Source organism: Brevibacillus reuszeri, assembly GCF_002897295.1.
GTDB classification, from domain to species: domain Bacteria; phylum Bacillota; class Bacilli; order Brevibacillales; family Brevibacillaceae; genus Brevibacillus; species Brevibacillus reuszeri_A.
Window position 1 is genome coordinate 55877 of the sequence record NZ_BEXF01000017.1, and the last position, 56492, is coordinate 112368.

Consider the following 56492-nt stretch of genomic DNA (forward strand, 5'->3'; position numbering starts at 1 on the left):
CACCTCTAAGATACGCTAGCGTATGTTTTGTCCGATTCCAGCATAATCCAAAGGGGGAGGGAAGTCAAACAAAAAACAACCTTGGCGTCGCGGTACGTCATAGCGACAAGGTTGTTTCGTAACAAATAGAATCTACTTTTTGCGCAAATTTTTTACCATGGCGATGTGCTCGATACCAGCGTCATCGAAAATGTCACCATACGCCTCATAGCCTAATTTTTCATAAAAGCGCTGCGCATGAGTCTGTGCATTCAGCTTAAGTGTTTCGTAGCCTTGGTCCTGCGCTGTTTCTTCCATCGCCATCATAATTTGACGACCGAGTCCCGTACCGCGCTCCGATTGGAGAACGGCAACGCGCTCGATTTTCCCTACACCAGGTGCATATGTACGCAGACGGCTCGCACCTACTGGGTGTTCTTCCTTATAAACGACGAAATGAATCGTTCCGCTGTTTGCCTCGTCGTGTGCATCGATCTCCAAATCTGCGGGAACTTCTTGTTCCACAATGAAAACTGCTTTGCGGACGGACAGGGCATCGGCCATTTCTTTTTCGTTGTTGACGGACTGAATCTGGTAAGTTGTTTGGTTCATCATGTCACACGTCCTTTGCTTTGGAAAAAAGATTCCTCCCTGCCATGAATGCACAGGGAGGGGGTAGGGGTGTTATCTACTTTACGTTACTTTTTTAAGAGGAAAGTCTGGTAAACGCTCCAAATGCCATCTTCCAACTGGTAGATCAGGTGGAAGCGGTCAATTTCACTTGTTAAATCAAGCTTCGCCATGCTCAGCTGACCTGTTACATCCCGTAGCTCATCGTCGGACAGATCACGTCCGATGGTCAGATGCGGAACGAAAGCATAGGTCTCTTTTTCGTTTACACATTGGTTCACGATTTTTTGGTGCAGCTCATTAAATGGCTCCTTGTTTTGGACAGCCATGTAGATGACGTTGTTTGTCGGATGGAAAGAAGAAAAACGGTGGAAGCTTGCTGTAAAGCTATCAGTTGAGGAGGCAACCTGCTCCAGATGGCTAACCAGCTCTGGCAGCTTGGATTCGTCCAGTTCGAAGCCTTCTTTTAAGCGCATATACGGCGGTACCAAGGCATATGCCGGGTCGTAACGCTTTCGGTAAGAGTTGGCGACTTCTTGCACCTTGCTGGATGGGAAAACTACGATACTGTACATCATAAGAACCACTCCTCCTTCACTATCTCTTATGCTCTTGCATCCTATTATTTTAACAGAAAATTCTCCATTTGTGTAATGTTACGCTTGGGTCCGTATATTCCTGAGGCCGCAGGAAAGACTGTGTAGTGCAAGGAGGTGCCGTACAGCATGTATATGGCCATGATGATTACATTCATTTTTCTCGTCCTGCTCTTGCTGTCTGTACTGACCTTCACCATCCTGTCGGCTATACGGAAAGGCGATTTCGAAGACGCCCTCGTCCCGGCAGTGAAGGAAGAAGGTCCGCAGGAAGAACAGCCACGGTAAGTTTACCCGTAAAGCGTGCACAGCATGCGCGGCAGATTGGCTTGCCAAAAGCCCCACGTATGGTCACCCTCAAAGGTCTCATAGACCAGGGTGGCCATTTTCTTTTGCAAAATATCGCGCAGCTCGGCGTTGGCAGAGACAAGATCGAGAGCTCCACGTCCAGATTCAACAGCAGTCTCTCCTGTACCAATTTCCAGATACAGGTTCAGCGGAACGATAAACTCCGTTTCTTCAACACGCTTGTTCAATGACTCGTCCATCGCGGCAGATTGGCATGCCACTTGACCAAAGGTATGTGGGTAAGATAAAGCCGTAAAAAGGGAAACCACCCCTCCGAGCGATTCGCCCAGCAGTGTCCGGCCGTTGCCGAGTGGGTGCGTAGAATAATGCGTATCAATGTAGCTGACCACCTCTTCTGCCAAAAAGCGACGATAGGCCAGATGCTCCCGCCCATCGGGATGGTAGCGGCTTTGCCGTTTCGTTTTATCCACAGGAAGGAAGACGGCCAGCAGATCAGGGAGCTTTTTTTCTTCGATTAGCTTGTCCAATAGTGTTGCCATTCTGCCCATAGACAAGTAATCTTCGCCATCCTGTACGTAGATGACCGGATAAGAGTAGAGCGGCGAATAACGGGCAGGGGTGTAGACAATCAGCTTTTCCGGCGAACCAAGATGCAGACTGTCCAAAATGATTTCCTCAAGAGCCACAGCGTTGTCCTCCTTATGGGATGTTCTGGTGCTAATTATACAGGAGAGGGGAAGGCTTACCCAAGTGTTTCGTGTGTTCGATTTGAATGAAAGATTGTCGCAATTTTGACACCGTGTGATACTATGATAAAAACGACTTCACTCGATTTGCGGAAGGGGTTGTCTCTTATATGAAGAAGCAGGTTCACAGCATCGAAGTCAGAAACGCTGCCCTCGCACGCCTGTCAGAACGCGGCGTGACGGTAGAAGATATCGCGGAGATTGTGTATCTCATGCAGTCACCATACCATCCTGGCTTGACTATGGAGCCATGCATTGAAAGCGTCAAAGCTGTGCTCGAAAAACGCGAAATGCAGCATGCCATTTTAGTTGGCATTGAACTCGATACATTGGCTGAAAAAGGGCTCCTGTCCGAGCCGCTCCAATCCATCATCGCAACAGACGAAGGATTGTTCGGCTGCGACGAGACCTTGGCGCTTGGATCAGTATTTGGTTATGGAAGCATCGCGGTGACGACCTTTGGGCATTTGGATAAGCACAAGGTTGGCGTAATTAAAAGATTGGATACGAAAACGGCAGAGGGCCGTGTGCATACGTTTTTGGATGATCTGGTCGCTAGTGTTGCTGCCAATGCGTCCAGCCGCATGGCTCACCGGATGAGAGATGAGCAGGAAGCCGAGCTGGCAAGAGCAGAGGCACTGCGTGAGCACGAGGCTGAGCTGCGTGTGGAGGAGAACGGAAAAGGAACTGAGCAGGCTGGGTAGGTTTTTTTGGAGGTTTTCCTTTGGGGGAATTGTTACCTAACTACCTTTGAGTAGGCGAGCTTGAAAAAGCCATTTTCTTTGCTGGTACTGTTTTGTATGCGAGGCGGTTTGGGGTTGTGAGCTGTCTTGGGTATGAGGGAGGTGCCTGTGAGGGAGTGGCTTTTTTTGATTGGGTGGGATTGGGGAGTAAGGCGTAAGGAGTAAAACTTTCGGTTTATGCTTAGGAAAAAGGGTTTGGGGGCGATCATGCAAGGTGTTTTACTTGGGTTTTTTAGTGTTCTTTTGGTACGAGTGAAAAAAATTACAAAAAATCATTATTTCCTCTTGAAATTGATTAAGTGATGCGGTATAGTAATAAATGTGATCGACGTCCGAGACGATTCGGGCCCTTAGCTCAGTTGGTCAGAGCGGTCGGCTCATAACCGATTGGTCGTAGGTTCGAGTCCTACAGGGCCCACCATTAAATGATTACATAAGTAAGTCCCAATGATCCGGTAGCTCAGTTGGGAGAGCACCATCTTGACAGGGTGGGGGTCGCTGGTTCGAACCCAGTCCGGATCACCATAATTTAAACGCTAAAACCCTTGGTAATCAAGGGTTTTTTAATTTTTATAACGACCCCACTCGTTCCCCTTTTATACGAACAATAGCAAATTGGTGCCGAAATGGTGCCCTTTATTCAACTAAAGATTTCTTGGTGTCATTTGGTGCCGAAAAGAACATTTCCCCGAAAGCATCGGCCGTTTCCTTTTGCATGTGTGGTGTAATGTGCGAGTAGCGATCCAGCATCATCACACTTGACCATCCCATACGCTCCGCTATGCGTTTATTGTTCTCTCTCATTTTCAAGAGCATAACAACATGAGTATGACGTAGATCGTGGAAACGAATTCTTTTCAGTCCCGCTTTTTCTGTAAGGCGATAGAAAGTACGATTGATGTTGCGTGGTGAAACAGGAATGCCTAACTGTGTACATATCACCAGGTCGTTATCCTCGTATATATCTCGATTTGCCATCTTTTCTTCTTTGGTACGGTGCCGTAATTTTTCAAGTTCAGTTGCTGTTACCTTATCGATCCCGATGGAGCGGATGCCTGATGCCGTTTTTGCTCCATGCTCCAGAGTTTTTCCGTCATGGTTAAGTATTTTCCTAACGGATAAAGTCCGGTTCTTCAAATCAAGATCCTGCCACCTTAGACCGAGTATTTCCCCTTGCCTCATTCCGGTTGTTACTGCCAGCAACATAGCGCAGTAATAGCGATCATCTTTGGCAGCTTCAAGAAGTCGATGAGCCTCTTCATCTGTCCATTACAACATTTCCTTTGTGTCGGCTTTGGGACGATCAACAACAGCAGCAGGATTTTTAATAATCATATCCCAGCTTGCAGCTTTATTTAGCGACTCATTAATAATGGTGTGGACTTTTTGAATGTTCTCTCCAGAAAGTCTGCCTGTCTATTGAAGCTTATTATATAAATTTTGGATGTGCCGAGGTGTAATATCGGCAAGGGCCAATTCTCCTATGGCAGGCAGTATGTGGTTGTTCACTAAGCCAGCATAGGTTTCAAGGGTTCGTGATTTAACTTTTGTTTTCTTGTCCCGAAGCCAGTCTTTCATGAAATCGCGGTATAGGAGCTTGGAAGCTTCAAGATTCAAGCCTTGTCCAAGTTCGTTTAATAGGTCGCGTTGAGCCGCTTCAGCTTCCTTCTTTGTCTTAAATCCTCTGCGTTTGATCCTTTTTCGTTTTCCATTTTCATTAATTTCAATAGTGAAGTACCAGGGGTTCTTCTGAACGTCCTTGTCTTTAGTTACCGCCATGTTTCAATCCTCCTTATTTAATCCAGACATTTAAACTAAGACCATAGTTCTGATTTGCGAATTCTTTTAGTCCTGGAATTAGCCTCCTTTTACTGCTCTCACAAGTGAGGTGAGTGTCTGCCCTGTTATGATTCGGAATTTCGAGTCGGCAATTTCGCCGAGCCCTCATATTTGAGGTGTCCTTATTATTGGGTGCTCAACTTTGAGCAGACAAAGGACTGTTCGGTCCGTTACACCCCTCCCCGAAAAGCCATTCCTAACATGGGGAACCCTTACTTTCTCTGTCCTCTAATCAGCTGACACTTAGTTTCTGCATACATTAACTGTGGTTAGTGCATACATTAACTCAGTTTCTGTATGTAATAAGTACACAAAGTAAAGTAAAGGAAAGTAAAAGAAAGTAAAAGAAAGTAAAAGAAAGAATAATGTACTCGTGAAATGTCACTCGTATGAAGAGTGGCTTTTTTTATTTCTCTGAAGAGATACGATCGCGGAAAAGAGCATCGAGATATGCAGTAATGAGCTGCTTGTCCTGATCGGTGAGAAGGTGGCTGTGGTATGTGACGCTGGGCCGTTTTAGAATATCGTGTAACTCAGAATGCTGTTTTGTGCCCGTATTGGAAGGAGCAATTTTCTTTGCCAATATTTCAAGGTCGGTTAGTAGATTTTCTTTCCATTCAAAACTCGCATATTCAATTAATTCGTGTCTTAAAGTTTTAATATTGTAATGAATGTCGAACTCTTTGAGCAAATCTTCGTCGATATAATCAGGCTCCTCGTCTTTTGTATTAAGATATTGTCGAAAATGTTTTTCAAACTCTTCGTAGTCGGGACCAGCAAATTGACCTTCAAATAATTGGAATAAGTCCTCTCTCAAATACGGATGAAAATAGCCGTCCTCAGAAAGAGAGCGTAAAGCCCGTATAAGACTTTCATCTAATCCTTCATCGTTGTCATATTCCTCATCAAGGTACCCTGCTAACTTCATGAGCTGACGGTACGAAAAATTGTATGCCTTAGATAACTTATTTAACGTTTCTGGTGTTGGTGTAATGGGATTACCAGATCGTGGGTCTACACCTTTTTCAAGGCTACTTAGGTACGTGTGACTAACTCCTGAAATTCTTTCGATTTCTCTGAGACTCCTATCGCCTCTAAGCCCTTTTAGTAAATCACCAATACGTTTAATGATGACCATCCCCTTAAAATAAAAATGCTATGCATGGTTGACAACAATAATATCATGACGTATTATCTTTATCAAGGAGGTGCTATGCGTGGTTAGCAATAGACTTAGGGAAGTTAGAAAAGAAATCGGGATGTCTATTTCTGAGCTTGCCCGAAGAGCAAAGACAAGTCGCCAAACGATAACCAATATTGAGCTATATGGTCAGGTACCTAATGGACTTCTTATGATTATAATTTGCGAAGTTCTAAAGAAAGAGCCAAAGGAAATTTTTTTTACTAAAGATGCTATGCATGGTTAGCGAAATGCAACGAAGAATCGTTCCTCGAAAACTGCATAGTTAAACCAACAATAAGGGGGTTCACCATGCGATATTTCGGCGTGAAGGTAGGGGGGAAGCTCTACATTCGGACACCAAAAGGCAATTTACTATCTCTTGGGTTCTTAGCTGACATTGAAAAGCTGTTTGAGGAATTGGAGGTAGATAAGCAATGATCTTCCTGTCAGAACACATGAAAGAAACAACCGACATTATGGCTGGGTTTACGACTGGCAGATTGTTCATGGAAAACGGAACAGTTGGGCTTCAACGATCCAACGGGAAAGAAATTTACTTGGGTGAAAGAGATCACATCGAAGTTCGAAATGGTGACGAGTACAAGCCTGTTACAACTAGGGAAGTATTGACAGCTAAAACGGTCGAGGGATGGGCTTTATACGCTGGGTTATATGCGAGGGTAAAACGAGAGGGTACAAACACCTTGCCATAACAATGTATCCAGTAAAATACGTGGCAATCGTCATGAAACGCACTTGAGAAGGGGAGATAGGCAATGCATTACACCAGCGAGGAAAAAGAGACGGTTTGTGTCTATGATTACATTGATGGAATGTGGGAGGTCTACAGTTGCGTACCTCGTCATATAACCAAACTTCGCAAAGCAGTGGGTGAACCGTACTGGAAAGAAGAACGCACGGGCCGGACAGGAAAAGTAATGCTTGCTGCTGGTAGATGGAAGTTAAATGGGAACCAAATTCGTTTCTTCGCTCCCTTTGGCTCCCACGCAAAGCAGAAAACGCCTAGGAACTCATAATCTCTCTAGTCTAGGGATTTATACCTTCTGCTACATTTTCATAACTAAGCACTTAACGAGGCCGCGTCAAAGTCACATGGGAAGGAAAAAGAAGCGAATCAATATCAAAGGGGGAATACCATGCGAACATCAGCAAGAAGAAAAATGGGCCGCGCAATCAGCCCTACGGTTATCGTACAAACGGCCCAGCCACTTGATCCGGTGTCTAATCCAGCAGTTGATCCAAACCAACTATTTCAACAGTTGGCCCAGGAGATGGCACAAGCATTAATCCAACAGCAGCAGGTGCAGGCGGTACAGCCAAAGCGCAATGTGCTAACCGTAGAGGAAGCAGGGGAAGAAGTGTTTGAATGCAAGATTAGCAAGTATAAGTTGTACCAGTTACTTAGAAATGGGGAGTGCCCCAGTGTAAAGATCGGGTCAAAATATATTCTCCGTCGCGATACTTTAGAGGTATGGCTGCGGCAACGGGAGCAGGGATATCAATAATCTTCAAATCTTCTGGATGACCCTTGAAAGAGAGGTGGTGATGTGAATAAAGGATGGATAAAGTTATATCGCAGCATCTCGGGGAGTTCTACTTTTCAAAAGCTTACGGCGGTACAAAAATTAATTGCTATTTACATCTTATTGAACGCCAATCATAAAGACAGTGTATGGATCGATCATTACCGTGGTATTGAGGTTAACGTTAAGCGTGGACAGTTAATTACTTCACGTCAAAAAATCATCGAGGAATGGTTTAACAACGACAAAAATGTAACCAACCAAAAAATCCGCACTTGTTTAACGAAATTAGAAAAACTCGGATTTTTAACTATCGAATCAACCAACTGGTATACGCTCATAACTGTCGTTAATTACGGCATTTATCAGGGGGGGATGAAGAAAATAACCAACACCCAACCAGCACATAACCAGCAGGATAACCACAAACAAGAAGTATTTAAGAATGATCAAGAAGGTAATAAGAAAAACCCTTCTTTTCGAAACAGGTCGAAGACCTATTCCGAGGACAGTGATTATTTCAAAATGGCTCAATACTTCTATGAAAAAGTAAAAGCAGTTGCAGAAGAAGAAGGATTAGGCCGTTTGATAATCAAGTCTGATCTGCAAAAGTGGGCTGATGAATTCCGGAAGATTGTCGAAATTGACAAGGTTGAAGACAAACATCTTATCCGGGATGTGCTCGACTGGGTAACGTCTGACACGTTCTGGAAAGTCAATGTCCTGTCGGCAAAGAAACTACGGGCAAAGTTCGGGGAGCTTGCTTTGAAGATGAAAGCAGCGCAAAGACCGAAACAACACAAGAAAGTAGATTATCGGGATAAGGAGATAGCTTTCCAAGAGTGGGTGAGTAAAGGAAATGACGAAAATGACTTCGACTGGAGTTGATGGAAGGAGGATGTGATGTGAGGGTACGGGTAGATAAAACTACCTTCAAAGTTGTTGAAGAACTTCTCAAGCAGGCACAGTTTTTGAAATACATCAATCTAGTTGGTGTTACAGAGGACAAGCTGCTAGATGATGACATTGTCCAGCAACGTAAGAAATTTGTTGAACGGATCGAAAAAGCAGTTGCACTCCTTGCTCCAAAAGAAATTCGGTTGATATCCGAGCGTTACCTTTCTCAGGACGAGAATTATGTCAAAGACTATGAAGTGTATGAGGCTATGCAGATCAGCGAGTTCACGTACTACAAATATAAAAACAGAGCAATGGAAAAGCTGGCTGAGATTCTAGGCATTAGCTCGAAAGTTCCAGATCCTCATTGGTGCCCACTTTGCAATCGAGGTGTTACCAGTGAAAGGGGCTGATGCGTTACATAAGGGTGAACGAAAAGCAATACTTCAATTTGTTGAATCCCTTCTTGAGAGGTACAGGCTTTGCAAATACTTAATTCCAGATGACGGCCAATCGATTAGATCAAATTATGATATCGAATTACTTGAAAAGCATCGTACATTCTGTAGAAAGATTGAACAGGCTGTCAGTCAGCTACCGGATCGTGAACAATTTTTGATCAAAGAAAGGTATTTAGGCATCATTTATATCACCTACTATCGAGTGTATCGCGATCGTTTCGATCCACCGATCAGCGAGGGCACTTATACCAAGGTCAGGTGGAGAGCTATGTACAAACTAGCGGTCATGCTTGGCATGCTTGAGAGCGACTGTTAACTAAACAATATGAATTAATTACGAAAAGGCGGTGCGGTGAATGCATACTCAGCAAATTGAAAATAGGGCAACACAGCTAAAAGAAGAATTGGGCGGGAAGATTTTTGCTTTCCCCGTAGACGAAGCCGATCCGTTTTCCGAGTATATGATCACGATGGACTCGGGTGAAGGTCACTTTAAGACATACCCGCAGCCCTTAACAATTAATGAAGTTGCTGCATGCGTAAAGACGCTACTGGAACAGCTGAAAGAGGAAGGAGTTGATGTTGAGTATTCGAGAGATGTGCGGTTCATCTCTTACCAAGCTCAAATGGATGCTCCAGACGTGACGATACATCGGTTGAAGAAGTCCAACATCGAAAAGCCACTGATGGAGAGCGACGTGGACGTTATGCCGAATCCAGATGATCCCGAAACAATGCTTTTCTCGGCACGGGGAATTCTCAAATACAGCATGCTTGAAATGCTTGATAAGAACCCGAAGGGCGCCCGATTCATCGATGAATATTTTAAGCTCTTGGCTTCACGAAGATATGGTAAAACGGTGGCAGCTATCAGGCAGGAAGTTCGTCGGATGAGCAAGTCAGAAGCGATTCACTGGGTGGAGAAGACGTATAAGCGGTACATTTCAGACAGTCAGGAAATTATGAACATCATGCAAGTAATCGATGGTGTCAGATCATGAACCACAGCAAGCGAGCAATTTGGTTAGCCGTTAATTCCGAAAATGGCGATCGTTTGGTACACATCACACAAGAACATACAAGACTTGCCCGCGAATTAATCATAGATCGCTATCGATTGTCGGATGAGGAGGTGGAGATTTACAAAGCACGTATCTAACAGCTACGCCGGGAGCGCGAAAGCATACTGAAACTGTTTCAGGAGGGTGGGGACGAGGATGGACAACAGAAAAACAGTTGACATAGGGAAACTGATCACCGCCATGAAAGACCGGGGTATGGATACAAGTAAGGTTGAGGTGCTCTTAGAAGAAATAAAGGCGGAAAGAAATAATAACCCCACTACCACGAATAGTGAGGTTATCAAAAACACTTACACTGCTTGAAACGAGGACATGCCGTCCAAAGTAGATTTTATAACAGCATGGCTTAGGATTGCCATATAAATTCTCATTTTCGGTTTCACCCAATAAAAACAAAGGAGAGATACAGATGTTTGGAAACAAAACGTTACAGCAACATGTTGATGAGTTTTTGGAAAAAGTGAGGGAGAGGGAGGGAAAGATCCAATCAAAAATTGAGGAACTGGAATCTCAAAGGGAGTCTCTCATGGCTAAAGTTAAAGAGCAGACTTCAGCAATGATTGAATTGGAAATTGCGGGTGATGATAAGGGGGCTGAAAAGTTTCTAAAAAGTAATCGGCAGATGCATTTACAAATTGATGAAATTAAGTACCGTATCCAAGAGTATCAGGCTCAGTTTGAAAAGACCCAACAAAATGAAAAGAGCTTGGACAAAGTGAAGGATGCTGCAATTCAAGCTAAGAAGGCGCTGTCTGGGAAGATGACCATGTACAAGAAACAAGAAGAGGAATTGGAACAGCAAATGGAGGAACTAAAGAAAAAAAGAGAACAAGTCATTTTGGATTGGCGGGTAGCTCATCACAGCGATATTGAAGGAGGTTTGATTAACCTTGCGCCTTATATTGACAGGAGGGCAAGAAAAATATCATATCCTGAAAATAAGGAATTTATACGTAGCTGGCTAGATGGCGAGTCTATAGAAAAGTACTTCAGAAAATCTTAGGAAAAGCAATATACAGGGCTTAACATAACAGTAGGTGAGACAGCTCCGCAGTTGAATATAGACCACCTCTACATGGTGGAAATGGAATCCCTAAATAATTGCGGTGTAACTAACAACTTAATAAACAATTCCTTTGATGGCCTTGGTTCAAAATAGTATGAATTGGAGGATGCTAACCAAGCATGAAAAACGAAAAACCAAACAAGTACTGGGTCCTAAATAAAACGGGTTCGAGTAGTGCTGAATTGACACTTTACGGGGAGATAAGTGATAAAGAATGGTGGGGTGAAGAGGTTACCCCTCAGCAGCTGAGCGCTGATTTGAAAGCCCTAGGGGATAATGTTTCTAAAATTACCGTTCGCCTCGATAGTCCAGGTGGAAATGTGTTTGCCGGTCTAGCCATTCGCTCATTATTGAAGAACCATAAAGCTCATATCACCGTCCATGTTGATGGATTGGCAGCTTCAATTGCTTCAATAATCGCAATGGCCGGTGACAAAATTGTTATGGCAAAAGGCAGTATGATGATGATCCACAATCCAATGACAACGGTGCGTGGAGGAAATTCGAAACAGTTTCGAGAAGTCGCTGACTGGTTAGATCAAATTAGAGATTCAATGGTAACCGTTTATAAAGATCGAACCGGTCAAGCAGCGAACAGAATTATTGAGATGATGGACGCTGAGACTTGGATGAGTGCTGAAGAAGCTGTTGATAAAGGGTTCGCTGATCAGGTAGAGGAAGGTAACACAGTAGCTGCAAGCATGATGGGTGCTATCGCGTTAATAAACGGTTTACAGATGGATCTATCAAGTTATAAGCATCCTCCGAAAAATTTAGTATCCAGTGGAGCAAGAACTGGCCTTGATCAAAGTAGTAATACACAAAGAACATTCAGTACCATGTATTCTGATAAACAGCGAATCGAGGAGTTAGAGAGCTTTAGAACCCCACGAAACAGTCATATTATTGATGCTGCAATTAAAGATGGACGTAGAGCTGAATATGTGGCTTTAGAAATAGTTAAGGGTGGTTATCATCTAAGTGACGATCAGGCTATCCAACTAGAAGTGGATGCAATGGTAGCAGAGGCAGAAAGGTTACTTAAACGACAAGGACGAAGATGAAGGTAACTTGGAAAATCAGCTAAAAGATTTGGAGTTCCAACGTTTGAGGGTATCTCTAAATAAATAGGTACAAAGCAACGGGCTGTTTCTGTAAGCAGTCTGTTGCTTTTTTTGATGTCAAGCCGAAGCAACTACGACCGTCAGTAAGTAGAAGTAAGTGGAGTGAATAGTCAAAAAGTAACAGGAAATGACTTCCTTTTGCCGAATTGTGTAGGTGAAAGGAGAGATATTGAAGATGCTAACATTTGAAAAATTAAAATCACAGTTAACAGAGGGTAACTTCGAAGGCATTGAAGATTGCAGGACATTATCAGATTTGGTTGAAAAATTTGTTGGAGATGATGAAATCATTGATTTCTATCCGAAGGGTTTATTCGTGAATCAAAGAGTTGAATTCTATATCTTTAAGAGGGACTGCGTACTTGTTTTTTCTACAAATAGAATCCATAGTGCTATAAAATCCTTTAAGTATAAAGACCTCTTAGCAGTCGAATACGTACAATCTGAAAATGATGGTCGAAAAAGAAGTATTGATATTAAGTTTAGTGACGAGACACTGCACTTGGAAAGTTTTGCAGATACTAATTACACCTGGAGTGACCGTTTCGGCGAAACAATTAGTCGTGTATTCAAATTACTTTCGTAGCAGAAAACTTCGGTCTTATAAGTTCTGACCGTTATAGTGAATAAGGGGGATAGAGTTAAAAGCATGATAGAAGTGATAAGAACATTGTTAGATCTATTTACGCAACCGTTAATTGTTTTCTCAGCTCTGGCAGCACTTGCGATTACTTTTAGGTCACAGATATCCGAATTGTTTGATTAGCACCCATGTGGTGCTTTTTCTTTTGTTCAAGGATTATAGACAACCTCACAAGTTTCCATCAAAATGGAACCGGGAGGGAATCAAATGCAAATTTATGGATCATTAATTGGTTTTATTACAGCAATCGTAGCGATATTTATAAGGGAATGGTGGGTTAATCGCAACACCAAGAAGAAAAATAATGAAACAGCAAAGTGGTTGGTAAAAGTCTTTTTATTAAGAGAGCTACATAACAACCATTCAGAATTGAAAAAAACCATTATTAATGGGTTTACTTTAGGTGATGTTCTAGAAGGAAACTGGGGTGAAAAACCCGGGGTAGCTTATGAGCAGCATTCAATGTCTAGTTACAATTTTAATGTTAACGCTTGGGATAAATTTAAGTTTGAACTATTGAAGCTAGATTTTGAATTGGCCAAGGAAGTTGCAGATATTTATATGCGATTTGAAATATTAAAAGAGCATAGTGACAAAGAATCCAATCTATCTGATGTTTTGGTTAGGGATTTTAAAGGTTTTGAAGAAGCTTATCAAAATTTAGTGAGTAAATTTAATAATGTCTAATCAAAAGCACCTCACTGGTGCTTTTTCTTTTCACCACAGAAAGGAAGGGTGCACCGTCTCCGTATAACAAGCGTGACCAGGTTAAGGTTTGGGTCGTGGCGGCTGCCTCATACTTGGAGGGAGCGAGGATGTAAATATTTGTAGACAAGGAACTATTTTCCATTCAAGATGTTGGTAGGAGGTTGGAAAATATGTGGATGGAAGTATCAGTTGAGAATTGGCAAGATTTTTTACAACAGGTTGAAGTGTTCCAGAAAAGAGACTGGATATTTAGAGGACAGTCAAATGCTGATTGGAGCCTACAAACTTCCTTTTATCGTGAAATGAAGAAGGCTGAATTAATTGGTAAACCGCTTGGAAATTATCGTAAATATGAAAAATCGCTATATAATGAATTTTTAACATCTGCACACCTATACTCGACTCTACAGCCAAAAGAACCCGAAGGGGACTGGGTAGAAATACAGATAGAATATACTGAGTATAAGCTTGAAATTATGTCAATCATGCAACATCATGGCGCTCCGACTCGTTTGCTAGATTGGACTTTCTCTCCTTATATAGCAACATTTTTTGCACTTGATGGTGCAAGTGATCATAGATTTTGTGTTTACGCTCTCAATCAAGCATATATTCAAAAGAAAAACAAAAAAAGATTCAGGCAAAAAGAATTTGTTGCTGACGCTCTCGGACCTGGTTTGAGAAAACCAGAACCGTTTGTTGTGCCTTACGAACCGTATTATAAAAATGAGCGTTTAAGAAAACAGCTTGGTTTATTTATTGTGCCACATCCGCTTGAAATGACAGTTGATGAAATTTTTGCTGAATACGGTATTGTCGATGGTGTGGATCCTGAAACAGGTGAAGAAGTTGCTATTAAGTTCGTATTTGACACGTCATTACAAATGCAGTGCTGGAGTAAATTGATGTTGATGGGCGTTACTCATGAGTCGATTTACCCAGGGCTAGACGGATTCTGTAGATCATTAAAATTAGACTTGCTAGAATCTCCTCGAAAAAGGCTTTCGTTATTATAGTGATTAACTTTGCACCCATAAGGGGCATTTCTTCGCTTAAACACCCGTTCTCTATTTAGCTGAAACTCGCGACATGTCACTCGTATTTAGAGTGGCATTTTTTATTTAAGAGAGAAGGAGTGAAAGAGAAATGATTTCAAAGATGAAATACCTGCTGATGTTATGCAGCATAGTGATACTAATCTATGGATGTGGTACAAGCAGAGAGTTCCTGGTAGTGAAGTACAACGAGCAAGGGCAGGTTATCACAAGCTATCATGTCCAAGGTAATCAACCAGTAAAGGATGAGGTCGGTGTTTCGTTCTTCCTCTGGGAACAAGGAGAGCAGCAATTTATTCAGTTAAGTGGGAACGTGGATGTAATAGAGGTTACAGGAACTGATTCGCAAGAGATAAAGAAGCAGCTCGGTGTAAATGCTTAGGGCTTATCAGATAGGAGGATATTGCATGAGTGCATTTATGTTTGCTGTTAACTTACTGTGTGGTGTTACTGCTGCATACTATTGCTGGACCGGACACGCATGGTATAAGAAAGGCGACAATCATAAAGCCATTTACCACGTTCTCTTATTTTCTATTAGCAGCTACAAAATAAAGATTTACGGGTCCCTCTGGAGAGGTAAAGCACTGCGGGTGCGTGCGAGCCCGAAATCCCGCCAGATTTTATTTTTGAAAATTACTTTCGCTTTTGCTTAACCAGGTCCTCAAAGAAGACATTTTCAATTTTTAGCTTCATCTGATGCTCTGAAAATCAGCACCGTTACAATACAAGCTTAAAACGAAAGTGAGGTGGAAAAATTGGCGAAGCCAAAGGCGAAACTTGAGAAGCTGCTGAAAAGGTTAGCGGCGAACTGGGAGCGCAGTGGAAGGCCTGCTCGATCGAGCATGTACAAGAGTAGCACACTACACCGCTAATTCGGGAAGCAGCCGGAATTTCAGAGAAATAGATGATCAATCTTAAGAGCAATTGACCGCCTGGCTGCTAAAGGTTTGCTAAACGAACCTGAGAAATGGAAACAGAGGCTAAAAGAAGACCCGAAAGACGTCTGGAAGAATTGCAATGGTTGGTCTTTACGCTGCATGACCGTGCAACGGATAAATACCGTTAGCCATAGTGCAGGGGCTGACAAAACTGTGAAAATCCCAAAATTGAAAACTTTGATTTACTAACTAATATTTCTGAACCGTAAAAGTGGCCTCTCCAAGTCGATTTTCGACTTGGAGACAGCTTCTTCTAATATTGTAATTTTGATTCGAATGGAATAGAAAGTTCAACTATTTTATGGGTAACTGATATAAGGTGTTTCTGTAAGATCATAGGAGTCTCTGCTCTAGATCACTCCATGGATTTTTAGCCATTCCTTTAATAGTTCCTTTCCCACTAGCTAAGACACGTGCGTGTTTTAATGCCAATTTACCAAAATTATTTGCAAAAGGAATTAAATGTTGATCAATGTACGTATTGAAAAAATCTTTATGAACGACATCTATAACATAATGCTTTCCTTTTATATAATTACTTTCTCCTTCTTCGTGTTCATGTCGAAGTACTCTGACCCAAGGTACGTAATTAATATTATTGACTTCCTCTTTGACTTTCACCCCGATCATTGGCCCATCAATTATTGCGACTCCCAATGTCATATAACAATCAAAATATTGCGCAGTTTTAGGTGGAACCACAACATTTGAATAATGTGCTAATGCCTTAGTTAAGGGCAATATCACTGAGTTATATGTGTCACTACCAGATAGCTCTATTTCTTTACCTTTTCTAACACATTTACTAAATACTTTTGAATAAAGTGGTGCATTACTTACAAATTCATGTTGTTGAAGATTAAAAATATGATTTATCGAAAATGACCAAGTGTCCCTCGTATTATCACTCTTAATATCAATATAATCATTTTCACGTAAACCCGAATACATAGGGAAATGGGGCATATACGGTATATTGTTAGTTGCAAAAAATACGTAGGGTAATGATGTTTGCTTACATTCAATTAGTAAACTCAAACCAGGTCTTACTTTTGTATCAGGATAATCATTATGATTGTATAAATCTAATTCTGCCAAAATATCGATATTCCTTAAATCCAAAGTATCTCTATCAACAAAACTCCATTCTTCAGTTACTTTGAATTCCTTTAACTGTTCGGAAATTATATTTTGTAAAGGGTAACCTGAATTTGCAATTGCTTTTAAAACATCTTCTTCATTAACACCAAGAGATAATTTATTTGTTGAAGGATTACCCGAAAAAAAGTCCATTATATTCTCCTTAATTTTGTCAGTATATATTTTTTCATATTTAATTATTCCTGCCTCTTAGAAAGAATCCTTCTTACTTGGTATTTTGTTGATAGTTGATAACTATTTTCTAAATTATTCGATTGGAATATGCCATAGTCCGCCTAACATAGTTCATCGTAGCAAACTGGATTAGCGAAACTCCATTTTCAGTTGTATGTTCGTATATGTTCGCATATAGCTCAAGCGAATGTTCTTGTTTTAAGGGCAGACTTAGTGGTAAAGGAACTGGAGCGTGAGATAGAGCAACAGCAGCACTTACAAGTAATCTATTTGGGGAGAGGTGTGGCAAGACATCAATGCGCACCTTATGCCCGTTAGAGGTTACATAGGAACGACTAAAAGCGTATTGTCTCACACGGAAAGCACCGAGGGTTTTTATAATCGACAACATACTTGCTGCTGAACCGGTGGTGAGTGGCCATGCTGTCTGATATCGAGAGAAAGGTACTCCGGGTCATTGGTAATTACTCTGCGGGGAGGCGTAGGACACCCACCGTGGACGAATTGTGTATCAAGACAGGACGTAATCGAGGCGGCATCATGACTATATTAGAGGTCCTAGCGAACGAGGATTATATTGAGTGGAAACGTACAGAACCCGATAAAATGTTGGTGCTGGAAGCATGGGAAAGGAAGGGGTACAGCATATGACAAGCAGAATAGAAAACCCTTTTTTATGCGATTTGTGTTACCGGAGCAGCGGGCATTGTACTTACAGAAGAAGGAAGACGATAGGCTCGTTGGTATGCCAAAGACGAGTTGGAGTCAAGTTGGAGTAATTCCACTACCTGATCCGTGATTCAGCACGCGAAGATTACGCAATCACAGTGTCATGGTGGAAGCCAATCAAAGGCGAGCTGGGAAGTACCTGTGAAATGTGGGGTGTAGTGAAATGGATCGATCAGAATGTCGACGTACCAAATTAGTTAGTGACGAGGATAGCCAATGGATAGATTTAGATAAGATAACTACCGTGAAAGGTTAGGAGGTGCTTTAAGTGGCAAAAGCAAATACACCCAAAAGCACAAGTGATGAATTCGAGCTCGAAGAATTAGGTAGTCAGCTTGTAGAAGCAAAAGATGATGGAGATGAACGGGCGCTAACAGTGTGGGGCGTGGCTGAGAAAATACATAGACGGATCATCGAGCTTGATTCAAAAACCAGATTAGTCCATGTAGATGAGAACGGAGTAACAAGGAAAATTCCTTTCCTGGATATTATGAAGGTTAGTTACGAATAAATTCAGTAAGAGATGTCCGCAAAGGAACAGCACGAGCTGCATGGTTAATTTTGCATCGACGGTTGAATTCATCAAAGAGTACCTACCCAAGGTGGAATCTACGGATCTGAGATTTCCGCTTATTGCTGAGTAGGTCCTTCGACGTTTCGGAAGTCATGTATACCAAAAAGATAAGTACATTCTGAAAGCGGGATGAGGGCAACCATTGAAAACTTATTGCTAACGAAACCCTATTCTTGAAATGCAATGGGTGAAAGCAGTAAGTCATTTGAGATGGAATTTTATTTTGGGGGTGGTTTTTTTATGGCACTCAGTGAAGAGCAAAAATTAAATATCGTTAAATGGTACTCAGAAGGGTTAAGTACCACGATTATTGCTAAACGTTTGGAAGTAAGTTCCGAAGGTGTTCGATATACATTAAATAAAATGGGAGTGGCTTTAAGGAGCAGAGCAGATGCATTACGAATACTTCCGAACGTCGCAGAGACCAAGTATCGCTATTTAACCGAAGAACAGAAAATCCAAGCTATCGAAATGTATCATAATAAGTTAAGCACGAATCAAATCGGAAAGCATTTTGGAGTCACGAGTCGAACTATTAAATTACTTTTAAATAAAAATGGAATACAGTTACGGTCTATAAGTGAAGCACAGATTATTCGCTCCAAGGATCCAGACACAAAAAGGAGAGCTTCTGAATCACACAAACAACTGTGGCTAAAACCTGGATATCGTGAAAATGTAATTGAAGGTATTGAGAAAAACAAAATCGCATTCACATGTGATGAGGAGCGGATGGCAAGCAAAAAGGGGATTATTGCAGGAATGATGTTGGGAGATGGGGGGTTATTTATACAAAAAGGAGGAAGGCACGCAAGCTTATATTTTGAACATACTATGAAGCAAAAGCCTTACCTTGAACATAAAGCCAATTTTCTAAGAGATATAACGGAGGTTCTTGTTAATGAATTGAAGCCTTCCGGGAAGAATCCAAACTGGCACGTGAGGTGTAAAACACGTACAAACCCTTTTTACACTCAGCTTTACAATATTATTTATCCCGATGGAAAAAAGAAAATTTCGATGGAATGGTTGTCTTGGATCACCTTCGAAGGCCTGGCTATTTGGTATATGGATGATGGATCATTTCAAAGAAAGGGAAAAAGCATAAATTTGTACACGTGCGGATTCTCTTATGATGAGAATGTATTGATACAATCCTTTTTGCAAACTCGATTTAATCTAAAATTTGATATATATAAGGCTTCCGAATATACCGGAGACAATCCTGAATATATTGGTAATGTTTACTATGCATTACGCGCAAATAGAAGTGAAACTAGAAAATTCTTTGAACTTGTTAGACCTTTTATTGTACCCTGTATGAGTTATAAAATAGATTAGTTTATCAAGCCTTGCTTGATAAACTGCAGTTATGTTGCTTGAACAAGTAGACAAACCGTTCTTAGTCAGACGCTATACTTTTGAACCGAAGATCGACGGCCACCGCTTTATCCTATCGCGGTGGCGTGGCGAAAACTTTAGTCAAAAGTGAGGAACGTGATTTTCGTTTGCGTGCAGCAGCGGATTAAAGCAAAGGTAAAATTCCGCAACTGGACTAAAAGTGGGACGCTCAGATCACCTGTATTTGTTGATTTTGTTTTATCCACATAATTCTTTACGAAATTGAAAGGGAGCCGTGAAGGCTCCCTTTTTTATTGTACTTTGTTGATATGTGAACAAAGCAGGAAGATCGAACGAGTCGTACCACCTGAAACGTTGACGAAACTCTCCGACCCTACAGGGACACCCACGATTTTAACTTTATCGCCCTTCAAGATGTCACCAGTAGTTTTCATGATGAACATCCGGTAAGAGTTGAATTCGTTGTCCATGATGTGAACAAGCGCAACTGTTCCAGTCCCTATGCCCTCAGATGGAGCCTCTTCAACATTGACCACGTTACCAGTTGCTGCAACCATTTTATTCAGGTAAGGAGTGATGTTCTTCTCAAGATGTCCATATTTGATATTGGTGTCTACTTTAGCCAGGGCTGCTTTTGGACATTGACCAAGCTTTCTCTGATTTACCTTGTATGAAGAAGAAGCAGCTTCCAATAATGACCATAAGCAGTAAATTAGCGATCACGGGGATGCTTTTCAACAACCGATGAAGAGTGAGCAATATCATTCAAGGTATTGCGTCGTAAAGAAAAAGAAATCGACTCCTGGACAATGTAAATAGCATCTTCTATATTTCTGCATTTGGAGGAAGTAGAATGGGACGCATGCATGTAAAAATGGTATTATATGACTATAATAGGTTAAAAGTGTTTAGTAAAATTGACATTCTAAAATGGAGATGGAAATTATGGGTGTTTATGTCCATGTTGAAAAAAAAGACGATAAAATCATAAATCTTGTTTTAGACGCTATAGAGAAAGAAGATTCATCCATTAGATGGTGGTGGTCGGAGCTGAAAGAATACGAGGCTATGTTCACAGAGTTGCATGCTTTAGTAGCAGACGGGAACACCGTATATTATGCTTTATATGAAAAAGAGATCCCAAAAGTAATTGCTAAAATTAAAAATGTATATACATTAGAAGAGTATAAGGTTGAATGTGAGTTGAAGAATATTGAATTTAATCCACCTTCTTCTACAAAAGCGTATATTGGAATTGTTGCAACACATGAGTACATAAAAGCTTATAACTTCCTGAACGATCACATTAAATTGAGAAATAATAATAGTTTTAAAGATGATGAAGATTTTACAGCTGAATTCTCTGTACTAAGTTATGAGGAGGAAATTGGTAGGCGCAAACTTCCAGTTGTGCGAATGAACGATTTATACAACGAGACGGATTTACTGAATGAATCGTTCATTTCTGAAGCAAATCTAAATCGGATAACATCATTGTTAGAGAATAAGAAAAATATTATAATGCAAGGACCCCCTGGGGTAGGCAAAACGTTCTTAGCCAAGCGATTAGCTTATCAACTGATGGGCTATCGTGATCTAACTCGTGTTCAAATGATTCAATTCCACCAATCATATTCTTACGAAGATTTTATACAGGGCTACAAGCCAACTAATGAGGGTAAATTTTCTTTAAAAAATGGGGTATTCTATGAGTTTTGTTTAAGGGCTACGAACGATCCAAATTATTCGTACTATTTTATTATTGATGAAATTAACAGAGGGAATTTGAGTAAAATATTTGGAGAATTGATGATGCTCATCGAGGGTGATAAAAGGGGAGAAGAATATGCGATACCCCTTACTTACTCAAATGAGAGTGAATCTTTTTATGTACCTGAAAACTTGTACATCATTGGATTAATGAATACCGCTGATCGATCGTTAGCAGTAGTTGATTACGCCCTTAGACGCAGATTTGCATTTGTAACTCTAGAGCCAGTATTAGATGAGAAGTTTATCGAATATTTGGTCTCAAATGGTCTTAAGAGGACTTTTGCGAATAAAGTTGCTAATCAAATAACTAATTTGAACGAAATAATCAAAAATGATACGAGTTTGGGTAATGGTTTTATGATTGGTCATAGTTACTTTTGTTCTAAGCTAGGTAGCAACGATCAGAAAGAATGGTATCAACAAATTATTGAAAATGAAATTTGCCCTTTACTTGAGGAATACTGGTTTGATGATCCCGAGAAAGCGGCAAGCGAAATAGCTACTCTGTTAGAACTGGTTTAGGTATACATCATGAGCAAGCAAATTCCAATTCAAAACATTTACTATATGCTCTGTTATTGTTATGATGTATTGCCTGAAAAAGAAGCTGTGGACGTAGCTGGTATTGATACGAACGATTTGCTTGAATTATTTGCGAACAGCCTTGTAAAAAAGCTAAATAGATTTATTAAAAAAGGATTTTATAAAGAGTACATATCATTTCAGGAGAATACAAGTAGCTTAAAGGGAAAGTTAATGTTCGATGAGAGTATTAAACAGATTACTTTTCTAAAAGCAAAGATGTACTGTGATTACGATGACTTTTCACCAGACATACTCCATAACAGAATAATTAAAGCAACAATCCACAGACTAATTAAGAGTAAGTCTATAATGCGAAAAACTAGAGACGATCTAAATAAAATTTACAGATATTTTCATGAAATTGAATTAGTAAGGCTCGACCGCAGGTTGTTTAACCAAACGCTTTTGCATCGAAACAATCATCACTATGGAATTGTCCTGAGTATTTGTCGTGTTCTTTTTGATCATTTGCTTGTGGATGAGACAACAGGAGAACTTATTTTTGATGACTTTGAACGCGACGAAAGAAAAATGTGGGAACTATTTGAAGGATTTGTTCGTAACTTTTATTCCGAGGAACTTAAACCTGGTTACAGAGTTAAGAGAGAGACTATACAATGGGATATACAACAAGTTATTCGTGGGTCAGAGAATTATATTCCCGGCATGCATACGGATATTTGCATAGTGAGTAAAAAGAAAAAGATAATTATTGATACTAAGTATCATAAAGAGGTCTTCTCTAAAGGTAAAAATGGAGAAGACAAAATAAAACCTGCAAATCTATATCAGATGTTTGCGTATTTATCTAATGCGGGGAGAAAAGAGGAAATGGAAGGGATACTTCTATATCCTCAATCAGACAAACAGGTGGATTTAGCCTATCGAATTAATGAGTATACAATAAAATGCGCTACAGTGAACCTAAATCAGCATTGGACTGGTATTCGAGAAAGATTGCTAAATATGATAGATTAGAGTAGTCGAAGTTGTAGTTGCAGTATATGTACTTAGGACATTAAATCAGATCAATTTGAGTAGTGTAGTAATGGACCCTTTATAAAGGTCTAGACTCCACTGCCTACAGGATTGCAAAACATACTTTTACACTCGATAGTTAAAGGATCAATAATGAATGGAAAAGTGGTGCCGAATCTGGTGCCGAAACGAAAAAAAGGGCACCAATGTGGGGCAAAAGATATCAAACATGCAAACTACTTAAATGCTGTAATATCAAGGTTTATTCAACTTTAACAAAGCTCAACAAAAACAGTCTGGCGTCTTGACAGGGTGGGGGTCGCTGGTTCGAACCCAGTCCGGATCACCATACATAAGACGTTAGAACCCTTGATATATCAAGGGTTTTTATTATTTTTACGACAGTAATGGGTATCCTGCAAATGGGGTCTGCTCACATTTTGCTCACATTCAGTTAGAGAATCATACGCCCAAGATCCTTAGCGGCTTCTTCCTGCATATTGGGCATGATATGTGAGTAGGTGTCTAACGTTAGTTTGATTGAAGCGTGTCCTAATCGTTCCTGCACGATTTTTGGATGTTTACCCAACTTCATGAGCAAAGACGCGTGCGAATGTCTCAGGTCATGAAATCGTATTTCTGGGAGACCAGACTTATCAAGAAGTCGATACCATGTTCTGCTAAGGTTTCTAGGTGTAATTGGCGTTCCTTTCGTAGTACAGATAACTAAATCGTTATCTACATACTTACCGCCTAATTGTACTTTCTCCTGTAAGATTATCCTACGATGTTTCCTAAGAGCGTCTAATGTCGCATCATCAATGGCAATTGAGCGGACGCTATTCCTTGATTTGCCGCCCGACTTTAACGTCTTTCCGTCATGACTTAAAGTCTGACGAACGACTATATTCCCTCTCTCGAACTCAACGTCTTGCCATCTTAAACCAAGTATCTCGCCTTGTCGCATCCCGGTCAGTAAAGCTAAATGGAAGGCAATATAAAGTCTTGGTTCATGTTCTCGGGCGGTCTTTAAGAACAGTTGAACCATTTGAATATCCCAGACTTGTAATTCCCTCTGCATTACTTTAGGTTTATCAACTAGAGTTGCCACATTCTTATTCAATAGTTCCTTCTTAACTGCGTTGTTCAGGGAAGCATTTACTATTGAATAGATTCGTTCAACGGTGGAGTTTGATAGACCTTTGTTTTTTAGTTCAGTAATGAACCTTTGGATATGAAGGGCGGACAACTTAGAAAGCTGAACGTCTCCTAACATGGGTTCAATATGATTTTTAATGTTTGATGAATACAACTCGAACGTTTGTTGGCTGAGGTTATAGCGTTTATTACTTAACCATTCATTAAGATAATCTCTGTATAGGAGTTTGCTAGGCTCTAAGCATTTTCCCTCTTGTTGTATTTCGTACTTCGCTATATTGTAGGCTTCCTCTGCCTCCTTCTTCGTTTTGAATCCGCGCCGCATGATTTGCCGCCGTTTTCCGTTCTCGTCTTTTCCCAACTCGATGACGAATAGCCATTTGTTCTTATCTTTTCTAATTGACATTCCAATTCCTCCCTAGCGTTGTGAGCAAACGTCTAGAGAGTGTTTCCGCTTCTTTCCTTAAAGTAAAAGACTCGGGTGTTGTTGTCAACACCACTCCCTAATTGTCACTCCGAGATAACAATCGCTAATGCAGGAAAGAAAATTGCAAGGTTAATTTTGAGAATATACAATATAAACCCTTTGACTTATTACATTTATAACCCACATTGAGTAAGTCATTATTCTATAATTCTCGGTTAACATCTGGTGATGTTAAGGTGAAAATATCCAGTTATATCCAATTAGATACAGGAAAAATGTTACCTTCGTTCTCTCTCCCCCTTCTTGAAATAAAATGCTCCGTATTTATCGGATAATTAAAGATTCTTCGATGTTTCTACGTACCTTTGTTAATCCTGCAATCTGCTTCCTTATATTGTGTATGTAAATAAATCACAACCGAAAGGGGCGGTTTTCATGGAACGTCTATTCAATATCCGCGAGGTAATGGAGATTCTACAGCTTTCATACACAACGGTTTACGCCATGTGTAGTAATGGCACTCTGCCAAGTTGCAAGGTCGGGGGCTCGATTCGGATTCCTCAGGAAAGTCTCAGGAACTTCATCCTCAATAACACTACAGGAGGTCAGCAATAATGGAAGACATAAATCGTATCTAGGTCGCTTGTATTCCGCCGATGAAGTTGCAAAGCTGTTGAGCATTGATATGAACACCTGCTATAAGTGGCTTGGAGAGGGACGCATTAAAGGAATGAAATTAGCAGGGACGCTTTGGAGAGTTCGAGAAGCCGATTTAAGAGCCTTCGTAGAGCAATCAATCAATCAATCAATGAAGGGAGACGATAGGTCATGGAAAAACTGTACACTCTGGCTACCATTGCACAAAAGCTGTCGGCTTCTAATCGCGGACGGTTCGTAAGTGAAGATACCGTAATGTCTTGGGTAAGAAGCGGTACGTTAAAAGCTGAGCGAGTACCACACAACATGCGAGGGTATGGGCGATACCCTTACTTAGTCGAGGAAGCACACCTAGTCAAAGTTCTACAAGAAAAGGGTTACGATACTGCGCTTATCGTATTGAACGCTGGATAGCCGCCCGGAACAATGAATACAAAAAGCCCCTGCTTAAGTCAACGGCAGGGGCAAGAAGAAAGGAACGTGTGCAAAAATTATAAGCACTTCCTTCCGCAACATAACACTCACTCGCAACGATGATTATGGCGTGAGGGTTATTTTTTACCCTCTGCTGTCGAAATCACGTCAAAGTTAGGAGAGGATTCTATGAACGAACTGATTAATTGTAGGGAAGCCGCCAAGGTTGCCAAAGTCAGCACTAGGACGATTCTACGGGCAATACAAGCCCGTCAGCTTGACGCTGTGAAGATTGGTGAAGGTAAGACCTGCTCTTACATGATAAGCCGCTCAGCCGTTGCAGAGTACATTCACAGAAGGGGGCGGAAGTAATGACGGGCAGACACATAGTGTACCATAATGGATTCTACTCCCTTCCGAACGAAGTATCATGTTGTAATCGCTTAACAGGAGATTCATTGAAGTTACTTGGACTTATTATGAATCGTGTCAATACCGCCAATGCCCAACTTCCAACAAAAGTAGCCCTGTCGAGAGTATTTCTAAAGCATGTATTCGGGAACAAGGATGACAAGACAGTAAAGAATTACACCAAACGGTTGAAGCAATATGGATTCATTGAAACATTCTCCATGCAGGGCGGAGACAGGGGCGAGTTCGTATTCAGTATTGCTGACCGTCCTGAAAACAATCCGTTCGTACTACTCAGTTATATTGAAAATGATGTGATTGCCAATGTTGAGTTACTCACAGCTCAGAAAGCGGATAGCTTGCTAGAAGCCTTTACAGTCGCCGTACAAGCCGTTGAACATGACTATGCCGCTAGACTAAAGAACGCGGCTGAGAGCCAACGTGAGCCGATTCTGACAGCGTACAGCAGTTACGTGAAGGAATCGCTTGAAGCTGATGGGAAGACTTGCGTAGGGACTAGACTAGCTAAACCTAAGAACAACAAAAGCAAGTCTTCACCGAAAGTGACCGACTTACCTGATGATGTGCAGTCATGGTCTTTTCCTGAGTTTACAAGTTACTTCCTTCAAGAATACAGGAAAGTTACTGGAAAGAAGCACAGCACTAGAAAGAGCCAAAAAACGGGTAAAAGTGTCGAGGATTGCATAAAGGACTTGCATCACCATTATATAGAACATGAAAGAGCCATGCTAAAACCTACGATGAAGAAGCACATTGATGCGTTCTTTGTGAACTATCCGCCAACTGATACAATCACCCCAACTGCATTTCTAATGGCTAACAGTGATGTTCTTTACAATGTCGAACATTTCCTTGAAACGGGAAAAAAGCATATTCTCTACGAGGAACGGTCATTCAAGGACAACAAGAGCAATATCCAAGCTGAAATGAAAGCACAGCAAGCACGCGAAGCAAAACAAGAGAACAAAGGTTTGTCTCTTGAACAACTAAAAGAATTGATGGAAGGTCGAACGAATAGGCGTTGATTGAAAAGTCAAGGAAAATAAATTCCTTACATAAGGAAAAATATTTCCCTGTACATGGAATTTATTTTCCTTCTAATCAGATACTTATGGAAATATTTTTCTTTCTCATGCCCGTTTTCTCTAGGTAACATCTAGGCATTTTGCTCCCCTGAGAACTTACATTAAAGAATAGAGAAGAACAGAGAACAAGTAGTACAGCACTACAGGGTAAAGTTCTTCCATAAAGTATGGCGGCGAATAAGGAAAAATTTCAAAAAGAAATAATTGTCCACTTTATCGCAACTATAGCCGTGGTCGTTGCGATTGTTATGTTGAAGGTTGAAATAACAAAACCGTTGGGGAAACTACTAATGCAGAAACTACTAATGCAGAAACTACTAGAATTAAAAGAAGCACCTGCCAGACTTAGACACTTACTATTATCCGCAGAGAAGTATGGAAAGTACGATACCATACGATACTGTTTGATGAACAAATGGCTGAAACTGTACGAAATGGAGGATGGTTCGTATCGTGTTGAAGCTACTGTATCCGCATGTAGCGAGGATGATGTCGATGGAGTATTCAAAAGAATGGAAAAGGCTCTGTATGGTAGTGATGCCGTCCTTTACAACTGCTTCCTGAAAGGCTATCTACAATTCGATACCTGTCTAATCTCTGATATGGTTTATCTGTACGAGGAATTGCCGTATAAGAAAATATCAGAAACACGTTCAGGTAAATGTACCTATATAATCTCCGAGAGCAATGAAACCCTGTCATAAGCAGGGCTTTCTTTGTTATTAGGAGACAACTTTTTAAGTACGAAAACGATTGTTTATGGAACAGTCGTTGGAGCAAGTTATTAATTGAGAATTTAGGCTATTGTTCGGTACGAAACCCGTTTCATAATCATATTCACGGAAATGTACGTTTATGATACTGTATTAGTAACGATACATTAGGGGAAAGGAACAATGTGAATGAAAATAGCTTACGCAAGGGTTTCGACAGCCGACCAATCTCTTGACTTACAACTGGACGCACTAAAGAAGTTCGGTTATGACCAAATCTATACGGAGAAGGCAAGCGGCGGCAAGGATGACCGCCCCGAACTAGCAAAGGCTTTGGAGATGCTTCGCGAAGGTGATACTTTTATTGTCTACAAACTTGACCGCTTGGCACGTTCAACTCTAAAGCTAATTGCAACGCTCGGCTTATTAAAGGAGAAAGGCGTTGAGTTTATAAGCCTGTCCGATAACATTGATACATCTACGGCGGCAGGAAAGGCTATGTTTGGTATGATGGCGGTATTCGCGGAGTTTGAACGGTCTATCATTCGAGAAAGAACTGTAGATGGATTAAAAGCCGCTAGAGCGCGTGGACGTAAGGGCGGTCGACCCATGACAGATAAGAAAAAGCTAGATAAAGCAATCAAGCTACATGAGAGCGGAGAATTTGCAGTAACACAAATTGAGGAAATGACAGGAGTAAGCAAAGGTTCACTTTACCGCGAAATTAATCGGAGAAAGCAAGTAGTAACATAAGCGACTGATACAGTCTAAGAGAGCCGTTATGGGGCTGTATAAAGACCGATATAGGCTTGAGCCACCCAAAAAACTTGGGGGCTCTTTTCTTTTGCTCTACAGGGCTTTTACGGAGCGTATTAAAGACCCTACTCCAGTGCCTAGCTAATTGGCATTTGTTGTCGCGGCAGAGTTTACCTGTCTTTGCTCCGCACCAAATTTTTCTGAAAAGTGCTTCCCTGTACATTTCTTAGCATGACTAATAAAGTGGTTCAAGAGTAAATTGGTTATACAATTGAAAAACCATATTGTAAATACCATTTATCTATATTATAATACATTATTTGCCATTATTTTGAGTTTGTGATACTGTTAGCTTATTAAAGCGAAACAATTTTCAGTGTGTTCAGATTTGAAAGGGGATTTAAAGATGTTAGATCAACATCACTGATCACCCATATTTTCTTTCTCATTGGCTATCTTATTGGCACTAATAGTAATGGGAGCCTTTTAACAGAAAAGGGGGAGGGCAAGTATGAATGTCCTATTAATAATAGTCTTATGTATTTCGATTGCACTTTCTTTAATAACAAGCATTATTAATTGGAGAACTTTAAAAATCTTAAAGAAGTTAAAGTAGATATTCATTAACACTTATTAATCTTTTCTAATGAGAGAATAAATATTATTGTGAGTTGATAATCTTGGATACAAAAGAGTTATATTGTTTGATATTTAGTCAGGACTTGAAGAAAATGCTTCTTTTAGAAAACAATTGGATTCCTCCGTTTATTGATAATACTAAGCCGTATAAATTTTTAGGAAGAAATGAAGATGAGCAAAATATCATGGATGCTTTTAATTTCCTGAGAACAGAGATTGACATAAGGCAATCAGAAATTTTATTCGATAAAGAGGTAATGAAAATATTAAAGCAAGGAAAGAAAATTGTAATACATTCTTTTATAATTGAAGGAAACTTCTCGGATGTTGAACGCTTCCCCAATATTAGTCTACGGATTGCTAACACAAGGGAAACAAAAAGATACTTTTACAGAGGGTTTAAAAATGATGAAATGTATTTTATTATGATTTCTGCATTAATTCGTGCATTAAGAGATATACCAAATGAAGTCTTAGAAGCAACTTGGAATCCTAATGCTTTCGAGGGGATTGAATTTTCCATGGACAGCTTTTGGATTTAAATTAAGGAATGATTTAATTCATAGCTACTCAAGGAAGGAATAAAGGCGGCTCTTTTTGGTTTGCTCTAGGGGCTTTATGTGCTTCTAATAAGCCCCCATCCAGTGCCGAATAAATTACTTTTTAATATAGCGGCATAGTTTACCTTCAATTTAAATATTAAAAAATTGGGAAAATTAAATGTGCGTACAGTGTAATCTTACTAATTTAATAGTATTAAAAAATCCCTCCATACAAGATGGAGGGATAAAAAATATTATTGCTCAGCAACCGATTGAATAATCGACCAAAACATGCTTTCAATTAATAATTGCTTATCTTCGTCATCAACAGGTAGTTCATCTAGTCTCCCGAAAAACTCCAACAAACTGTAAGTATTTTCAGAAGAAACCTTTGTATACTTCTCTTGGTATTTTTTGAAGCTTTTCTTGCCAACGATTTCAATTAGCGACTGCTGAATCTTATATGCAAGGAGGGAATCAATTTTTTTCTCTTTGACGGATTGAATTGTATCAACTGCTCTTTCAACGTGGGCAGGTAGCTGGCCTAACTCAAGTATTTTTTCAACAATGGGCTTAATCTCTTTCCCAAGATGGCGAATCTTAATTGTTTTATCAAGAACAATTGGAACGCTTGTTCCATCCTTGTTAATAATATTACAAGTAGGTAAGAACTCAACAGCATGTGCTTTTGATTCTGAATTAACAACTGAAAAACCATAGGATAATGTTCCGACCCCATTAATTTCATACACTTCATCTGATTGAAAATTAAGTCTCATGCGAGAGTGAGTAATTTTTTGAGAGGTCAGTTTGAAATTAAACTTCAACTTATTTAAAGCCCAAGCGGTGCAGTATAATAAAATATGATTGTCGATTTGTTGATATCTTTGAGAAGCGAAACATCTTGCAATGTATTGACCATTCTCTTGTACTGTTCTAAGAAGAACAGTAGATTTCGCGATTTTGTCACCAAACCAGTATTGGAAATTATGTTCAAGAAGATTGTAATGTTCATTCGGGTCATCAAGCAGGAAGTTTGCGTAGGTTCCCATACTAACTGGTTCAAAAAGCTGGTATACTGCTTCTGTTGTAGTAATAAAGGAATGTTCGACATCATCAACTCCAATAAGAAGTTGTGCCTTTCCCTCATTATCTTGTTGAGTACCGAGTAACGAAAGTTGAGAGTAGCTAAGTGGGAAGTCAATTTTCGTCCAAGTAGTCTTAGGGATGAGTTGTTCAAAAGACTCTCGAAGTCCTTCAATCTGAATAACTTCATCACTAAATGCGTATTCTTCACCGTCTACTGAATCAAAAACTAACTGGTCAATTTCGTTGCCTCTATCAAGCAGTTGGATTAACTCTTTCTTTTTTACGTAACTCAATAAAAATAACCTCACTTTAGATAGGATTTTGGGAGAGAGACAGTAATTCCTGATTTAGTCAACCACTATCCTCCTTAAAATCACCCACTAAAGTTAATAAGTTTATTTGGACAATTAAAACGAACAACATGGAAACGAGTTGTGAATTTTGTCATCTAGTAAAAATTACCCTTGTCAACTCGTAATCTTGTTGATAGAATGAAATACGTCATTAATCCAGTCCACAAGAAACTTGCTGATGCTTGGAACATCAGTTACTTTTTTGGGCATATAACTAGAATATACTGGAACTTTACTCCCACCTTACATACTAAGGTGTTGTTTTTGTTTTGTCAATGTTTGGCATATTTCTACAATTTTATGGGTTCACACTAGTATCCACTACCACTACGGTGGTATTTTTGTTTTTCTATTGGCGAATACTGTCGCATCATAGACAGTTCATTATTACTCTATTCGTACATGTGGGAGCGGCTAAGCAATCACTATTCCTTCGGACTCGTACCTGTTTTCATAGTCTATCTGTCAAAATAGACTACTACTCACTATTAGTTCGGAAGGACAAATAATTGGAGATGTTATAGAGGAAGAGATGACGGCCCACTCTTCTTTTGGTGTGGCGTGTGTTTTACTATGGTATCATGTTATTAAAGTATTCACAAAAAGGCTGTCCAATTATTGGGGAACTAAATTATTATGAAATAAATGGCTCGATTAAAGGTGCAATAAAATAGATAGGGGATAAAGTATGAAAGAAGCAGATATTATTAAAAATATAATTCTACCATTCTTGTTAGAATCAGGATTCAAACAAGAAGAAATTACACTTGATTACACTGTTACTACGGATTTTAATGGTGGGAAAGTTAATTTTAGACCTGATATTGTACTATTCGATAAAAATCAGCCCTTACTATTGATAGAAGTGAAATCAGCCCCCCATTTTAATTCTAATAGTGCTGTTTCTCAAGCTTCCTATTACTCTGAATTACTTGATGCCCCATTCTATGCTGTTTCAGATGGTAATGAATTAAATGTATTCTCCAAATCAAACAAGTCAATTAATAAAATTAGACTGGCTCATCATGGTGATGAACCATTAAAAGATTTTCTATTAAAAACTCTTATTGTTGAGAAGTTAATGAATAGTAATGATAACAATATCACTTCATTAAAAATAGAAGAAATGTGGCTAACAGAAATTACTGATGAAATTTTATTGAATATTGAAAATGTAGATTTCAGAAATTTAGGGGCAAGGATTGTTGGGTGGCTCGGAGAAAAGCTTTTTGAAGAGTTTTGTATAAAGCAAGGAATAATAATTAAGAAGCCAACTCTTGACCTTGGTTATGATTTCCTTGTAGGAGAAGAAATGGTTGAAGTAAAAACTATTCTCGAACATAAAAATGTTAAAAAACATAATTATAGGTTGAAAAAACTATCTAGAAAATCGGTAACATTTGTGTTTATACATATTGAAACTGAAATAAATGAAGATGCCACACTTGGTTACGACTTTAACCGTGCTTATATTGCAGGGTATTATACGTTAGCTGGCGATTCCGAAGTCAAATCATTGACGAGAGTGGTTGAACGTTCTGAATTGTTACCTATTACTCAGTGGGCTGAACAACGTATTGGGGGTGGAAAAAATTGAACCTCCGAGATTTATTTGAAGATAATGATTTTGAAGAATTGGCGATAGAACATTCTAGGATAGGATTAAAGGTCTTAGAGAGGGCAATTGTTAAGTCCGAACTTTCCGATACAATAAAAAAGCAACTGCAAGATATTCTAAATTCTCAGTTACAAAGAGAGAAAGTAAGGGCTTTCTTAGAAAAAATAGTTGAAACTAGGCGATTCCTAAATTTAAGATTTAAAGCAGACGGTATTGATAGTGCATATTCGTCCAATGAAAAAATAGTATATCTTTTAAAACCATGTAATGATGAAGCTGACTTTAATAATTTAATAATGGTTCTTTCCGGAATTATTGATGCTGATTTGATGTGTTTTAAAGAACATGTAGTGTTACCAAAGGGAAAAACTGGTTCTATATCCGCCTTTGAGGAATACTTAAACAATACATTAGGAGAAGGTGGTTATAACCAGGTAATTATTAAAAACCTCCGTGATATACTTGTATTAAGGAGCAAAAAGTTTCCAACGCATGTTGATTCTACTGATTGGATTAAGAAAGTTAAATCCCTTGGTTTTGTCTATCCAATCAATGATTGGCAGAGTCTTGGATTTAAGTGTATAGAACTGTACTTTGAGTCTATTGCCAACACCTTAGTAACTCAATAAATACTGACATTTGTTAGGCTTCCAATTGGAAGCCTCTTTGGTCGACTCCATACTTTAAGTAAATGGTACACTGACGTTAAACGTGTATTGTTCAACATAGAAAGTTACAATGAATTTATCATGGATGAAATTAATCAAGTTCTAGGTTGAATGAGTGTAATACGGATAACTAAGTAATTTATTTGAGTAAACACAATTCCTTAGGACACGGATATGTTTGTTGTCACTGTCTACTCGACACATGTCGAGTAGGTAAACAGTAAGTCTTATAATAATTATATTCCTAGTGATTTGAAGCGGAAACCCTCACTTAATCGCTCACATTTTTGCTCACACAATTGCTCACATATTTTTGGAGAGATACTGTCTCCTAATTAGGTGAATTACTACTTTTCGCATAAAATCAATACTTTTAAGAATCTTTAGATACCATCACATAATTGTTTTGCTTATAATTTAGCCCTCTCCCTTTATTGACAGGGTGGGGGGCGCTGGTTCGAACCCAGTCCGGATCACCATACGTTAGAAGCTGGAACCCTTGAGGAATCAGGGGTTTTTTAACTTTTTTCTGTTTGGAATTGATCACATATATGGTTGAAATCTGGACTTGTTGACGGATTGTTGACGAAATAAAACGGTCTTTACCCATTTTTGTTTTTGGATTGATTTGATTCAAATAGCGAATCAAAATGTTTAGCTGCTTCTTGATCGGCAGACCTCAGAGCGTGCCCATTGACGCTCATTGTTATTAAAATGTTGGCATGACCTAGACGCTCAGAAATAATCTTTGCGTGAACGCCTTTATAAATTAACAACGTGACTGAGGTATGCCTCAAGTCATGAAAACGAATGTACTTTAAGTTGTGCCGTTTGATAAATCTTGTCCACCATGTTTTCACGCTGGAAGGGTAAAGAGGCTTACCATTCTAGTGGCAGCTCTGGGCACTCGACCAACGCATTAATGATAGGGGCGTTCGGTTGGATCGGGTGGTTATGGATCAAGCGATTGAGAGCGATAGCCTCTATGAAGAACGCTTGGTCAGAGAGGTAAAAGAGATAACTGGACTCGAAAATCCGAACAGCCTGGCCCAGTTGAAAAGCTGGCTGGCTGACAACGGACTTGAGACGTCATACGGAATGTCAAAAAAGAGCAAATGCCTATCCTGCTAGATACTGCGCCGACTGATACGGTTCTCCGGGTGTTGGAACTGCGGCAGGAAATGAGTAAATCCAGTGTAGACAAGTTTAAGGCTATGAAATGAGCTATTCGTACTGATGACCGCGCCAGAGAGCTACTACAATTCTGCGGAGCAAATCAGACATGGCGGTTGCTGAGCGGCTTATCCAGGTGCAGAACTTTCCGCAAAACAAGATCGAAGACTTGTCCTTGGCGCGGGAGACGCTTCGAAGCGCAGACGTTGAATGGCTGGAAACACTATTTGGTCTACCGCCATTTGTTCTATCACAGCTCATCACTACTGCATTCATACCCTCGCCTGGCAACCGTTTTATCGTCTCTGACTTCGCTGCGATTGAGGGTAGGGTTTATCTCTTGGTTAGCAGACGAAGAGTGGAGATTGGCTGTATTCAGAACGCACGGAAAAGTGTTCGAGGCAACCGCGGCGAACAGGTTCGGCGTTCCATTAGAGACGATTGTGAAAGACCACATCAACCATCTGTTACGGCACAAAGGGGAAAAGTTGCTTAATTGGCGTGCCCGGTTATCAAGGTGGCGTTAACGCTTTAATCCAGATGGGGGCGCTAAAGGGTGGGATCCCAGAAGACGAATTGGCTGGGGCTGGTCAAACAGTGGCGAGAGGCAAATCCGAAAATCGTAAAGCTTTGTATGCTGCTGAACGTGCCGCCGTCAGAGCGATTCGCGAGAAGACAACCGTTAAGCTGGCCCATGGTGTGCAGTACCGATATGCACCAGGTATGTTGTTTGCAGACCTACCAAGTGGCAGGAGCCTAGCATACGTGAATCCTAGCTTGGAGCATGATAATAAGTTCGATAAAGATGGCATCACTTTCTACAGGCAAGACCAGCAAACAGGTAAATGGGTAATTCAGCGCACATATGGCGGGAAGCTTGTCGAGAACCATGTCCAAGCGATTACGCAGGATTGTCTGGCTCAAAGCCTCGTATGTCTGGATGAGGAAGGTTATAGCACTTTAATGCATGTGCATGATGAAGCGGTGCTGGATGTACCGATCGCAACAGGATCGGTGGTAGAGGTTCAAGAGATCATGAGTAGACCGATGCAGTGGGCACCCGAACTGCCTCTAAGGGCAGCCGAGTTTGAGTGTAATTTCTATCAGAAGGATTAAGCAGTAAATACAATTCTATTAAGAATATCCTTAAGCCTACTTCTAAGTGAACCAATTGACTTATCAGAGACCAAATCGGGGTTGTCTCTTCTGAGTTGAAGAATAATATCTGCAATTAATTCATCTTGGTTAAATTGAATACCGCGCTCAAAACTACTTAAGTAATTATTAACTTGATTTTCTAAATAATAATAAAGATCGTCTTTTGGTACAGTTCTTAGACTTGGGATTTGATGAATCTCTGTATTTCGGATTTTTGACTGTGAAAATTTTAGGGTGGCAAAATCAGATTGCATCTCGTTTAACTTACCCATTATTAACTCAATCGGCATTACTTCAGTTTCGTTTAATTTAGCAACTTTAAATTGACCAAAACTTTTAAGAAAAGGCGAGTGATTTGGGTCTTTTAATGAATCTTCAAATGTTGCAACAGTCTTTCTAAGCAAGGTGTTTTTAAAGTCTACAACCTTCGAAAATCTTAAATCTCTAGGGTAATCTAAATGTTCAATTCCGCCAGCATCGAAAGTATAGTTCGTCTTGTCGTCCTTAATAATGATAGTTGGTTTGTCAAAAGCTAACCGCATGCCTAACTCAAACATTACATTTGGGTTCTTGCAGCTAACATCACAAATAACAAGATCGGAATTGTAGAGGCCTTGAACAATCCGCTTATGTATGAGTCCACTACTGTCAGATTCACTGACAAGACGCGCTTCAAACTCGTATTGATCGTGGTTAGCGAGAGCATCGGAAATAATAGACTTTACTTCCAGCCAGTGTTCTGGTCCACAACCATCAATTAGGGCTATGGGCATAACTAGACCAACATTAATTTTCTTTTTCTCTTCTGCCATATTGAAATCTCCTGTCTGTAAATATTTTCAGGAACATTGTACCAATTGTCGCGTTGACGGTATACCAGAAATGGTAAATATGTGGAGACCAATAACTTGGTTCAATCTTCGGTCAATGTAAGAACGACCTTATGCTTGCATTTAGGGCAAACGCTAGTCGCTTTGTATTTCTTCTTCTTATTTAAGTCGATCATTTTCACAAATGTGAGCAAAAATTCCTGGGAGTGATAAAAGACCAACGTCTAACTTAAAAAATTGACTACTTAACTATTTATTATGGACTTACCATCAGCAATAGTGAGCCATATTGCAAGGGTTAAACTAATTACAAGCAGAACAAGTACAACCAGATAGTCCGCACGAAAAATTACTCTAACTTCTTTCCACCCCAATGAAAAACCCCCTAAAAACCACTAAGAGAATCTCTGATTTTTAAATCGAGTTTTTGGAAGAAATCAAACATTGCTTTGTGATGGATGCAGAAGCAGCATGTCAGGGAGGCGCCTCGTGTGGCTTCCGGTGTAAAGGATCGGGCAAAGCGCCTAAAAGCCTTAGGGAATGCAGTTGATCCGCTGCAAGCCTTGCCAATTCTGTACGGGATTAGGGTGCTTCACGATTGCTTGGAGAGAGGGACATATCTTGATAAGGCGTATAGGAAGGAAGAAAAACAGAAAGAGAGGGTCGCGACTCCCCCTCCTCTAACCCCACCGCTATGTAGTGGTTACAGCTTCTTATAAAAGAAATATAACAGCATCCAGCATAGCGAAGTACCTGCAAATCCAATTAAGTCACCGTATAGCAAAGTGAAGTACACTGGGCCATAGGCTCCAACCATGAAAAAGAGGTACTCTAGGTAAATCTTGGCAGTTTGCTTCCAGTCCCACATAGTCAACTTCCTCCTATTTTTATTCAAGAGCGCTGCTAATGCATTGCTCAGGTCTGGGAGAAGGCTGACAGCCACTCCCAGAATAGGAGAAAGAAACAAGGGGATCAGGAACTGCAAGCTCACCTAATGGGTTTTGTGAGGTAAAACATCAAGGAAGTGATAATGGGGAACTGGTGGGTCACCCTGCCAAAAGTAAACCCTTTTAATTTTCCAAGCCTAGATCAATACGTTATTGAAATTCTAATTAACCAATAGGTTTGTTACAAAGTGTTTGTTAATCATATAAATATTTGTTTTTGTTTCTAACATTCGTGACCTACAAAAATTAGAATTAGAATATTCTAATTAAAAATATATTCTTTCCCATAGATACCAACCTCCTTTAAAATGTTTTGGCCTCACAACTCCATTATAGGACGCATCAATATCCAAAATCAAGAAACATTCACTATATGTAGAAAAACTAGGATTGAGGTGACAACATGGATGAACTAGATATCTCGTTCGGGAAGAACCTAGAAGATACCAATTGGAAAGTAGAATATCTGGCGTGGGCCGATTTCGTTGATAAGCTGCGGAAGGTAAGACGCACAGCTGAGACGATGGTGCAATATGACAAGATGGATAAAGCAGGACAGGGTAGGGCCAAAGACGGCCCTGCCTTTGTCGGTGGATTCATCCATGGAGGAAGAAGGCTGAAAGGGAACGTAGAATCTCGCAGCCTTATTACGCTTGACACGGATTATGCAGATGATAGTTTTTCCTTTGACGTTTAGCTGCTTCTTGGCGGTCGGGCTTATGTGATTTATACGACACATAGCCATAAGCCGCACCAGCATAAGTACCGCCTGGTTGTGCTTACAGACCGTCTTATGACGCTAGACGAACACCTGGCAGCATCCCGTAAACTAGCTGAGTGCATCGACTATTTCGATGGCGCGACATTTCAGGTACAACGGCTGATGTTCTTACCCAGCTGCAGTAAGGGGGCGGAGCCAACTTTTAGGAATCGGAGGGTGAGGCGCTTAGCGTTGACTGGTTGCTTGAGCAGTACAACGATTGGACGAATGTAGCTGGGTGGCCACGCCATCCGAAAGAGAAGAAAGGCCCGAACACGCACGGTCAGAACGCGGAAGACCCACGAGAAAAACAAGGTACGATCGGCGTATTTTGTATCACCTATTCTATTGATGAAGCTATTGAGACGTTTTTATCGGATGTGTACGAGGTAGGCACAATGCCTAATCGCTATACATTTCTTGGAGAGACGTCCGCAAATGGTCTGGAGGTTTACCCTGACCAGGAGCTTGTTTTTCCCATCAAGACAGCGACTCGATAGCAGATGGACGCACTTACAACGCTTTTGATTTGGTTCGCGTTCATAAGCTCGGGCATCTGGACGAAAAGGTTGCTGACAAAACACCGGATGCCAAGCGCCCGAGCTTCCTGGCAATGGAGGTCTGGGCATCAAAGTAAGCCGCTGTAAAAAAGACCGTATGGCAAGATAAGCAAGAGGAGTTCGCTGAGTTTGAAGAGATGGAAGAAGAGGACGTGGAATGGGAAACCAAGCTGGAGTATGACCGGAAAAACAACCGATTAATTACGCCCGGCAATGTTGAGATGATCCTTTCTAACGGCGAATGGTAAGGCGTCCTTGCCTATGACGCGTTCGGTAATACGGAGACGGTCTGCAAACCGTTACTGTGGCGCGGCATGAAACGATCTGGAGTTCCGTGGCTTGGTGCCGATGATAAACGGCTGCGACATTGGATCGGGAAGAAGCGCGGCATAAAGGGGCGGCAATCTTATCATGGACGCCGTAACAGAGGTCACATGGCAAAACAGTTTTCACTCTATTAAGGAATACGAAGAGTCCGTAGAGTAGGACGGCGTTGAGCGTATTTTCATTGATTACATGGGCGCAATTTACCCATTACGTGCGCCAGGCTACACGCAAAATGATGATTGCAGCATTTGGCAGCCTACGGGCGGTTTTTTATCATTGGGGGATGTAGGTAAATAGATATGGAAAAATTATTGCTTTCCCTTCCAAAATGGAACTGGGTGAATGATATGGACAAAGATAGAATTAATATTATTTAGGAGTACACAGGATTACCAGCAATGTGGGTGTTTGTAATCATTGCGACATTCGCTTTTGTTGTCGCGTTCTGGGATATCAAAAGAGATTTCTTTATTGCAATGATTGGTTTCATAGGTTCTTTAATTGGCGGTGCAATGACATTAGTAGGTGGTAGGATAACATTGAAAGACCAAAATAAAAAATACATTGACCAGCAGACTCTAAGCAATCATTTTCAGGGAGATGTGAAGTGTAAAAAGAGATTAGTCTTAACAGTGGTCATGTAGTAGATGAGGGACATTTACATATTGCTTGAAGAATTTTCCGGGAAGCTACATCAAATAAGATGAGTGCGGTGCACCCTATTACGATCCAAAATCATTCTACCAATGCTTGATTTTGATACTATATACATTTTGATTTTTAATTTGTATAGTACTATATTCCTTGGTATTCTTAGCTTATGGATATTTTAGGAATGACAAGATTCATAACTATTGAAATGATTTGATACCATCGTGCTCTAATCTGTCCAGCATGTTTGGTTTATGGAAATTGAGAGAAGACCAGCTATTTATCATTTCCGAACGGGCTGGTTGTATTTAGATTTCCAAATTGCTTATGAGATTATCGTCTAAAGTAGAGAAGATTTCAATTCAATGGGAGGCATTTTTGTTAAGGATCCATAATATATCGTTTTTATAAAGACAATATACCCAAATTGTTTAATACGTAGCTCCGATAATTTTGATGAAATTGCTCCTCAATAGAGGTTAGATAACCAACAGTTACTCAAAATAGACTGATAATCTTAGCATATTGCAAACAGCCAACATATAAAGCATCTCTAATAGTAATTAGTTAAGTAGGATGAGGTGAAAATAATGAATTCTGAACAAATCAGAAAAGAACATTTATCACGCTTTCCAATTAATGGGCGTATTATAGCTCAACAAGTAAATGATTATATTTTATATACTTATAATCTTCATTTGGAGGATTTGACAAATAAAACGAAGCATGGAGTTGCATATAAGCGCCAAGGGAGACGTGGCTTTTTTGCAAAAATAGCCACTGATGCAAAGTGTCTAATTCTCTCATTTTGCATAAATGGACAAGAGGAAGGGATAAACAAACAAAATGAGTTAAGTGAAATGGGAATTGCTATGGCGAGAACTCCAAAGCATCTTGAAACATATACTCGGGAGGCTTGGGTTGATCTGAGTAAAGTAAGTGAAATAGCTGTTCTAATTCCGTATATAGATGAGGCTTTTAACAAACGGCCATAACGACTTAAGAAAAAGTTATGTTTATGATAATTAGTAAATAGAATAGACTTCTGAAACACAATTAATTCAGTACGATCTTTATTTATCTTGGATGCTTGAAGGTGATTTTATGAAATTCCGTTATAATACTATCGATAAATGGGATCTACAAAAATCTTCACTATAGGTATGAAAAAGGAGAGTAATGTAGTTGATGAGTCTATCTAGCTAAATAAGTAGTGCGATCAAACTAATAAATTTCTTGTAACTTTACTATCAAATTCTTCTTGAAGAACTAAAAAGGAGTCGTTTAAATGAGTACAACTTCCATACATGCTGCGGAATACCCCATCGAGAAAGTGTTGAGCGATGATTATGTGTTTACAATTCCGAAATATCAGCGACCTTATTCTTGGACAACTGAGCAGGCAGAACTTCTGTACGATGATCTCTTACTTGCACGTCAACAATCGAGTGCCAACATTGACTTAGTAAATCCATATTTTCTTGGAAGCATCGTTCTAATAAAAAGTGATAGCCCCGAAGCAGAAGTGGTTGATGGTCAACAACGTCTTACGACACTGACAATTTTACTCGCTGTCTTACGCGAAATGGTGCCTTCGGATGTGGCGACTAATTTTACTGCTTTTTTATATGAAAAAGGGAACATGCTTAAAGGAACTCAAGATCGTTACCGGTTGACTCTTAGGGATCGAGATGCTGAGTTCTTTAAAACATACATACAGAAGGAAAAAGGAATCGAGGAACTGAAAACTCTGCAGACAAGCCTAACGTCAAGCCAGAAAAATATTCGAGACAATGCTCTTCTCTTTATTCGTAATATTGAAGAGTTGGATGTAACGGACCGTATTAGTTTGGCGATGTTTATCATTAAGCGTTGCTTCCTCGTTGTAGTGCGTACCCCTGACTTCGATTCAGCCTACCGCATCTTCTCCGTTCTAAACGATCGAGGTTTGGATTTGACGCATTCAGATATATTGAAAGCGGAAGTCATCGGTAACATCCCTGAAAATAAGCAGGACATGTATACAGAGAAATGGGAGGAAGCAGAGGACGAATTAGGTAGAGATGTCTTTAAGGAACTTTTTGCGCACGTACGAATGATTTTCCGAAAACGAAAACTCGAGAAATCAATTCTTGAAGAAGTTCGGAAATACGTCAATCCATCCAAAAATTCGGAGTTATTCATGGATAATGTATTAATTCCGATGGCAACGGCAATGAAGGATATTACTTCATTTAGCTACGAAAGCTACACGTTAGCCGACGAGATAAACCATTACTTTAAGCTGTTACAGCGGATTGATAACTCGGATTGGATGCCTCCGACTTTATCGTATATGTCAAAGAATCGAAACAATCCAGCAATGCTATTAAAATTTTTAACAAAAATGGAACGTTTATCCATGGGGTTATTAATCCAACGGGCGAACATAAATGAACGGTTAGAACGATATGGACGATTGTTAGACGTAATTGAGAATTATTCAGTATCATTGTTTAATGTCGATTCTCCAATCGAACTAACAAACGACGAAAAGACGGCGATCATTGCTACACTTGACGGCCCATTTTACCCAATCACAAAAATTCGCCTCCCGGTACTACTTCGGTTGGACGAAGAGTTGTCGGGCGGAAATGCTACTTACAACTATAAAGTACTATCTGTAGAGCACGTTCTACCGCAAAACCCAAAACCGGACAGCCTATGGGTAAAATGGTATCAAGACGTGAAGAGTCGTACCGAGCAAGTACATCGGATCGGTAATCTGGTTCTCCTCTCAAGAGCGAAAAACTCACAAGCTGGAAACTTCGAATTTGACCGTAAAAAACAAGAATACTTTATGAAAAAGGGTGTCAGTCCATTTGCAATTACAACTCAAGTTTTGCAAGAGGATGAGTGGACATTAGGTGTATTGGAGAAGCGGCAGAAGAACATGATGGATAAGTTGATCGAAATTTGGGATCTTCGGTAGAGACGAAAATGACTAGTATCTAATCAATTAAATAACATTTGGACTGATGCTTTTTATAATCTCGTCTAATACAAATCAAGGCCCTTTCAACAAAGTAAGGGCTTTTTATTCTGTCTATTTTGAACTGCAGAGCATGAGAATAAGTAAATGCCCCCGAAATAACAATATTTGCTATAATATCCACACAACCCTAACCACCGGAGGAAGCAAATGGCCTTACCAATAGCCCTTACAAATATATTCAAGCACAAACAAAAATCATACAAAATGGTCCTAATCCTTTGCCTTATAGACGAACTAAAAAAAGGTAACACGTCCGTTACCTTGGACACACTCAAACAAAGATTCCTTACTTACTACCAAGCTCGAGAAGCGAAAGAGCTAGTAGTTGATCCACCACCATCAAAACTAGGCAAACACTGGCGTGGGATTACCTCAGCTCAAATCCATCACATCATTCAGACGCCAATCCAAGCTCTATCTCAAATTTTGATCACCGATCGCGACCATAAAGCATATGGCTTTCGACCAGATATTTTAGAAGAGTTACGGACACCACAGATCATCGAACTGAGTGAGTACGCTACACGAGAACTGGATGATTATTACGGCCAGCTAAATCCGTCCATTCCGCTACATGATCATTTAAATACGATACTGTCTACTTATTTGGAAACAAAGCGGCAACCATTCAAAGAGAATGATCTTGGGAAACTAGTGAGACAGACCATTCCAAATGACATTTCAAAGCTCCCGTTCTTTCCAGAGGAATGGAAAGCTCAAGGATCTGTGGGACAAGGAAATTGGGCAGATGTACCTTGGATTGCGATCATGGATAAAAGAATCACTACGACTACACAACAAGGTGTCTACATCGTTTATCTTTTTTCCCAAGATATGAGTGCAGTATATCTAACATTGGCTCAAGGTGTAACAGTGCCATTAAAGCAAGGAAAGAAAGAGGGCTATGAGTTTTTAAGAAGAAAAGTCCAGGAGATTCGCTCTGTTATAGCTCTAGATGGCTTCCAAAAAGATGAAAGCATCCATCTGACTGAGAAGGGGATTGGAGAAGATTATCAAGTATCAACGGTAGCCTATGCGAAATATGAAGCAAGCAACTTGCCGTCTAATCAGCAGCTTCTGACCGATCTGCATTCGATGCTAGAGTATTATCAAGAGTACGTGGAATACAGTCTTCCAAAGGACACAACTTTCAAAAGCGAATCTACTACATCTTCTATTAAGAAGGAGCCACTTCTTGTGAATGATTTATACGTAAAAGAAACGATAGGCACAATTAAAACTTATATACGGCAAAGAGGATTCCATTACCCCGACCATCTGATTGAGAACTTCTACCTTTCAATAAAAACAAAGCCGTTTGTAATCCTTGCAGGCATTTCTGGTACTGGGAAAACAAAACTAGTGAAGCTCTTTGCAGAAGCGATTGGAGCAACCAGCGAAAACAGGCAATTTCGACTTATTCCTGTTCGCCCAGACTGGAGTGACCCATCTGACTTAATCGGGTATAAAGATCTTACGGGAACTTTCCGTCCTGGTCCACTGACAGAGGTTATTATGGAAGCATCCAATCCAGATAATGAGGACAAAGTCTATTTTATTTGTCTCGATGAGATGAACTTAGCACGTGTGGAACATTACTTTAGTGACGTTCTCAGCTTGATGGAAACACAGGAGCGTAAAAATGGTCGTATTACTACAAATCGGATGATTTCGGCAAATCAGTTGGGCGAAGATGACCGGGAGATCTATGAGGAACTATACTTGCCAAGCAATGTAGTGCTGATTGGGACGGTTAATATGGATGAAACGACGCATCCATTTAGTAAGAAAGTTTTGGATCGTGGAAACACGATAGAATTTAATTATATCCAACTTGATAACTTCCCTGATGATGAAGAAATACTGGAATCGGGTACAGAGCGGGGAGTTCCAGCATCTTTTTTGTCGAGTGATTATATTACCTTACAAGAGGCATACAGAAATTATAAAAGTCTTATCAAAGAATCAACTGAGAAACTGATTGAAATTAATATGATTCTTGAAAATATACACGCACACATCGGTTTTCGTGTGAGGGATGCTGTTTGCTTTTACATGATCTACAATGAACGTTTTCGTCTCGTGACCAAAGCTGAAGCATTTGATTTTCAACTACTTCAAAAAATTCTACCCAGAATACAAGGTAGTAATTTATCTGTGAAGCGAACTCTAATAGAGCTCCTGAAAATTACCTTGGGAGATACTCGATTACATGTGGACGAGCTAATAGGAGATGCCTCGTTGTTATACGAGATAAATCTGCAAAAGGAATATCCCAGTGCGCCGTACAAACAAAGCAGTAAAAAATTACTCTATATGCTCCGGAGGCTTGAAGAAGATGGATTTACATCGTTCTGGGTCTCTTAGAGAAAGTGTAGAGTTATTGCGAATAGAGACAGATCTCTTTGATCTATATATTAAAGGCAAACCTTTTCATCCAACCGTTGAGAAACTGCAGCTTCATCGGGATAGTAGTTTAGAATGGGAGTCAGCGACGTTACGGGTATCCAGTGATGCTCGTTTACTTACAATGCAATCAAAGCTCGTTTTTTCGCCCATTACAGGTGCTTTAACGGATATAGGTGAGGAAGACTCTTGGCCGATTTTTTTTGAGACACAGTCGTACGAATTTGTTTTGGTACGTAAACAGGAGAAGGAAATCTCTTTTTTTCATGAGAATGTTCATCTCCGCCAAGCTGTAAAGCCACTTGGAAAAGACATTTTATCTGGAATTTTGCTTTTTCAAAATGAAGTTGGACTGACTGAGATTGTGGTTCAAATGAATCGTCAGCCAGTATTAAAACTTGAGCTCGAAATATTTCCAGTTAAAATGGATTATCGTAGGGATTATCAAAACATTTTACGTGAAGTGAATGAACAGGTATACAACCTCGCTTTCGATTTTATGCGCAAGACTTATCAATTGACTGGGTTTTCTGAGACTAATTCACAGAGTTTGACCGAATTTTATTCAATTCTGCAACATGTCTTCCAGCAGTTAATGGGTGCAGTCGAGCGAATTAAGGTTAATCCGCATCATAAGTTTGAAGCACAGCAAAAAGTTGTCGATGCATCACGGGTAAAACGGGTAAGCAGGCAAAATCACACGTTCCTTAGTAAGCATTCTCACTTGCTAATAGAAGATCATAAAAATGGACTTTTGAGAATTCAAGACAAGATGTACCGTCCTTCTTTATTAAAAGAGAAAAGGCGAATCATTGATTACGATACTACAGAAAACCGTTTTGTTCGGTGGATGCTACTAAAAATCGTTGCAAAACTCAAGGAAATTCGCCTTCATTTTGAAATGAGTGTTCGTAATCGTGACGAGGTATTCTTGCAAAAGCTTGATCGGATGGTTGAACAAATCAGGGGAGTACTACAACTAGACTTTCTTGCTACTGCAACAGAAATGAACCAGTTGTCCGTTACGCTAGTTTTGCAAATGGCTCCAGGATATAGAGAAATTTATAAAGCTTACCTAACCTTAATGAAAGGATTGACTATCCAAGGAGAGCTATCAAAGTTATCGATGAAAGACTTAGCTCAATTGTACGAGTACTGGTGCTTTTTGAAGCTCAACCAAATTCTAAGTAAGAAATATAAGCTTTTAAAACAAGATATTGTAAAAATAAATAAACGAGGGTTGTTCGTAACATTGGACCGTAGTCAGTCGGCTCGCATGGTTTATGAAAATCCAGCGAATAATGAGCGGTTCACCCTTTATTACAATACATTGCCATCTGAGGACAAGAGAAAAGTACCCACATTATCACAGAGGCCAGATAGTGTATTGACTCTGAAAAAAAGTGACTCTCAACAAGAATTCAAGTATGTTTTTGATGCAAAATATCGACTCAACCCAGCTTATGAAGGGACAAGCTACTACCAGAAATATAGATTTCCAGGTCCTGAGGAAGACGATATTAATACTATGCACCGTTATCGGGATGCAATCGTATATTTAGATTCCACTACACTAGAGTATGAGCGAAGCATGTACGGGGCTTATGTACTTTTCCCCTTTCCAGATGAGGAATTGTTTCGCAAGCATCAGTTTTATAAAAGCATTGAGTTAATTAATATCGGAGCTTTCCCATTCCTGCCGGGGGCAACCTCTCTTTTAGAACAGTTTTTAGATGAGCTCATTTTAGATAGTCCTGAAAAAGCTTATGAACGCTCTACTCGACCTCGAGGTACGGATTACTACTATCAGAATAAACTTGGAAACAAGAATGTACTTGTTGGGTCTTTGCGAACAGGTCAGCTAGAACTGGCAATAAAACACAAGTTTTACCATGTTCCTTTAAAAAATCTAAAGGATCATAAAATATTGACACAGATTGAGTATGTTGCATTGTGCCAGTCCAGAAAACAATTTGGAGAAGATGGAGGTATCCATTGGTACGGCTCAATAACTGATTGGAAAGTAGTGCGCAGAAAAGATATTTTAGAAAGAATCCCTCGTCCAGGTACGGAAGAAGAATTGTACGTACGATTTGAAGTGAATGAATGGATAAAACGAGAAAAACCAATCCGTTTCGGTGGGCAAGGCATCTATACGTTGCTTTTAACAACCAAGTACATGTTTGATCGGGCAGATGAAATTAGTGAGCTGCGGTTAGACGATGAAGAGCAGTTAAAACTATGGCGAGAGAAGCGTAGAAGTGGGAAGGTAAAAGTCGTTTTGGATCATGAGTATATCGATTTGGCTAAAAAGGCTCGGGTGGAAGAGGTATAGAGAGAATAGCGAATTGGAGCGTTTATTGCTTCCGCGCTCCTTTTTTCTTTCAGAAGTTAACTTTTACTTAGGAGAAGATTATGGACGATAAAACAACAATTAACGACCTTAAATTACGAGTCCAACAATTTTGCGAGGATAGAGATTGGGACCAATTTCACAATGCAAAAGATCTAGCAATAGGTATCATTACTGAATCATCGGAGCTACTCGAGCATTTTCGATTTAAATCTGATGCAGAAATGGAACAATTATTTTTGGATGGCAACAAAAGACAGGAAATCACGGAAGAATTAGCTGATGTTTTATTCTTTGTTCTAAGATTTGCCCAAAAGTTTAACATCGATCTCACGGAAGAACTCTTCCAAAAAATTGAAAAGAATAATCGGAACTACCCGGTAGACAGATCTAAAGGATCAAATAAAAAGTATTCAGAATTATAGGGTGCGTATCCAAGCTCTAACGAAATCAGGCCAGGATTTCTTCCTGAAGATCGCTGAAATTATTAAGACTAAGGTGAGCAAAATGATTGTTTATGAAGCAACGAAAGAGGAGTTTCTGCAAGATGTTTTCGATGACAACCTTGTACAGAACATAAGTAGAAATTTCCAGGCTAAAATTGGTCGAATAAACCAGAGTGAAATTCGAGCTTGGGACAACTCCATGCAGTATATGTATCGAGTGCTAAATGACTTAGAGATACCGAATGATGCGGGAGTGGCTATTGAGTATAAAGTTCCCTATACATCTAGAAGGGTAGATTTTCTTATTTCAGGTTCAGATGACGACAATCAAGGTTCAGTTGTCATTATTGAATTGAAACAGTGGGGAAGCATCGAGAAAGTAGAGGGTAAAAACCATGTCGTAAAAACTGTAATGAACCGTAACGTTGTTGAAACACCCCATCCATCCTACCAGGCGTGGTCTTATGCGACCTTAATTAAGGACTACAATGAAAATTTTCAACATGATGATATTGATCTCTACCCGTGCGCTTATTTGCATAACTATTTAGCCACAGAAGACAATGATCCACTTACTGATGAAAATTACCAAACATATATAGAACAAGCTCCTTTATTTATTAAAGGGGATGCTAGTAAATTACGAGCCTTTATTAAAAAATATATTAAATATGGTGATAATAAGGAGAACCTTTACAAAATCGAAAATGGACGATTACGGCCATCTAAATCGTTGCAGGATTCCCTTGTAAATATGCTAAAGGGGAATCAAGAGTTTGTTATGATCGATGATCAAAAAGTTGTTTATGAAACTGCACTTCAATTAGCGAATGAATCATTAAGAACGAATCAGAAACACGTTTTGATTGTAAAAGGTGGGCCTGGGACTGGAAAATCCGTTTTAGCTATTAATCTGCTTGTTGAGTTAACCAAACGCAATTTAGTTTGTCAGTATGCAACAAAAAATGCAGCCCCTAGAAATGTTTATGCAAACAGATTGAAACAAGACTATCGTAAAACGCATATTGATAATCTCTTTAAGGGAACAGGAAGCTATATTCAATCTGAGTGTGATGAGTTTGATGTTTTGATTGTAGACGAAGCGCATAGACTCAATGAAAAGTCAGGAATGTTCCAAAATCTAGGGGAAAATCAAATTAAAGAAATCATCTATGCTTCCAAGCTTGCTATATTCTTTATTGATGAACGCCAGAGAGTAACTTTGAAAGATGTTGGTAGCATTGAAATGATTAAGAAGTTTGCCTTTTCATATGAGGCAACAGTAACAGAGGTACGGCTAGAATCGCAGTTTCGTTGCAATGGCTCAGACGGTTATTTAGCATGGGTTGACGACGTATTACAGGTTCATGAAACAGCAAATTCAAATCATCTCGGTAGTAACTATGATCTTCGGGTGTTTTCGGATCCGAATTTGTTGCGTCGAGAAATTGAAATGCTAAATCAGAGAAACAATAGATCTCGATTAGTTGCAGGTTATTGCTGGGATTGGAGAAAGGAAGGGAAAAACAATCCTAATTTCCATGATATTGAACTACCTGAGTATAATTTCGGAATGAGTTGGAATTTGGCTAATTCTGACACGTGGGCAATCAATGAGAATTCGATTAGTGAAGTTGGATGTATCCATACAAGCCAAGGGCTAGAGTTTGATTACGTCGGGGTTATTATTGGTGATGATTTAATTTGTAGAGACGGGCAAGTTCAAACGGATTATACAAAAAGAGCTAAGACAGATAGTTCACTTAAAGGATTGAAAAAAATGCTTCAAAGTGACCCCACAAAAGCATTACAATTAGCGGATGAAATTATTCGAAATACATACAGAACTTTGATGACACGTGGACAAAAAGGATGTTTTATTTTTTGCACCGATAAAGAACTAGAACAGTATTTCTTTAATAGAGCGGAAGAAATATATCAAACATATAACTCGAATGAGTTTTTTAAACCACTTTTAAAAGTTGCGGAGGAGAAAGAGGGGTATTAATCAATTGGAGATTCTTTCACAAAGCAATTAAGCAATATAGCAACAGATGCAGGAGAAAAGATGGAAGTCTGTAAAATATTCTGTGTAAACTCTCAACCATTAAACTATAGTGAGTCTTAAAAAGGTTGGGAGATATTTATGATCTCAAAAGAGCAAATCAAGCAGTGGATCAAAGCGTAAACCATGTAGTCGGTGGACAACGTACAGTGAGCTCTAAAGGATTTGTTTGCTGAAACGATCCAAGAAATGCTCGCGGCTGAGATGGAGTCCTCTCTTGGATACGCCAAGCATGACATGAAAAATAAGCGGACAACAAATAGCCGAAATGGATAAAGCAAAAAAACGGTCCGTTCCGAGTATGGGAAGTGGACATTCAAGTCCCACGTGATCGTGAGGGAGAATGTGAGCCTGCCTATATGGTTATTGGAATTGACCTTGAAGGTCATAAAGATGTCCGTGGAATCTGGATTGGAGAAAATGAATCGGCTAATTCTGATGAACATACCCGGTCATACCTGAAGGGGGAAATCCGGGATTTTTTGTATAATCGTTATCTTGCCCGGTTAAATGAGGGAGGAATAATTTAACATAAGGAGAAATACTATACATCCATGTAAGAGAGGGGAACAATTATCTTGATTCATGCTGATACTTGGAATAATAGAATTAAAAGCATTTCAGAGGCAGCTGCAAAAAAGATTCCGTATGTTGGAGCTATTGTTTCATTTGCTATTGGACAATTATGGCCAACGGATAAAGCGGATATTTTTAGTCTCATTAAGGATCAGGTAAAGGGATTAGTAGATCAAGCGATATTAAACAAAGAGATGGAGGAACGGAAGCACGAGATTGAAGGTTTAAATGATACGATGAATCAATATGTGGATGCTGGAAATCATGAAAAAGGCGGCTTTATGACCTCCATGCTTACACAGTTAAATATTATGCATCATAAACTCACGGAGTCAACTAACTCCATTCATTTAATTCCCCTCACCATCACGATTGCCAATATACACCTCACACTGCTTAGAGAACGACTCAGTCACGGCAAGGAAATATATACCGAGGACAATACGACGGTATGGCAAAAGGATTTGACTAAGAGATATCAAGACTATCATAAATTTTTCCTTGAGATTTACCCGAAATGGAAGACATGGAGAGAAAGTAAAATCGAGATAAAGTGGTATACAGACAAGAACCCGACTACAGTCCCTCCATTTTTTTATTGGGCAGCTCACGGGTATGCCAAAGATACATTTGCTGCAGAAAAGCCTATCCATTACCGCGATGATTTTAATAGTATTGAAACCACTTTTCAAGGGGTTTGCCAAGCGATCAAAGAAAGCTGGATGAATGATGCGATTGCGAAAATTGCAGCAAGTATCGCAACAACTTTTACACTCCACCGTTACATACCTGGGCGTGAGGATGAACCAGCCATTGTAGATCCAAATCTTGAAACCATTTGGATGGGGCCATATAGTTTATCCATCCTGGGAAATGACAGTAAGGTTTCGTATGCAGTAAATGTAGAAGACCAACCAGGTGAACTCAAGCAAGTGTACATACGTGAGTACAACTCCATTGACGGTATGCAACTCATTTATACAGATCATTCCGGCAATTTTATCGGTAATCCAAAGGGGGGAGAGCCTCATTACTTACCTACAACACAGGATAAGTATGTTATAGGCATGAAGATGAGATTCTCTTCAGGAATTATATGTAGACTGGAAGTTTTATTTTCAGATGGCTCATCTTCTGGAATGCTTGGAAACCGTAAAAATTGGAGCGGAACCGACGTGGATGCAGTTGTAGAGTCTAATTACAAGCTTGTCTGCGGAGCTTATAAAACGGGAGCTGGACCATCCGGAACAACAGGAATTTCTGTCATAAAGTTAGGATTCAAATATAGTAACTAACGTCTAAATGATCGCAAGCTACAAGAAACCCCATATCAAACATAAAAACAGGACTACGTAAACCGTAAGTCTTGTTTTTGTGTCATAACGTACCGGATTCTAAAAGATAACGCCCTAAACAAGCGAAGTCTCCTTTTGACACCCTCTCATTATCAGAGGAAGCATCGCTTTATTCAGTCATTTGTTGGAGCTTGCGAAGGAGAGCAAAACAAAATGGAGCGAAAATTATTAGGTCAAGTTGGCGTAGATTCTGGGCAATTGGTAATCATCGACCCTTGTTACATTGAAAGTGAGTGGCAAGGCAAAGACTCAGTACTTGGTGTTGATTTTTGGGGTCAAGGCCAAGAGAAGATATTCAGTCTACTAAAAGATGATGGGATTCAATAGAACGTATAGGCGGTAAGTGTAGAGTCATAACCAAAGATGCAGAAGCATTGATTAAGCGAATTAAATTTCTTCCAGAGGACATGAAACAAAAAATAGTGACTGCTCCTTATACTGATAGTACATATAATAAAGTTTGTGATATCACCTTGACCGATGATCAAGGAGGACAATTAAACTATAAGATGGGCCAGCCGGAATTGGGAGTTGCGTTTAATTCTGGACTTGGAGATGGAGTATATAATGTCTATGCTACCTATAAAGACGTTGAGGGATGGGGAAAACGCATCGTTAAAGTAGAAATTGAACTATTGGATGACGAGTATCTTGAAGATATTAATGAACGCTTTGGAATGAAATGAAAACAAGATTTCATCAAGAGGGCTTAAATGCAGTTTGAAGGTGTAGACTGGGTAGAACTATCGATCTAATTTGAAGTTGTTGAACAAGATTTTACGCGTCGAAAAAAACAAAAGCATCTTCAGGGAGCCAACCAGTGGTTCCCTTTTCCTTTCCCATGCGATGCAGGTAAAAGAACTATTTTTCAAAAATTGAAGAAAATGCCACTCCCTCTTTCAGACAACTTTCTTTGCAAAACTCATATGTTATGGCAGGAGGTGGTCCGATTGGCTAATAGGTGCCTTTGTCGGGGAAGTAGATGCACGATTTTTTGCAGGTGTGGATGTCGGAGAAGAAGCAAGTCAGCAATAGCGAGAGCAAAAAACGTGTAATCACAGGAGGTAGGGATGCTCTTTCTGAACATGGTATTTCTCATTTTGTTAACAGCAAGCAGCATGCTGTATACCTTTAAAAATCGGTCTGAGCTGGCTTGCATGGATGGCATGATATTCGCAATGGTGCTTGGTGCCATGTCTAGTATCTCTCTCGGATTGAATATACAAGTGTATCTCGTAAACGACTTGGGGCTCGCTACAATCCTTGCTGTTTTAATAGGGATATCCGTTGGGTTTGTTACAGGAAAATGGGTTTCTCTCACAGCATCCATTGAAGGAGTGATGGCAGGAATCATGGGCGGAATGATGTCACCCATGCTCGGGGCTATGTTAGGTCATCCTATGACCCTCATCTGGTTTCTTGACTTTGCTTATATTCTCGTTCTGATCCTGCTTGTTCATTTGGCAAAAGAGGCGAGGCAGGCATTTCTGGAAGAACAACTAGAAGCGGGGAAAAACCAAAGTGCTCCACATTGAAGCCTCCGATACTTCCATATTATCTTTACCCAGTTTTTCTCATGCAAAAGGGAGAGCATTCACTCTCCCTTTAGGTCATCCAGTCCTATTTCCTTTTAAAAATACTCGTTCCTTGCAATACCCGATACGTTTTAAAGATTTCTTTGGCGATTTGTACATTTCCCACAACCGCACCCAAGTCTATGTCTGCTATGCTAGGAAGCTGAAACAATGAGGGTCTCCGCGGTCTCTTTTTTCTCTGCGTTTTCATCCATTCCTGATGATACTGCTCCAATGCTGCCGGCTCTCTTTTCAGCAGTCGTCTGGAGACGTTGTTCTGCTTGAGCCATTGCATAAATTCTGGCGTGAAACGATCCTGGCTTGTGATTGGTTGTTGTTTTCTCAAAGACGTTCCTCCTTTCCCTACATGATCCTAACGAGCAGAAGGAACTTGGCTTCTCCTTAACAGATACACTAAAAGTACTATATGTCATTCGGACTACGTTTGCTTGTACGGTTGCCTACCAATGATATACAGGATGATGATCGAACCTAGGGACTTGCCAGGAATAGAATCGGTCACGCTAACTGGCTGTCGACATAAAAAATGGATGCTCCCTCCGCCTTGTTTATTCTACGTTGATTGGGATCTGATAAACTATTTCTGCCCATTGTAAGTTTCAGCGAAAGGAGACCTTTTAATCTGTTGGTGGAACGCCGTATGCGATGAAAGTCGCCTGTACGGTGTAGTCTCGTTATAAGACCGAGAGATAGAGAGGGATAAGACGAGAATAGCGATGTTGATATTGAATTTTCACCAAATAATTCAGCGCCTGCTAACTCCTATGGGGTATTTTCCATAAGTGGTGGTGATTTAAAATTTAGCAGTAATGCAATTGGTGTTAGTGCGGGGGAATCGGTACCGAGTGGTAGTTCCATACGCGATAACCTTGTGGTAGAAAAATCAAGGGCAGGAATAAATGTCTTTAATATCTTGTCTCCAAACCCAACTGTTTTCTTGATCTATGCTTCAGGTTTGACTGCGGTCGTGGGTGATACCGTAACGCTTGACTTAAATCAATTTCAAGATAGTGATGGAGACGTCCTTTCTGGTAAGCTTGTGATCACGTTCGACGGTATGAATTGGGTTTCTAGTATTACAAACTAACTTTTATGCTGCCTCACCATATTTTGGTGGGGCTTTTTCTTTGAAGCGGCGGAGATGTGAGTTGCACTAACTCAATATAGAAACCACATAAATTTACTTCAGGGGTCGTTTGGGGCGAGATTGAGACGACATCCCACCATTAACCTGCCTGCATGCGCGTGGTATAATTTGGTAAAAGTGAGGTGTGCGCTATGAAACGGTCTTTGTACATACTCGTAGTGTTGGCGATCCTAACGGGATGCAGAGAGTTCAAGGACACGAACGGAAATTTGGATTCTATACCGGACAGTGTCAAGAAAAGTATAGAGGAAGGGAACGTCCCTCCAAAGTCTTAAACACCCGCACCGAGTGAAGACACAGGTCCGTGATTAACTGCGCCATCTATTGTATAACTAGGTAATTTCAGCGAATGGGGGTTGCCATGAAACGGTTTACGTTATCATTATTCGTTATTGTCTTAATCGCGGCATTAGTCGGATGTTCGCCGAAGGGTGATCCAATTGATGAGAGATCTACAGAGATTATGATGTGACTTTTTATTAGCTATATTAATTGGATTTGGAGGAGAAGGAAATCAAAATATTATTCATTTGCAGCAGAAATAAATGGCGCAGTTTAACAGCCCAGAAAATTTTCCATGGTGTTAATAACTCTGACGTTAGATCTGCTGGTACCGAGGAGAATGCACGAATAAAAGTTACCATTGGTCATATTGGTTGGGCTGACGTGATCTTTGTAATGGAGAAAAAGCATGTTAGAAGATTAAAAGATAAATTTGGAGTAAACCTTTCGAAGAAAAAGGTCATTTGCCTTGGTATTCCTGATGATTATGAATATATGGACGGGGACTTAATTGAAATACTAAAGTCAAGAGTGTCTGAATACATCGATGTTCCAGAATAAATCAGCTTCTTGTAGCCCTCGACTTACAAGATTCTCCTAGTAGCATTTTAAAATAATTAGTCAAATAGTCTTAGCAACCTTGTGGCATCATTTTCCGTCAAGAGATGCGTAACAGCCATAATACAACTTCTAAGGAGAATGCATGATGAAAAAATTGGTGTCCGCATCTTTGGTTCTTGCCCTACTAACGAGTGCAGTTCCTGCTGCTTTAGCAAAAGAGGGTGGAGACGGAAATGGTAAAGGAAATGCAAAAGTAGAAGTATCTGAGAAAACGGCGAAAGAAGAAAAGACAACAGATACTGTACAAGACACTGCAGAAAACAATCCTTCTTCAGCCAAATCTGTCCTAGACAATGTGAAAACGAAAAAAGAACTGATTGAGCTGCGTCAGGAATTGAAGCACTCGACCGAGATTACTAGCGAACAGAAAGCAAAATACGAAGCCCTAGTATCCGAGTTAGAAAAACAAGCGGACATCCCTCAATCCCTAGAAGTGCAACTCGAACTAGTAGAGCGTTACTATAATAAGACTGACCGCTCATCTGTCGTCAAGCTGGGCAAACTGCTGAAAGCATCTGGCAGTACCGAGATCACCACACTCTTGGATGGGAAGGTTCTCGTGATGGAGGAAAAACCTTTCGTGCAGGGTGGTAGAGCTCTCGTTCCGATTCGAGCAATCAGTTCCGCGCTGAAAGCGGAAGTGACCTGGGATCCGAAAACAAGCTCAGCTTTGATCACTCGTGGCGATGACTCTATTACACTATACCTGAATAAAAAAGAAGCAACTGTGAATGGAAAAACTGTCGCTCTTGAGATCGCTCCGGTCCTCAAAA

67 protein-coding genes, 2 tRNA genes and 3 pseudogenes (1 of these 72 cut by a window edge) are annotated in these 56492 nt (G+C 40.1%); 57 read left to right on the forward strand and 15 right to left on the reverse strand.

Annotated elements, in window-relative coordinates; genetic code table 11:
* Window positions 1-132 precede the first annotated feature (132 nt).
* Both C3B52_RS23465 and C3B52_RS23470 read right to left on the reverse strand, forming a co-directional pair.
* Complete coding sequence (locus C3B52_RS23465) at window positions 133-591, reverse strand: GNAT family N-acetyltransferase (protein WP_103108888.1); 459 nt, start codon at window positions 589-591, stop codon at window positions 133-135.
* An 86-nt stretch (window positions 592-677) separates the two neighbouring features.
* Window positions 678-1187: a YjcG family protein gene (locus C3B52_RS23470; RefSeq protein WP_103108810.1), complete on the reverse strand. Its 510-nt coding sequence runs from the start codon at window positions 1185-1187 to the stop codon at window positions 678-680.
* A gap of 147 nt (window positions 1188-1334) precedes the next feature.
* On the opposite strand from C3B52_RS23470, the gene C3B52_RS36660 reads away from it, so the two are divergent.
* Complete coding sequence (locus tag C3B52_RS36660) at window positions 1335-1493, forward strand: hypothetical protein (RefSeq protein WP_162839524.1); 159 nt, start codon at window positions 1335-1337, stop codon at window positions 1491-1493.
* A gap of 2 nt (window positions 1494-1495) precedes the next feature.
* Here C3B52_RS36660 and C3B52_RS23475 read toward each other — a convergent pair whose 3' ends face one another.
* Complete coding sequence (locus C3B52_RS23475) at window positions 1496-2200, reverse strand: alpha/beta hydrolase (RefSeq protein WP_103108811.1); 705 nt, start codon at window positions 2198-2200, stop codon at window positions 1496-1498.
* A 170-nt stretch (window positions 2201-2370) separates the two neighbouring features.
* On the opposite strand from C3B52_RS23475, the gene C3B52_RS23480 reads away from it, so the two are divergent.
* The 3 genes from C3B52_RS23480 to C3B52_RS23490 all read left to right on the forward strand — a co-directional run bounded on the left by C3B52_RS23480 (window position 2371) and on the right by C3B52_RS23490 (window position 3528).
* Complete coding sequence (locus C3B52_RS23480) at window positions 2371-2964, forward strand: phosphatidylglycerophosphatase A family protein (protein WP_103108812.1); 594 nt, start codon at window positions 2371-2373, stop codon at window positions 2962-2964.
* A gap of 383 nt (window positions 2965-3347) precedes the next feature.
* Window positions 3348-3424, forward strand: a tRNA-Ile gene (locus C3B52_RS23485).
* Between the two features lie 28 nt (window positions 3425-3452).
* Window positions 3453-3528: transfer RNA gene (locus C3B52_RS23490), tRNA-Val, on the forward strand.
* A 111-nt stretch (window positions 3529-3639) separates the two neighbouring features.
* Here C3B52_RS23490 and C3B52_RS23495 read toward each other — a convergent pair.
* The 3 genes and pseudogenes from C3B52_RS23495 to C3B52_RS23505 form a co-directional block, all read right to left on the reverse strand.
* Window positions 3640-4257: pseudogene (locus tag C3B52_RS23495) on the reverse strand (site-specific integrase); the annotation flags it as partial.
* Window positions 4258-4419: 162 nt separating this feature from the next.
* The gene (locus C3B52_RS23500) at window positions 4420-4782 is read right to left on the reverse strand and encodes an Arm DNA-binding domain-containing protein (protein WP_103108814.1); all 363 of its coding nucleotides are present in this window, start codon (window positions 4780-4782) and stop codon (window positions 4420-4422) included.
* 466 nt (window positions 4783-5248) lie between these two features.
* Window positions 5249-5980 (reverse strand): helix-turn-helix domain-containing protein, encoded by a 732-nt coding sequence (locus C3B52_RS23505; protein ID WP_103108815.1) that lies wholly within the window; start codon window positions 5978-5980, stop codon window positions 5249-5251.
* Window positions 5981-6059: 79 nt separating this feature from the next.
* Here C3B52_RS23505 and C3B52_RS23510 point away from each other — a divergent pair, with 79 nt between their 5' ends.
* The 17 genes from C3B52_RS23510 (at window position 6060) to C3B52_RS23580 (ending at window position 15261) form a co-directional block, all read left to right on the forward strand.
* Window positions 6060-6269, forward strand: coding sequence for a helix-turn-helix transcriptional regulator (locus tag C3B52_RS23510; RefSeq protein ID WP_103108816.1), 210 nt, complete (start codon window positions 6060-6062; stop codon window positions 6267-6269).
* A gap of 65 nt (window positions 6270-6334) precedes the next feature.
* Window positions 6335-6463, forward strand: coding sequence for a hypothetical protein (locus C3B52_RS37860; protein WP_268811900.1), 129 nt, complete (start codon window positions 6335-6337; stop codon window positions 6461-6463).
* Window positions 6460-6738 carry a hypothetical protein gene (locus C3B52_RS23515; protein ID WP_103108817.1) on the forward strand — a complete coding sequence of 93 codons (279 nt, stop codon included), beginning with the start codon at window positions 6460-6462 and terminating at the stop codon, window positions 6736-6738. The genes C3B52_RS37860 and C3B52_RS23515 overlap by 4 nt, the downstream gene beginning before the upstream one ends.
* A 444-nt stretch (window positions 6739-7182) precedes the next feature.
* Window positions 7183-7551: a helix-turn-helix domain-containing protein gene (locus tag C3B52_RS23525; RefSeq protein WP_103108819.1), complete on the forward strand. Its 369-nt coding sequence runs from the start codon at window positions 7183-7185 to the stop codon at window positions 7549-7551.
* A gap of 42 nt (window positions 7552-7593) precedes the next feature.
* Entirely contained in the window at window positions 7594-8457 is an 864-nt protein-coding gene (locus C3B52_RS37430; protein ID WP_235615834.1) for a hypothetical protein, read from the forward strand.
* Window positions 8458-8474: 17 nt separating this feature from the next.
* Window positions 8475-8879: a hypothetical protein gene (locus C3B52_RS23535; protein WP_103108820.1), complete on the forward strand. Its 405-nt coding sequence runs from the start codon at window positions 8475-8477 to the stop codon at window positions 8877-8879.
* On the forward strand, window positions 8866-9243 hold the full coding sequence (locus C3B52_RS23540) for a hypothetical protein (RefSeq protein WP_103108821.1): 378 nt from the start codon (window positions 8866-8868) through the stop codon (window positions 9241-9243). The genes C3B52_RS23535 and C3B52_RS23540 overlap by 14 nt, the downstream gene beginning before the upstream one ends.
* A 40-nt stretch (window positions 9244-9283) precedes the next feature.
* Window positions 9284-9928 (forward strand): hypothetical protein, encoded by a 645-nt coding sequence (locus tag C3B52_RS23545; RefSeq protein ID WP_103108822.1) that lies wholly within the window; start codon window positions 9284-9286, stop codon window positions 9926-9928.
* On the forward strand, window positions 9925-10086 hold the full coding sequence (locus tag C3B52_RS36665; RefSeq protein ID WP_164684885.1) for a hypothetical protein: 162 nt from the start codon (window positions 9925-9927) through the stop codon (window positions 10084-10086). The genes C3B52_RS23545 and C3B52_RS36665 overlap by 4 nt, the downstream gene beginning before the upstream one ends.
* A gap of 58 nt (window positions 10087-10144) precedes the next feature.
* Window positions 10145-10312, forward strand: coding sequence for a hypothetical protein (locus C3B52_RS36670; RefSeq protein WP_164684890.1), 168 nt, complete (start codon window positions 10145-10147; stop codon window positions 10310-10312).
* Window positions 10313-10418: 106 nt separating this feature from the next.
* Window positions 10419-11012, forward strand: a complete 594-nt coding sequence (locus tag C3B52_RS23550; RefSeq protein ID WP_103108823.1) for a hypothetical protein — start codon at window positions 10419-10421, stop codon at window positions 11010-11012.
* Between the two features lie 182 nt (window positions 11013-11194).
* Complete coding sequence (locus C3B52_RS23555; RefSeq protein ID WP_103108824.1) at window positions 11195-12139, forward strand: head maturation protease, ClpP-related; 945 nt, start codon at window positions 11195-11197, stop codon at window positions 12137-12139.
* A 235-nt stretch (window positions 12140-12374) separates the two neighbouring features.
* On the forward strand, window positions 12375-12785 hold the full coding sequence (locus tag C3B52_RS23560; RefSeq protein WP_103108825.1) for a DUF3908 family protein: 411 nt from the start codon (window positions 12375-12377) through the stop codon (window positions 12783-12785).
* Window positions 12786-13049: 264 nt separating this feature from the next.
* Window positions 13050-13529 carry a hypothetical protein gene (locus C3B52_RS23565; protein WP_103108826.1) on the forward strand — a complete coding sequence of 160 codons (480 nt, stop codon included), beginning with the start codon at window positions 13050-13052 and terminating at the stop codon, window positions 13527-13529.
* Window positions 13530-13720: 191 nt separating this feature from the next.
* Window positions 13721-14566 carry an FRG domain-containing protein gene (locus C3B52_RS23570; RefSeq protein WP_103108827.1) on the forward strand — a complete coding sequence of 282 codons (846 nt, stop codon included), beginning with the start codon at window positions 13721-13723 and terminating at the stop codon, window positions 14564-14566.
* A gap of 130 nt (window positions 14567-14696) precedes the next feature.
* Window positions 14697-14987: a hypothetical protein gene (locus tag C3B52_RS23575; RefSeq protein WP_103108828.1), complete on the forward strand. Its 291-nt coding sequence runs from the start codon at window positions 14697-14699 to the stop codon at window positions 14985-14987.
* A 25-nt stretch (window positions 14988-15012) separates the two neighbouring features.
* Window positions 15013-15261: a hypothetical protein gene (locus C3B52_RS23580; RefSeq protein WP_103108829.1), complete on the forward strand. Its 249-nt coding sequence runs from the start codon at window positions 15013-15015 to the stop codon at window positions 15259-15261.
* A 618-nt stretch (window positions 15262-15879) separates the two neighbouring features.
* Here the strand turns inward: C3B52_RS23580 and C3B52_RS23585 are convergent.
* Entirely contained in the window at window positions 15880-16839 is a 960-nt protein-coding gene (locus tag C3B52_RS23585) for a hypothetical protein (protein ID WP_103108830.1), read from the reverse strand.
* Window positions 16840-17878: 1039 nt separating this feature from the next.
* On the opposite strand from C3B52_RS23585, the gene C3B52_RS23605 reads away from it, so the two are divergent.
* Both C3B52_RS23605 and C3B52_RS23610 read left to right on the forward strand, forming a co-directional pair.
* The gene (locus C3B52_RS23605) at window positions 17879-18121 is read left to right on the forward strand and encodes a hypothetical protein (protein ID WP_103108832.1); all 243 of its coding nucleotides are present in this window, start codon (window positions 17879-17881) and stop codon (window positions 18119-18121) included.
* A 246-nt stretch (window positions 18122-18367) separates the two neighbouring features.
* A complete protein-coding gene (locus C3B52_RS23610; protein WP_103108833.1) occupies window positions 18368-19525 on the forward strand; it encodes a hypothetical protein in 1158 nt (385 codons plus the stop codon).
* A gap of 311 nt (window positions 19526-19836) precedes the next feature.
* Here the strand turns inward: C3B52_RS23610 and C3B52_RS23615 are convergent, their stop codons facing one another.
* Window positions 19837-20238, reverse strand: a complete 402-nt coding sequence (locus C3B52_RS23615; RefSeq protein ID WP_103108834.1) for a hypothetical protein — start codon at window positions 20236-20238, stop codon at window positions 19837-19839.
* A 238-nt stretch (window positions 20239-20476) separates the two neighbouring features.
* Here C3B52_RS23615 and C3B52_RS38035 point away from each other — a divergent pair, with 238 nt between their 5' ends.
* Both C3B52_RS38035 and C3B52_RS23625 read left to right on the forward strand, forming a co-directional pair.
* Window positions 20477-21841 (forward strand): AAA family ATPase, encoded by a 1365-nt coding sequence (locus tag C3B52_RS38035; RefSeq protein ID WP_103108835.1) that lies wholly within the window; start codon window positions 20477-20479, stop codon window positions 21839-21841.
* Between the two features lie 9 nt (window positions 21842-21850).
* Window positions 21851-22882, forward strand: coding sequence for a 5-methylcytosine restriction system specificity protein McrC (locus C3B52_RS23625; protein WP_103108836.1), 1032 nt, complete (start codon window positions 21851-21853; stop codon window positions 22880-22882).
* Between the two features lie 454 nt (window positions 22883-23336).
* Here C3B52_RS23625 and C3B52_RS23630 read toward each other — a convergent pair whose 3' ends face one another.
* Entirely contained in the window at window positions 23337-24446 is a 1110-nt protein-coding gene (locus C3B52_RS23630; RefSeq protein ID WP_123058867.1) for a site-specific integrase, read from the reverse strand.
* 456 nt (window positions 24447-24902) lie between these two features.
* On the opposite strand from C3B52_RS23630, the gene C3B52_RS38240 reads away from it, so the two are divergent.
* The 8 genes from C3B52_RS38240 (at window position 24903) to C3B52_RS23665 (ending at window position 29705) form a co-directional block, all read left to right on the forward strand.
* Complete coding sequence (locus C3B52_RS38240; protein WP_103108838.1) at window positions 24903-25082, forward strand: helix-turn-helix domain-containing protein; 180 nt, start codon at window positions 24903-24905, stop codon at window positions 25080-25082.
* Window positions 25083-25110: 28 nt separating this feature from the next.
* Window positions 25111-25365 (forward strand): helix-turn-helix domain-containing protein, encoded by a 255-nt coding sequence (locus C3B52_RS38245; RefSeq protein ID WP_164684891.1) that lies wholly within the window; start codon window positions 25111-25113, stop codon window positions 25363-25365.
* A complete protein-coding gene (locus tag C3B52_RS36675; protein ID WP_164684886.1) occupies window positions 25296-25538 on the forward strand; it encodes a hypothetical protein in 243 nt (80 codons plus the stop codon). The genes C3B52_RS38245 and C3B52_RS36675 overlap by 70 nt, the downstream gene beginning before the upstream one ends.
* 189 nt (window positions 25539-25727) lie before the next feature.
* Window positions 25728-25910, forward strand: a complete 183-nt coding sequence (locus C3B52_RS38250) for an excisionase family DNA-binding protein (protein ID WP_103108840.1) — start codon at window positions 25728-25730, stop codon at window positions 25908-25910.
* A 107-nt stretch (window positions 25911-26017) separates the two neighbouring features.
* A complete protein-coding gene (locus C3B52_RS23650) occupies window positions 26018-26995 on the forward strand; it encodes a hypothetical protein (RefSeq protein WP_164684892.1) in 978 nt (325 codons plus the stop codon).
* Window positions 26996-27222: 227 nt separating this feature from the next.
* Complete coding sequence (locus tag C3B52_RS23655) at window positions 27223-27759, forward strand: hypothetical protein (RefSeq protein WP_103108842.1); 537 nt, start codon at window positions 27223-27225, stop codon at window positions 27757-27759.
* A gap of 198 nt (window positions 27760-27957) precedes the next feature.
* Window positions 27958-28521, forward strand: a complete 564-nt coding sequence (locus C3B52_RS23660) for a recombinase family protein (RefSeq protein ID WP_103108843.1) — start codon at window positions 27958-27960, stop codon at window positions 28519-28521.
* A gap of 683 nt (window positions 28522-29204) precedes the next feature.
* Window positions 29205-29705, forward strand: coding sequence for a hypothetical protein (locus C3B52_RS23665; protein ID WP_164684893.1), 501 nt, complete (start codon window positions 29205-29207; stop codon window positions 29703-29705).
* A 254-nt stretch (window positions 29706-29959) separates the two neighbouring features.
* Here C3B52_RS23665 and C3B52_RS23670 read toward each other — a convergent pair whose 3' ends face one another.
* Entirely contained in the window at window positions 29960-31087 is a 1128-nt protein-coding gene (locus C3B52_RS23670) for a hypothetical protein (protein WP_103108845.1), read from the reverse strand.
* Window positions 31088-31835: 748 nt separating this feature from the next.
* On the opposite strand from C3B52_RS23670, the gene C3B52_RS23675 reads away from it, so the two are divergent.
* Entirely contained in the window at window positions 31836-32744 is a 909-nt protein-coding gene (locus tag C3B52_RS23675; protein ID WP_103108846.1) for a type I restriction enzyme HsdR N-terminal domain-containing protein, read from the forward strand.
* Window positions 32741-33394: a hypothetical protein gene (locus C3B52_RS23680; protein WP_103108847.1), complete on the forward strand. Its 654-nt coding sequence runs from the start codon at window positions 32741-32743 to the stop codon at window positions 33392-33394. Before C3B52_RS23675 ends, C3B52_RS23680 begins: the two co-directional genes overlap by 4 nt.
* Window positions 33395-33806: 412 nt before the next feature.
* Here C3B52_RS23680 and C3B52_RS36680 read toward each other — a convergent pair whose 3' ends face one another.
* The gene (locus tag C3B52_RS36680) at window positions 33807-34070 is read right to left on the reverse strand and encodes a hypothetical protein (RefSeq protein ID WP_164684887.1); all 264 of its coding nucleotides are present in this window, start codon (window positions 34068-34070) and stop codon (window positions 33807-33809) included.
* Window positions 34036-34305, reverse strand: a pseudogene (locus C3B52_RS23685) (tyrosine-type recombinase/integrase); the annotation flags it as partial. The gene C3B52_RS36680 and the pseudogene C3B52_RS23685, both read right to left, overlap by 35 nt.
* An 82-nt stretch (window positions 34306-34387) precedes the next feature.
* Here C3B52_RS23685 and C3B52_RS37445 point away from each other — a divergent pair.
* The 3 genes from C3B52_RS37445 to C3B52_RS37455 all read left to right on the forward strand — a co-directional run bounded on the left by C3B52_RS37445 (window position 34388) and on the right by C3B52_RS37455 (window position 35722).
* Window positions 34388-34564, forward strand: coding sequence for a hypothetical protein (locus tag C3B52_RS37445; RefSeq protein WP_235615836.1), 177 nt, complete (start codon window positions 34388-34390; stop codon window positions 34562-34564).
* Between the two features lie 151 nt (window positions 34565-34715).
* Entirely contained in the window at window positions 34716-35102 is a 387-nt protein-coding gene (locus C3B52_RS37450; RefSeq protein WP_235615837.1) for a hypothetical protein, read from the forward strand.
* A 5-nt stretch (window positions 35103-35107) separates the two neighbouring features.
* Window positions 35108-35722, forward strand: a complete 615-nt coding sequence (locus C3B52_RS37455) for a hypothetical protein (protein ID WP_235615838.1) — start codon at window positions 35108-35110, stop codon at window positions 35720-35722.
* On the opposite strand, the gene C3B52_RS23695 is transcribed toward C3B52_RS37455, so the two are convergent.
* Window positions 35719-36576 carry a hypothetical protein gene (locus tag C3B52_RS23695; protein WP_103108848.1) on the reverse strand — a complete coding sequence of 286 codons (858 nt, stop codon included), beginning with the start codon at window positions 36574-36576 and terminating at the stop codon, window positions 35719-35721. The genes C3B52_RS37455 and C3B52_RS23695 overlap by 4 nt on opposite strands.
* A gap of 721 nt (window positions 36577-37297) precedes the next feature.
* Complete coding sequence (locus C3B52_RS36685) at window positions 37298-37462, reverse strand: hypothetical protein (RefSeq protein ID WP_164684894.1); 165 nt, start codon at window positions 37460-37462, stop codon at window positions 37298-37300.
* A 482-nt stretch (window positions 37463-37944) separates the two neighbouring features.
* Between C3B52_RS36685 and C3B52_RS23705 the strand changes: the two genes are divergently transcribed.
* The 16 genes and pseudogenes from C3B52_RS23705 to C3B52_RS23765 all read left to right on the forward strand — a co-directional run bounded on the left by C3B52_RS23705 (window position 37945) and on the right by C3B52_RS23765 (window position 53609).
* A complete protein-coding gene (locus C3B52_RS23705; protein ID WP_103108850.1) occupies window positions 37945-38238 on the forward strand; it encodes a hypothetical protein in 294 nt (97 codons plus the stop codon).
* A gap of 263 nt (window positions 38239-38501) precedes the next feature.
* The gene (locus C3B52_RS23710) at window positions 38502-38801 is read left to right on the forward strand and encodes a hypothetical protein (protein WP_103108851.1); all 300 of its coding nucleotides are present in this window, start codon (window positions 38502-38504) and stop codon (window positions 38799-38801) included.
* A gap of 374 nt (window positions 38802-39175) precedes the next feature.
* Complete coding sequence (locus C3B52_RS36690; RefSeq protein WP_164684895.1) at window positions 39176-39322, forward strand: hypothetical protein; 147 nt, start codon at window positions 39176-39178, stop codon at window positions 39320-39322.
* Window positions 39323-39354: 32 nt separating this feature from the next.
* Complete coding sequence (locus C3B52_RS37865; RefSeq protein WP_268811901.1) at window positions 39355-39477, forward strand: hypothetical protein; 123 nt, start codon at window positions 39355-39357, stop codon at window positions 39475-39477.
* 109 nt (window positions 39478-39586) lie between these two features.
* Window positions 39587-39832, forward strand: a complete 246-nt coding sequence (locus C3B52_RS23715) for a hypothetical protein (RefSeq protein WP_103108852.1) — start codon at window positions 39587-39589, stop codon at window positions 39830-39832.
* A 597-nt stretch (window positions 39833-40429) separates the two neighbouring features.
* The gene (locus tag C3B52_RS23720) at window positions 40430-40834 is read left to right on the forward strand and encodes a hypothetical protein (protein ID WP_103108853.1); all 405 of its coding nucleotides are present in this window, start codon (window positions 40430-40432) and stop codon (window positions 40832-40834) included.
* 293 nt (window positions 40835-41127) lie between these two features.
* Window positions 41128-42810 carry a DUF262 domain-containing protein gene (locus tag C3B52_RS23725; protein ID WP_103108854.1) on the forward strand — a complete coding sequence of 561 codons (1683 nt, stop codon included), beginning with the start codon at window positions 41128-41130 and terminating at the stop codon, window positions 42808-42810.
* 210 nt (window positions 42811-43020) lie between these two features.
* Window positions 43021-45240, forward strand: a complete 2220-nt coding sequence (locus C3B52_RS23730; protein ID WP_103108855.1) for an MrcB family domain-containing protein — start codon at window positions 43021-43023, stop codon at window positions 45238-45240.
* On the forward strand, window positions 45212-47614 hold the full coding sequence (locus C3B52_RS23735) for a DUF2357 domain-containing protein (protein WP_103108856.1): 2403 nt from the start codon (window positions 45212-45214) through the stop codon (window positions 47612-47614). Before C3B52_RS23730 ends, C3B52_RS23735 begins: the two co-directional genes overlap by 29 nt.
* A gap of 80 nt (window positions 47615-47694) precedes the next feature.
* Window positions 47695-48057 carry a nucleotide pyrophosphohydrolase gene (locus tag C3B52_RS23740; RefSeq protein WP_103108857.1) on the forward strand — a complete coding sequence of 121 codons (363 nt, stop codon included), beginning with the start codon at window positions 47695-47697 and terminating at the stop codon, window positions 48055-48057.
* 82 nt (window positions 48058-48139) lie between these two features.
* Entirely contained in the window at window positions 48140-50086 is a 1947-nt protein-coding gene (locus tag C3B52_RS23745) for a DUF2075 domain-containing protein (RefSeq protein ID WP_103108890.1), read from the forward strand.
* A gap of 183 nt (window positions 50087-50269) precedes the next feature.
* Window positions 50270-50496, forward strand: a pseudogene (locus C3B52_RS38255) (transposase); the annotation flags it as partial.
* Between the two features lie 225 nt (window positions 50497-50721).
* Window positions 50722-52014 carry an insecticidal delta-endotoxin Cry8Ea1 family protein gene (locus C3B52_RS23755; protein WP_164684896.1) on the forward strand — a complete coding sequence of 431 codons (1293 nt, stop codon included), beginning with the start codon at window positions 50722-50724 and terminating at the stop codon, window positions 52012-52014.
* A 213-nt stretch (window positions 52015-52227) separates the two neighbouring features.
* The gene (locus C3B52_RS36695) at window positions 52228-52401 is read left to right on the forward strand and encodes a hypothetical protein (RefSeq protein WP_164684897.1); all 174 of its coding nucleotides are present in this window, start codon (window positions 52228-52230) and stop codon (window positions 52399-52401) included.
* Window positions 52402-52481: 80 nt separating this feature from the next.
* The gene (locus C3B52_RS23760) at window positions 52482-52760 is read left to right on the forward strand and encodes a hypothetical protein (RefSeq protein WP_164684898.1); all 279 of its coding nucleotides are present in this window, start codon (window positions 52482-52484) and stop codon (window positions 52758-52760) included.
* Between the two features lie 384 nt (window positions 52761-53144).
* On the forward strand, window positions 53145-53609 hold the full coding sequence (locus tag C3B52_RS23765) for a hypothetical protein (protein WP_103108860.1): 465 nt from the start codon (window positions 53145-53147) through the stop codon (window positions 53607-53609).
* Window positions 53610-53694: 85 nt separating this feature from the next.
* Here C3B52_RS23765 and C3B52_RS23770 read toward each other — a convergent pair whose 3' ends face one another.
* Window positions 53695-53994 carry a hypothetical protein gene (locus C3B52_RS23770; protein WP_235615840.1) on the reverse strand — a complete coding sequence of 100 codons (300 nt, stop codon included), beginning with the start codon at window positions 53992-53994 and terminating at the stop codon, window positions 53695-53697.
* Window positions 53995-54947: 953 nt separating this feature from the next.
* Between C3B52_RS23770 and C3B52_RS38260 the strand changes: the two genes are divergently transcribed.
* The 3 genes from C3B52_RS38260 to C3B52_RS23780 all read left to right on the forward strand — a co-directional run.
* A complete protein-coding gene (locus tag C3B52_RS38260) occupies window positions 54948-55091 on the forward strand; it encodes a membrane lipoprotein lipid attachment site-containing protein (protein ID WP_164684899.1) in 144 nt (47 codons plus the stop codon).
* Between the two features lie 238 nt (window positions 55092-55329).
* The gene (locus tag C3B52_RS23775; RefSeq protein ID WP_103108892.1) at window positions 55330-55659 is read left to right on the forward strand and encodes a low molecular weight protein tyrosine phosphatase family protein; all 330 of its coding nucleotides are present in this window, start codon (window positions 55330-55332) and stop codon (window positions 55657-55659) included.
* 145 nt (window positions 55660-55804) lie between these two features.
* Window positions 55805-56492, forward strand: the 5' portion of a protein-coding gene (locus C3B52_RS23780; protein WP_103108861.1) for a stalk domain-containing protein. The gene runs 179 nt beyond the window's last position; 688 of the gene's 867 nt are visible here — the first part of the coding sequence; it begins with the start codon at window positions 55805-55807; the stop codon falls past the right edge of the window.

What these genes read in the sequence shown, in the direction of transcription:
- C3B52_RS23465 (WP_103108888.1), bottom strand. Translation starts at nt 591, where the DNA reads ATGAACCAAACAACTTACCAGATTCAGTCCGTCAACAACGAAAAAGAA.
- C3B52_RS23470 (WP_103108810.1), bottom strand. Translation starts at nt 1,187, where the DNA reads ATGATGTACAGTATCGTAGTTTTCCCATCCAGCAAGGTGCAAGAAGTC.
- C3B52_RS36660 (WP_162839524.1), top strand. Translation starts at nt 1,335, where the DNA reads ATGTATATGGCCATGATGATTACATTCATTTTTCTCGTCCTGCTCTTG.
- C3B52_RS23480 (WP_103108812.1), top strand. Translation starts at nt 2,371, where the DNA reads ATGAAGAAGCAGGTTCACAGCATCGAAGTCAGAAACGCTGCCCTCGCA.
- C3B52_RS23500 (WP_103108814.1), bottom strand. Translation starts at nt 4,782, where the DNA reads ATGGCGGTAACTAAAGACAAGGACGTTCAGAAGAACCCCTGGTACTTC.
- C3B52_RS23505 (WP_103108815.1), bottom strand. Translation starts at nt 5,980, where the DNA reads ATGGTCATCATTAAACGTATTGGTGATTTACTAAAAGGGCTTAGAGGC.
- C3B52_RS37860 (WP_268811900.1), top strand. Translation starts at nt 6,335, where the DNA reads ATGCGATATTTCGGCGTGAAGGTAGGGGGGAAGCTCTACATTCGGACA.
- C3B52_RS23515 (WP_103108817.1), top strand. Translation starts at nt 6,460, where the DNA reads ATGATCTTCCTGTCAGAACACATGAAAGAAACAACCGACATTATGGCT.
- C3B52_RS23525 (WP_103108819.1), top strand. Translation starts at nt 7,183, where the DNA reads ATGCGAACATCAGCAAGAAGAAAAATGGGCCGCGCAATCAGCCCTACG.
- C3B52_RS23545 (WP_103108822.1), top strand. Translation starts at nt 9,284, where the DNA reads ATGCATACTCAGCAAATTGAAAATAGGGCAACACAGCTAAAAGAAGAA.
- C3B52_RS36665 (WP_164684885.1), top strand. Translation starts at nt 9,925, where the DNA reads ATGAACCACAGCAAGCGAGCAATTTGGTTAGCCGTTAATTCCGAAAAT.
- C3B52_RS36670 (WP_164684890.1), top strand. Translation starts at nt 10,145, where the DNA reads ATGGACAACAGAAAAACAGTTGACATAGGGAAACTGATCACCGCCATG.
- C3B52_RS23550 (WP_103108823.1), top strand. Translation starts at nt 10,419, where the DNA reads ATGTTTGGAAACAAAACGTTACAGCAACATGTTGATGAGTTTTTGGAA.
- C3B52_RS23555 (WP_103108824.1), top strand. Translation starts at nt 11,195, where the DNA reads ATGAAAAACGAAAAACCAAACAAGTACTGGGTCCTAAATAAAACGGGT.
- C3B52_RS23560 (WP_103108825.1), top strand. Translation starts at nt 12,375, where the DNA reads ATGCTAACATTTGAAAAATTAAAATCACAGTTAACAGAGGGTAACTTC.
- C3B52_RS23565 (WP_103108826.1), top strand. Translation starts at nt 13,050, where the DNA reads ATGCAAATTTATGGATCATTAATTGGTTTTATTACAGCAATCGTAGCG.
- C3B52_RS23570 (WP_103108827.1), top strand. Translation starts at nt 13,721, where the DNA reads ATGTGGATGGAAGTATCAGTTGAGAATTGGCAAGATTTTTTACAACAG.
- C3B52_RS23575 (WP_103108828.1), top strand. Translation starts at nt 14,697, where the DNA reads ATGATTTCAAAGATGAAATACCTGCTGATGTTATGCAGCATAGTGATA.
- C3B52_RS23580 (WP_103108829.1), top strand. Translation starts at nt 15,013, where the DNA reads ATGAGTGCATTTATGTTTGCTGTTAACTTACTGTGTGGTGTTACTGCT.
- C3B52_RS23585 (WP_103108830.1), bottom strand. Translation starts at nt 16,839, where the DNA reads ATGGACTTTTTTTCGGGTAATCCTTCAACAAATAAATTATCTCTTGGT.
- C3B52_RS23610 (WP_103108833.1), top strand. Translation starts at nt 18,368, where the DNA reads ATGGGTGAAAGCAGTAAGTCATTTGAGATGGAATTTTATTTTGGGGGT.
- C3B52_RS38035 (WP_103108835.1), top strand. Translation starts at nt 20,477, where the DNA reads ATGGAGATGGAAATTATGGGTGTTTATGTCCATGTTGAAAAAAAAGAC.
- C3B52_RS23625 (WP_103108836.1), top strand. Translation starts at nt 21,851, where the DNA reads ATGAGCAAGCAAATTCCAATTCAAAACATTTACTATATGCTCTGTTAT.
- C3B52_RS23630 (WP_123058867.1), bottom strand. Translation starts at nt 24,446, where the DNA reads ATGTCAATTAGAAAAGATAAGAACAAATGGCTATTCGTCATCGAGTTG.
- C3B52_RS38240 (WP_103108838.1), top strand. Translation starts at nt 24,903, where the DNA reads ATGGAACGTCTATTCAATATCCGCGAGGTAATGGAGATTCTACAGCTT.
- C3B52_RS36675 (WP_164684886.1), top strand. Translation starts at nt 25,296, where the DNA reads ATGGAAAAACTGTACACTCTGGCTACCATTGCACAAAAGCTGTCGGCT.
- C3B52_RS38250 (WP_103108840.1), top strand. Translation starts at nt 25,728, where the DNA reads ATGAACGAACTGATTAATTGTAGGGAAGCCGCCAAGGTTGCCAAAGTC.
- C3B52_RS23650 (WP_164684892.1), top strand. Translation starts at nt 26,018, where the DNA reads ATGAATCGTGTCAATACCGCCAATGCCCAACTTCCAACAAAAGTAGCC.
- C3B52_RS23655 (WP_103108842.1), top strand. Translation starts at nt 27,223, where the DNA reads ATGGCGGCGAATAAGGAAAAATTTCAAAAAGAAATAATTGTCCACTTT.
- C3B52_RS23660 (WP_103108843.1), top strand. Translation starts at nt 27,958, where the DNA reads ATGAAAATAGCTTACGCAAGGGTTTCGACAGCCGACCAATCTCTTGAC.
- C3B52_RS23675 (WP_103108846.1), top strand. Translation starts at nt 31,836, where the DNA reads ATGAAAGAAGCAGATATTATTAAAAATATAATTCTACCATTCTTGTTA.
- C3B52_RS37445 (WP_235615836.1), top strand. Translation starts at nt 34,388, where the DNA reads ATGGATCAAGCGATTGAGAGCGATAGCCTCTATGAAGAACGCTTGGTC.
- C3B52_RS37450 (WP_235615837.1), top strand. Translation starts at nt 34,716, where the DNA reads ATGGCGGTTGCTGAGCGGCTTATCCAGGTGCAGAACTTTCCGCAAAAC.
- C3B52_RS23695 (WP_103108848.1), bottom strand. Translation starts at nt 36,576, where the DNA reads ATGGCAGAAGAGAAAAAGAAAATTAATGTTGGTCTAGTTATGCCCATA.
- C3B52_RS36685 (WP_164684894.1), bottom strand. Translation starts at nt 37,462, where the DNA reads ATGTGGGACTGGAAGCAAACTGCCAAGATTTACCTAGAGTACCTCTTT.
- C3B52_RS23705 (WP_103108850.1), top strand. Translation starts at nt 37,945, where the DNA reads ATGGATGAACTAGATATCTCGTTCGGGAAGAACCTAGAAGATACCAAT.
- C3B52_RS36690 (WP_164684895.1), top strand. Translation starts at nt 39,176, where the DNA reads ATGAAACGATCTGGAGTTCCGTGGCTTGGTGCCGATGATAAACGGCTG.
- C3B52_RS23715 (WP_103108852.1), top strand. Translation starts at nt 39,587, where the DNA reads ATGTGGGTGTTTGTAATCATTGCGACATTCGCTTTTGTTGTCGCGTTC.
- C3B52_RS23720 (WP_103108853.1), top strand. Translation starts at nt 40,430, where the DNA reads ATGAATTCTGAACAAATCAGAAAAGAACATTTATCACGCTTTCCAATT.
- C3B52_RS23725 (WP_103108854.1), top strand. Translation starts at nt 41,128, where the DNA reads ATGAGTACAACTTCCATACATGCTGCGGAATACCCCATCGAGAAAGTG.
- C3B52_RS23730 (WP_103108855.1), top strand. Translation starts at nt 43,021, where the DNA reads ATGGCCTTACCAATAGCCCTTACAAATATATTCAAGCACAAACAAAAA.
- C3B52_RS23735 (WP_103108856.1), top strand. Translation starts at nt 45,212, where the DNA reads ATGGATTTACATCGTTCTGGGTCTCTTAGAGAAAGTGTAGAGTTATTG.
- C3B52_RS23740 (WP_103108857.1), top strand. Translation starts at nt 47,695, where the DNA reads ATGGACGATAAAACAACAATTAACGACCTTAAATTACGAGTCCAACAA.
- C3B52_RS23745 (WP_103108890.1), top strand. Translation starts at nt 48,140, where the DNA reads ATGATTGTTTATGAAGCAACGAAAGAGGAGTTTCTGCAAGATGTTTTC.
- C3B52_RS36695 (WP_164684897.1), top strand. Translation starts at nt 52,228, where the DNA reads ATGGAGCGAAAATTATTAGGTCAAGTTGGCGTAGATTCTGGGCAATTG.
- C3B52_RS23760 (WP_164684898.1), top strand. Translation starts at nt 52,482, where the DNA reads ATGAAACAAAAAATAGTGACTGCTCCTTATACTGATAGTACATATAAT.
- C3B52_RS23765 (WP_103108860.1), top strand. Translation starts at nt 53,145, where the DNA reads ATGCTCTTTCTGAACATGGTATTTCTCATTTTGTTAACAGCAAGCAGC.
- C3B52_RS38260 (WP_164684899.1), top strand. Translation starts at nt 54,948, where the DNA reads ATGAAACGGTCTTTGTACATACTCGTAGTGTTGGCGATCCTAACGGGA.